Below are 54,313 nucleotides of genomic sequence, written 5' to 3'. Positions count from 1 at the left end.
CGCGACGGGGCTGAAAACATCTTCCCGTCGCGCAACGAATATATTCTGCGCCGCGAAAATGACGGCTTCCGGTTGGCATACAAGAAGGTTTCCTTGGTGAATGCCGAAGAAGGTCAGTTCGCAATGGCCTTTATCATCTGACGAAGCGCGCCACTCCGAAGGGAAATTCACGATGACGGCTGACAACGATCAGCGCCTCGCCCTCGTCGGCGAGGGGCCGGTGCTTCTCGACCTTTATCCAGACGGGGTGGCGCATCTTCGCCTCAACCGACCGGACGCGGCCAATGGCCTCAATCTGGACATGCTCGAAGGGCTTCAACAGGTCCTGCTGCGGGTCCATGGCGATCGCCGCGTTCGCGCCGTGCTGTTGACTGGCGAAGGTAAGAATTTCTGCGCCGGTGGAGACGTTCACGTTTTCCTGCAGCAGGGCGAGGCTTTGCCGGAATACATCCGCATAGCAACCGCCCGCCTCCAGGTGGTGGCAAGCCAGCTTATCCGTCTGAACGCTCCGGTGATCGCCGCCGTCCATGGGTTCGCGGCTGGTGGTGGCGGCCTGGGGCTGGTCTGCTCCGCCGATCACGTGGTCGCCGGGGAATCCGCCAAGTTCCTGGCTGGCGCCACCCGCGTCGGAATGGTGCCGGACGCTGGCGTTTCGGTCACCTTGCCCCATCTGGTGGGCTTCCGTCGGGCTATGGACATCCTGATGTTCAACCCGGTGATTCCGGCCAGTGATGCCCTGTCCATGGGGCTGATCAGCCGGGTCGTTCCCGACGATCGTCTGGCCGACGAGGCGATGGCGATGGCCCGCCAACTGGCGGCTGGCGCCACCGTGGCGCTCGCGGAGACCAAGCGCCTCTTGTGGAACGGCCTGAACCAGAGCGTCGATGGCTGTATGCCGGCGGAAAACCACGCCCAAGCACAGCTGGCGGCGACCGCGGACGCGCTGGAAGGGTTGGCCGCCGTCATCGAGAAGCGTGCGCCGCGCTTCACGGGGCGCTGAACCATGGCGATGCTGTCCAACCCGGTCTCGGGCCGGCGCGCCTTCCTGACCGGCGGAGCGCTGGGCATCGGCCAAGCCATTGCCCGGCGCTTTGCAGACGCCGGCGTGCAGGTCGTGATTGCCGATTGCAACATCACCGCCGCCCAAACCCTGGCGGAGGAAATCGGGGCGACGGCTGTAGCGCTTGACGTCAGCGATCTCGACCGCGTCTCCCGTGTGATCGCCGATCAGATCGCCGACAGCGGCCCGTTCGACATTCTGGTCAACAACGCCGGGGTCGACCAGCACGCCTTCTTCACCCACACAAGCCCGGACGATTGGCGGCGGCTTTTCGCCGTCAATCTGGAGGCGGTCCTGGCGACCACCCACGCCGTGTTGCCGGCAATGCAGGAAGCAGGCTGGGGGCGTATCATCAACATCGCGTCCGAGGCCGGCCGGCTGGGCTCGCGCGGCGGCTCGGTCTATGCGGCCGCCAAGGGTGGCGTCATCGCCTTCACCAAGTCCATTGCCCGGGAGAACGGGGCCAAGGGCATCACCGCCAATGTTGTGGCCCCAGGGCCGATCGATACGCCGCTCTTGCGGCAGGCCGTGGCGCAGGGCGGCGAGAAGCTGCTGCGGGCGATGACCGTGGCGACCTTGCTCGGCCGACTGGGCACCGCTGACGAGGTGGCAGCAGCCGTCGCTTTCCTTGCCTCCGATGCGGCCGGTTTCATCACCGGTGAAACGCTGGGAGTTTCCGGCGGTATGGGATGCGGTCAATGAACGATCATTCCCCTTCGGACACGGATAAGCCCATCGACGCCGTCATCGAGCGGGTGCGGTCCGTCTACGGGCGCTGGAACCGCTCGACCACGGTCGAACAGATGCGCCAGGACTGGGATGCGTTGTTTGGCGCGTCTCCTGTCGCGGCCGAGGTGACCGCGGTCGACGTCGGAGGAGTCCCAGCCGAATGGGTGCATTCCGAGGCGGTGGATGCCGACCGCATTGTCCTCTATTTCCACGGCGGCGGCTTCCAGGTCGGCTCCCCTCGCTCGCACCGCGAACTGATGGCCCATATTTCCGCCGCGGCCTCGTGCCGGGTGCTGGGGGTGGACTATCGGCTGGCGCCGGAGCACCGCTTCCCGGCCCCGCTGGAGGACGCCACCGCGGCCTATCGGTGGCTTCTGGAGGCCGGTCATCGGCCGGCGGACATCGCGTTTGCCGGGGATTCGGCCGGTGGCGGGCTGGCACTGTCGACGCTTCTGTCGCTGCGTGACGCGGGGCGGCCAATGCCGGCGGCGGCCGTGGCGATGTCGCCCTGGACCGACCTCACCGTTTCCGGTGCGTCGTATGAGACGCGGGCCGCGGCCGACCCCATTCATCAGCGTCACCTGGTCCAGGCCATGGCGCGCGGCTATCTCGGACCCGATGGCAATCCGCACAACCCCCTGATTTCGCCGCTTTTTGCCGATCTTCACGGGTTGCCGCCGCTGCTCATCCAGGTCGGCGATCGCGAGACGGTGCTGAGCGACGCCACCGATTTTGCCGACAAGGCCCGCAACGCCGGCGTCCTGGTCGACCTCCAGGTGTGGGACGGCATGATCCATGTGTTTCAGCAATTTCCGAACGACCTGCCGGAGGCGCGCCGCGCCCTTGCCGGCATCGGTGATTTTCTGAGGACCCATTTCGGGTCTCGCTCCATTCCCCAGCAAGGTGCCGGACAATGATTGGTATCGTGAAATACGGTGGCTATGTACCTCGTCTGCGGCTGAGCCGCCGCGCCGTGGCGGAGGCCAATGCCTGGTACGCTCCCCATCTGGTCGGCAGGGCCAAGGGCAGCCGGTCGATGGCCAATTGGGACGAGGACAGCCTGACCATGGCGGTCGCGGCGGCCCGCGACTGCCTGGGGCCGTCGGAGGAGCGAGGCAATATCCGGTCGCTCTTCCTCGCTTCCTGCACTTTGCCCTTCGCTGAGCGGCTGAACGCTGGTGTCGTTTGTGAGGCGCTGACCCTCGACCAGACGGTCGAGGCCCTGGAGTTTGGCGGTTCGCAGCGCGCCGGCCTGTCGGCACTGACCCAGGCGGTTGCCAGGGTACGCGCCGGTGGCGGCGACACGCTGGTGCTGGCCGCCGACAGCCGCGACAGCCGGGCTGCCAGCACTCAGGAGCTGGACTTCGGCGACGGCGCCGCTGCCCTGCTGCTGGGAGATGGGGATGTGGTCGCCGAATATCTCGGCTCGGGCACCCTGACCGTCGATTTCATCGACCATTTCCGCGCTGCCGGCGAGGACGTCGATTATGCCTGGGAAGAACGCTGGGTGCGTGACGAGGGGATTTCCAAGTTGGTGCCGAAGGCCGTTGCCGCCGCCCTGGCCGAGGCACAGGTGAAGGCCGAGGCGATCGATCACTTCATCTTCCCCTCGACCTTCCAGAAGATGGACCAGCAGGTGGCCGCTCGCTGCGGCGTTCGACCCGAGGCGGTGGTGGACAGTCTGCAAGACCGCATCGGCGAGACCGGCACAGGCCATGCCCTGCTGGTGCTGGCCCATGTGCTGGAGTCCGCCAAGCCCGGCGCCCTCATCCTGGTCGCCCAGTTCGCCAGCGGCGCCCAGGCCGTGATCTTTCGCGTCACCGAGGCGATCCGCTCGGCGCGGCCGGCCAAGGGCGTCAGCCACTGGCTGGCCCATGGGACGGAGGAGACCAACTACACCAAGTTCCTTTCCTTCAAGGGCCGCCTGGTGCTGGAGCGCGGCATGCGCGGCGAGCAGGACCGCAAGACGGCGCTCAGCACCGCCTACCGCCACCGTTCGGCCATCCTCGGGCTGGTGGCCGGGCGCTGCACCGAAACCGGCAAAGTCCATTTTCCACCCTCGCGCCTGTCCTACGAGCAGGGGAATCCGCGCAAGGATACCCAGGTGCCCCACCAACTGGCCGAGCGTAAGGCGACGGTCCTGAGCTGGTCGGCCGAGTATCTGTCTTTCCACCGTTCGCCCCCGCACTGCTACGGGCAGATCGATTTCGATGGCGGCGGCCGCATTCTGATGGAGTTCACCGACGTCGCCAAAGGCGATGTGGAATCCGGGACGGAAGTGGAAATGGCTTTCCGGATCAAGGACATCGACGAAGTCAGACACTTCACTCGCTATTTCTGGAAGGCGGTTCCGGTGCGTCCGGCCGCCGCGTCCGACCGGCCCGCAGCGGAGTAAGCAATGGCCAAGGGAATCAAAGACAAGGTCGCCATCCTGGGCATGGGGTGCAGCAAGTTCGGCGAACGCTGGGACGCCAGCCCGGAGGATCTGATGGTCGAGGCATACCTCGAAGCCATGACCGATGCCGGCATCGCGCCAGAACAGATCGACGCTGCGTGGTTTTCCACCCACATGGACGATGTCGGCACCGGCCGCGGCGGCACGCCGATGGCCATCGCCCTCAGGCTGCCCGACATCGGTGTGACGCGTGTGGAGAATTTCTGCGCCGGCGGTTCCGAAGCGATCCGGGCAGCCGTCTACGCAGTGGCCTCGGGGGCATGCGACATCGCCCTGGCCCTCGGCATCGAGAAACTGAAGGACACCGGCTATGGCGGTCTGCCGGTGGCCACAGTGGGAACCTACATCCCGCAATGGTATCCGAATGCCGTCGCGCCTGCCAATTTCGCTCAGCTCGCTTCGGCCTACCGGCGGCGGCACGGGGTACCCGCGGATCTGCTCAAGCGCGCGATCGCCCATGTGTCGGTCAAGAGCCACGCCAATGGCGCGCGCAACCCCAAGGCCCATCTGCGAAAGGAGATCACCGAGGAGCAGGTGCTGCGTGCCCCGATCGTCGCCGAACCGCTGGGACTGTTCGACTGCTGCGGCGTATCCGACGGTGCCGCGGCCGTCATCGTGACCCGACCGGACATCGCCCGGAACCTAGGCAAGCGCGATCTGGTCACCTTCAAGGCGCTCCAGGTGGTTGCCTCCAACGGCTGGGAAATGCAGTCGAACGAATGGGACGGCAGCTATGTTCACACGGCCCGCGTTGCTGCCCAGCGCGCCTATGCGGAGGCGGGCATCGCGAATCCACGCACCGAAATCAGCATGACCGAGGTCCATGACTGCTTTTCCATCACCGAACTGGTGACCATGGAGGATCTCGGCCTCTCCGCGCCGGGCCGGGCGGTCCATGACGTGCTCGATGGCGTGTTCGACGCCGGCGGCAAGGTCCCCTGCCAGATTGACGGTGGGCTGAAGTGCTTCGGCCACCCAATCGGCGCCAGCGGCATCCGCATGCTTTACGAGATGTATCTCCAGCTGCTGGGCCGTGCCGGCCCCCGCCAGCTCAGCGCCCCCAGGATCGGTCTCACCCACAATCTGGGCGGGCAGCCGTCGCAGAATGTGTGTTCGGTGTCGATCGTCGGTCTGGAAGGAGCCTGAGGCCATGGGAGACCCCGTCGTTCTCGTCGATCGGCCATCGCCACGAGTGGCGCGTCTGTTGATCAACCGACCCGACAAGCGCAACGCCATCGACCATGCTGTTCGGGCTGAGATGATCGAGGCGTTGACCGCGCTGGCTGGTGACCGAACGGTCCGAGCCCTGGTATTTGGGGGAAGGGACGGGGTCTTCTCGGCTGGAGGCGACATCCCGAGCATGGTCGGGCTGGATGAGGATGGCGCCCGCGCTCGCATGCGTCATATCCACAGCCTGTGCCGGCTGATCGCCGACAGTCCGGTCCCGGTGGTCAGCGCGATTGAGGGCATCGGTGCCGGCGGGGCCGTCGGTCTGGCATTGCTCGGCGACCGGATCGTCGTCGGCCCCGGCACGAAAATCCTCTTTCCCTTTCTGAGGCTGGGGCTGACGCCGGACTGGGGCCAGTTGCTGACCCTGCCGCGCCGGGTCGGTCTGCCGGCCGCACGGCGACTGTTGTCGTCGGGCGACATAGTTGGCGGCGACGAGGCCTTCCGCTTGGCTCTGGCCGACCGATTGGTGCCCGACGCCGAGGTGATGGAGGCCGCCATCGCCGAGGCCGAGCGGATGGCTCTGTTGCCGCTCGATGCCTTCCGTCGCATGAAGGGCCGGCTCAACGAGCCATCTTCCTCCCTGGAAGCTGAATTCCGGCGCGAGGAAGACGATCAGGCGGTCTGCCTGCTGAGCGATGACTTCGATGAAGGCTACCGGGCCTTCGTCGGCAAACGCACCCCCGACTTCACCACACAGTGATGCGCTTCCAATGACCAGCACCCAATCCAACAGCGGTGTTCCGCTCACCATCGGCGTCGTCGGTGCCGGCACCATGGGCCAGGGCATTGTTCAACTGTTCGCCCAGGCGGGGCACCGCGTGCGCGTCTTCGACGCGGCCGATGGAGCAGCCGCCAAGGCGGTTGCCGCCGTCACCGCGATGCTGACCCGCCTCGTCGAGAAGGGCCGTTTGACGACCGACGAATACGAGGCCGTCCGTGCCCGCATGCTGTCAGCCAGCCAGCTTTCCGATCTGGCCGATTGCGATCTGGTGATCGAAGCCATCGTCGAGAATCTGGAGATCAAGCGCCAGCTGTTCCGCGATGTGGAGGGCATCGTCCGGGAGGATGCGATCCTCGCCAGCAACACCTCCTCGCTGACGGTTTCGGAGATCGCCGCGGCTTGTGCCCGGCCACAACAGGTTGCCGGCTTGCATTTCTTCAATCCGGTGCCGCTGATGAAGGTCGCCGAGGTGATCGCCGCCGTGCGTACGGCCCCGACCGTCGTCGAGCGGCTGCGGGGGCTGATCGAGGGCGCCGGCCACCGGGCGGTGGTGGCGGCCGACCAGCCGGGCTTCCTGGTCAACCACGCCGGACGCGGACTCTATACCGAGGGTCTGCGCCTCGTGGAGGAGGGCGTCGCAACACCGGACGCAGTGGACCGGGTGCTGCGCGAGGCCGCGGGCTTCCGCATGGGCCCCTTCGAGCTGCTGGATCTGACGGGCCTCGACGTGTCGAGCAAGGTGATGGAGTCCATCTACGAGCAGTTCCAGCAGGAACCGCGCTACCGGCCTTCATCGCTGGTGCCGCCGCGGGTAGCCGCCGGCCTGTTCGGGCGCAAGAGCGGTGCCGGCTGGTATGTCTATGACGAGAAGGGCGGCCGGGTTGATCCTCCGCTGCCGACCGTGCCGCCGCTGCCGGCCGGGCTCGCCTTGTGGATTGATCCCGAGGCGGCCCGCCGGGTGGACATCGCGGCGCTCGCCGGCGCCAACGGCGTGCTCGTGGTGGACAGGGCTGAGGACGCCGCGCTGCAGGTCATCCAGCCCTGGGGCAGGGATGCCACCAGCCACGCCGTCGCGCGTGGGTTGGACGCGACCCGTTGCGTGGCGATCGACCCGCTGCCGGATTTCAGCGTCCACCGCACGCTGATGCTGACCGCCGTCACCGCCGGCGAGGCCCGCGACGCCGCGTGGGCGTTGTTGGCCGCCGATGGCGGCAGGGTCACCGTCATCAACGACAGTCCGGGCTTCATCACGCAGCGGGTGCTCGCCACCATTGTCAACATCGCCGCCACCATCGCCCAGCGCGGCATCGCAACGGTGGAGGATCTGGAAGACGCGGTGCGGCTCGGCCTTGGTTATCCCCTTGGGCCGCTCAGCTGGGGTGATCGCATCGGCGGAAGCCGCATTCTGGAGATCCTGCACGCGATTCAGGAGCAAACCGGCGATCCTCGCTACCGCCCGAACCCCTGGCTGACCCGCCGGGTCCAGCTTGGTCTGTCACTGCTGACGCCCGACGCGGCGCGTTGCAAATCATAGTGGAGGCAGGCGTGACAGAAGCAGCTTCACCGAACGCGGCGACCGTCGGGGCCGGGCCGTTGGCGGGTCTGCGCGTTGTCGAGGTGTCCGCCTTCGTGGCGGCACCGCTGGGTGGTATGACGCTGGCGCAGCTGGGGGCGGACGTCATCCGCATCGACCCCATTGGCGGCAACATCGACATCAATCGCTGGCCGCTGGCGCCGAGCGGTGACAGCCTTTATTGGGCTGGTCTCAACAAGGCCAAGAAATCGGTCACGCTGGCGCTCGACAGCAAAGAAGGACAGGAGATTGCCCAATCGCTGATCTGCGCCGACGGTGACGCCGCCGGCATCCTGCTGACCAACCTGCCCGCCAAGGGCTGGATGTCCTATGAGGCGCTGCAGGTCCGCCGGCCGGACCTGATCATGCTGCGGCTGACCGGCAATTACGACGGATCCAGCGCGGTCGATTACACCATCAACTGTGCCGGCGGCTTCCCAATGGCGACCGGCCGGGGCAATGAACCCGTCAACCATGTGCTGCCGGCCTGGGACGTTGCGGCAGGCCTGTACATTGCTGTCGGCTTGCTGGCGGCGGAACGGCGGCGGCGGCAGACCGGCGCTGGCCAAGAGATCAGCATTGCCCTTTCCGATGTCATGCTGGCGACCATCAGCGCCCTCGGCTACATCGCCGAGGTGCAGATCAACGGTACCGTCCGCCCGCCCATGGGCAATGACCTGTATGGTGCCTACGGCCGGGATTTCACCACCGCCGACGGTCGCCGGGTGATGATCGCGGCAATTTCCAACCGGCAGTGGCGGGCGATCGGCAAGGCGACCGGCCTTGCCGATCGGTTCGCGCTGATCGGCGAGGCGATGGGTGTCGACCTCGGCGACGAGAGCGGGCGATTTGAGGCGCGCGAAGCGATTTCGGCGCTGCTGGCGCGTTGGTGCGGCAGACAGACTCTGGCCGAGATTGCGACTGCCTTCGATGGCGCCGGCGTGCTGTGGGGCCCTTATCAGGACTTCGGCCAACTGGTGCGCGAGGATCCGCGCTGTTCGACGAAGAATCCGCTGTTCCGTGATTTGGAGCAGCCGGGCATTGGCCGCCACCTGGCCGCCGCGTCGCCGCTGACCTTCGCCGGTATGGACCGTGTTCCCGGTGCAGCGCCGCGCCTTGGCCAGCACACCGACAGCGTGCTGTCCGACATTCTGGGAAAGAGCGCTGCTGAAATCCGGCGGCTGCGTGGGGCTGGCGTGCTGGCCGCACGCGAGGGGGAGTGAGATGATAGCAGGACAAGAGCTTTTCTCCGGTTGGGAGCCTGCGCCCGAGGAGCAGACGGCGATTCTGGCGCCGGAACAGGCGCGGGCCCTCGCCGCCACGCTCGGCGTTGCGATGGAAGGCTGGGAGCGGGGGCGGGAACTGCCGCCCCTCTGGCAATGGATCTATTTCACACCGCTTGCGCCGGCCGATGCGGTGGGAGAGGACGGACACCCGAGACGCGGCGGCTTCTTTCCGCCGGTCACCCTGCCCCGTCGCATGTTCGCAGGCGGCCAGTCGAGCTATCTGGCACCGCTGCGGCTCGGGGTGGAAACCCGGCGTCGGGCCGAGATCATTGGCATTCAGACCAAAAGTGGCGGCAGCGGGCCGCTGATCTTCGTGCGCGTGCGCCACCGCTTCCACCAGGAGGGCACCCTTTGCATCGAGGAGCATCAGGACATCGTCTATCGCGACGATGGCGGACGCGTCGCGGCCCCGGTGCCGGTGGAGTTGCCACCCCCGGCGGATGGAACCTGGAGCCGTCAGGTGGTTCCCGATCCGGTGCTGCTGTTCCGCTTTTCCGCCCTGACCTTCAACGGCCACCGCATTCATTACGACCGTCCCTACGCCATGGAGCGGGAGGGTTATCCCGCCCTGGTCGTCCACGGTCCGCTGATTGCCACCCTGCTTGCCGATCTGGTGCGCCGCCATGATCACCGCCGGGTCACCGGCTTCACCTTCCGCGCCAAGGGACCGCTGTTCGACAGCCATCCCTTTCGTCTGATCGGCGCTCCAGGCGAGGACGGCTGTACGCTGGCCGCCCAGGGAGCGGACGGCACGACCGCCATGGAGGCATTCGCCGCCTTCGGCGATCCGGTTGGCGATGGTCCGACCCACTGAAGGCCCCCGTCTTCCCCTCCGATCCACCCCAGTCGGCCAAGCCCTGCCGCGTCTTGGGCTGCCTCGCAGACCCCGCATTCAAGGAAGCGATTTTATGACATCGAACGATTGCACCCAGGTTCTGGACGCTTGCCGCCAACTAGTGGCGGCCGTCGATCCGCTCGTGACGGCGGCGAAGGCCGGGGTGGCGACGATGGTGACGGAGAACGGCAAGCTCGACCCGGCCCTGTTGGAGCGCGAGCAACTGGCGGTCCATGGGCTTGCTTGGCAAGCCACCTATGCGGCGGCCCTGCGGCAGACGCTGGCCTGGGCTGAGCGGCTGTCGGTGCAGGCAGCCTTCGGCCCGCTGGAGGCGGCGATTCTGCGCCTGGGCTTCGTTGAATATGCCGGACAATTGGCCGGCGGTATCCCGATGAGCCAGGTGGAGATGGTTCGCCCTGGCGATCTCGGTGTTCCGGTCGAACTGGTAGCCCGGTTGGCCACGCATCCTGCCCTTACCCGGCTGGCCGAGCCGGCGGCCCTGGCGGCCGACCGGCTGCTGCTTGCTGAAAAGGCTTCGGAAAGGGTGTTCGCCGCCCTGGCGCTGGACGACGAGATCCTGGAGATGCTGAACGGTCAATTCCAGCGTTTTGCCGAGAGCAAGGTGGCGCCCTTTGCTCAGGACTGGCACCGCCGGGATGAGCTGATCCCCTTGGAGGTGCTGGAGGAAATGGGTGAGCTTGGCGTCTTTGGCATGACTGTGCCGGAGGAGTTCGGCGGCAGCGGGCTTGGCAAGATAGCCATGTGTCTGGTGTCGGAGGTGTTGAGCCGCGCCTACATCGGCGTCGGCTCGCTCGGCACCCGTGCCGAAATCGCTGCCGAGTTGATCCGCCTGGGTGGCACGGCGGAGCAGAAGGACCATTGGTTGCCGCGCATCGCCTCGGGCGAGATCCTGCCGACGGCGGTGTTTACCGAGCCCAACACCGGCTCCGACCTCGGCAGCCTGCGCACCCGCGCGGTGCGCGACGGCGATGTCTATCGCGTCTATGGGGCCAAGACCTGGATAACCCACGGTTCCCGTTCGGACCTGATGACGCTTCTGGTGCGCACCGATCCTGACGCCGAAGGCTATCGCGGCCTTTCCATGCTGTTGGCCGAGAAGCCGCGCGGGACGGAGGTTACGCCGTTTCCGGCAGAAGGCATGACCGGCACCGAGATTCCGGTGCTGGGGTACCGCGGCATGAAGGAATATGAGATCGGCTTCGACGGCTTCGAGGTTCCGGTTGCCTCGCTTTTGGGCGGGATTGAAGGGCAGGGGTTCAAACAGTTGATGGAGACCTTCGAGAGTGCCCGTATCCAGACCGCTGCCCGCGCTCTCGGTGTCGCCCAGGAGGCGTTGCAGTTGGGAGCCGCCTATGCCCGCGACCGTCTGCAATTTGGCAAGCCCATCATCGCCTTCCCTCGCGTGCATGCGAAGATCGCCTGGATGGCGGTCGAGACGATGATGGCTCGCCAACTCACCTATTCCTCCGCGCGTGAGAAGGATTCTGGCCGGCGCTGCGATGTCGAGGCCGGTATGGCGAAGCTGCTGGCGGCGCGGGTGGCTTGGTCCAACGCCGACGCCGCCCTGCAAATCCACGGTGGCAATGGTTACGCGTTGGAATACCCGATCAGCCGCGTGCTGTGCGACGCCCGCATTCTGTCGGTTTTCGAGGGCGCTGCCGAGATCCAGGCGCAGGTGATCGGCCGTGGTCTGCTGGGGCCGAATTAATTGAGGGAGGGGCGATGACCAGCATGCTGATCGAAACGCGGCCCAGCGACGGGGTGGTCCTCCTGCAGCTGAACCGGCCCGAGGCTCGCAACGCCCTCAACCTCGACCTGCGCCGGGCTCTGTCTGCACGCTTCCTGGAGCTTGCCGACGATGCCAGCGTGCGGGCCGTGGTGGTGACCGGCGATCAAGCGGCTTTCGCTGCCGGCGCCGACATCGGCATGCTGGCAGCCAGGTCGCCGCAGGAAGTCGTCCAGTTGGGCCTGCACAGGCTGTGGAAGGCGATTGCAGACTGCCCGAAGCCGCTCATCGCGGCGGTGAACGGCTTTGCCCTTGGAGCAGGCTGCGAGCTGGCGATGCACGCCGACTTGATCGTGGCGGGCGAGGGCGCTCGTTTCGGCCAGCCCGAAGTGAAGGTCGGCATCATGCCGGGAGCTGGCGGCACCCAGCGGCTGATCCGCCTGATCGGCCGCGCAAAGACCATGCGAATGGTGTTGACCGGCGAAATGATTTCCGGCCGGCAGGCTTATGACTGGGGACTTGCCAGTCATCTTGTGGCCGACGAGGAGGTGTTGCCGGCGGCGTTGGAGGTGGCCAAGACCATTGCGAGCTTCTCCAGCGCCGCCTGCGAGCAGATCAAAGAGACCGTTCTGACTGCCGAGGATCTGCCGCTGGACGCCGCACTGGCTCTGGAACGCCGGTCCTTCTGGCTGCTGTTCGACACCCAGGGTCAAAAAGAAGGCATGGCCGCCTTTCTGGAAAAGCGCAAGCCTCGCTTCAACCCGGATTGACGCGCAATTCGGCTTGACCGATCCACGGCTCTGGGCTGGTCAGGCGGCTTCCGCCATAAAGCCGTTCAGGAACAGGCGCACGATGCGCTCGCATAGCTCGTCAGGACTGATCGGGCCGTCGGGCCGGTACCACAGTTCGGTCCAGTTCAACGCGCCGAGAAGCAGCAGAGCGTACGGCTTGTAGAGGTGGTCGGGAAGTGCCGGCTTCATGTCCCGCAAAACCAGTGTTGCCAGATCGACCACTTTGGCTTGAAGAGTACGCACTGCCGGCTGCATGTCTTCGGGTAGAAATTTGGCGTCGTTCATGGCGCTCAGATGGCGCTGGCGCGATCGAGTGGATTTTTGGACATAGACCTGGACAAAGGCGGTGAAGCGATCTTCTGGTGATCCCAGCGCTTCTACGGAGCTTTCAACGTCTGAAATCAGAGCATCAAGATGTTCTGTTAGGAGTTCAAGAAGAAGATCGTCTTTCGTTGGAAAATAATGATACAGCATGGACTTTGTAACGCCGCAAGCTTGGGCGATATCCTGCATTTTTGCTTTCGGGTAGCCAACCTTCGAAAAAAGGGCTGCTGCATTGTCAAGGATTGATTGGGATTTCACATCGTAATCATTGGCGCGAACGCGGGGCATGCTGAATGGTCCTTCCGTCGAATGGCAATCCACTGCTCGCTGGTTGATAGGATTGGTCCAAACCACCGACAACGTTGCATGGCTTTTGCACGATCATGTGTGTTTGTAAAGGGTGGGGTTTCTCACGGCAGAATCGGCAAAATATCATAGTCCGTCACGACGGACTATGATATGAATTCGGCTGACTCTCAGGTTGCTCTAGATGGTGCCGAACATGACTGACTTCCCCGTTGCGCGATCCCACCGGATTTTACCAATGCCTTGGCGCGCCTGGGGTTCTTTAGATCGCTCCCAGTCTTTGTCCAGGACCCCGAACCGATTGCCCATGTCCCCCCGCGTCGATTCGCCGCATTGCGGGGGGTGGTAATGAGCGAGGCAAAGGCCGAGAAGGCTGCCCGCCCGAACCGGCGGCCGGTGCATAGGCGTGTGGTGGCCTGCGACGCTTATCAGCGCGACGATGGTCTGTTCGACGTTGAAGCCACGGTCACCGACACAAAGCCCTTTCCCCTAGGGTTGCCGATGCGCGTGGTGCCGGCCGACAGCCCGCTGCACCAGATGACCCTGCGGCTGGCGGTTGACCGCCAGTATGTCATCCATGAGGTTGAGGTCCGTACTGAGCACGCGCCGTACCACACCTGTTACCCGATCGGTGACCGCTACCAAAAATTGATCGGCCTCGCTATTGGCCCCGGCTTCATGCGATCAGTGCGCGGCCTGTTCGGCGGTGCACTTGGCTGTACTCATCTGACCGAGCTTCTTGGGCCGATCTCAACCGTGGTCTTTCAGGCCTTGTGGTCGGAAGTGGGGATCGACGGCTGGAAGCGGGGGCAATCGCCGGTCGGCCACTGCTTGGCCTTGGCGCCAGGGGCGGAAATCACTCAACGGCATTTCTCACACCTTGTGATTGATAAGGCAGGCGAGAGCGGCGCGTAACAGTAGGTTCTGTCTCCATCCAGCAGGCTCCGCAACGCAAAAACGACGAGAGAGCTGCATCCGGGAGGAACATTATGTGGACTCATTGGAAAGGGGTGCCGGCGAAGGTCGCGCTGGCGCCCATCGGAGCTTTGTTGTGCGTACTGTTCTTTGGCGTGGCCGGCTACGCCATGCAGCAGAAGTTTGAGAGCTTGCTGAACCGCCTCGATCACGAGGTGTTCGAGCAGTATGAGCGGGCGGCCCAGCTGCAAGCAGAGGTGGTCTCGCTCTATGCTGAAACCTACCGAGTGGCGCTGCTGGCCTCCGCTGGCGTCGGCGGCGTCAACCTGAAGAACGAAGGAGCGGCGCTGACCGCGAAGGCCGAGCGCTTGTCTCGTGTTGCGCCCGTTCTGACCACCCAGCTCGACGAATTTGTGCTCGCCGTCAAAGACGCGGTGTCGCTGTTCGAAAGCAACCCGGCTTTGGCGGGGAGCCTGATGGACACGACCGAGATTGCTTTTGGCCAGTTGGTGAACGTTCTGAGTGATGCGACCGCAGCAGCCCGTCGCCAGAGGGAGGATGTTTTCCAGACTGCCCACGCCACCAGCGCCTGGGCCATGAAGGCGTTGGTCCTGTTGATGCTGCTTTTTACAGTTGGCGGCGTGGTGATCGTCGTCCTCTCGGTGCGGTGGATCGTGCGGCCGATCGTCCGGCTGACCGGGGTGATGGAGCGGTTGGCCGCTGGCGATGTCGAAGTCACCATCGAGGGTCAGCGTCAGGGCGACGAGATTGGTGCCATGGCGCGGTCGGTCGAGGTGTTCCGTGCCAACCGCATAGCCGCCGACCAGATGATCCGGGAGCGCGAGGCCCGGCAGGAGGCCGAACTGCTGCGGGCGGGCCAGATCCGGGACCTGAGCAGCCGCTTCGAAAGCAACGTTGGGGCAACGGTGAAGGGTGTTTCGCTGTCGCTGGAAGATTTGCGGTCGACGGCTTCCAATCTCGGCGTGGTGGCCCAGCGTGCGGCCGGAGAGGCCGAGGCCGTAACCCAGGCGGTGGAAACCGCAACCGAAAGTACCCAGACCGTGGTCCGTTCCTCCGGCCAACTGGCGCAGTCGGTGGAGGAGATCCGACGCCGGATCAAGGAAGCCGGACGCGTCTCGCGGCGGGGTGCGGAGGCGGTGGAACGCAGCAACGTGCTCATCGACGGTCTGGCCAAGGCGACGGAGGAGATCGGCAAGATCATCGCTCTGATCCAGGCGATTGCCACTCAGACGACGCTACTCGCCCTCAACGCCACCATCGAAGCGGCGCGGGCAGGGGAGGCCGGCAAGGGATTTGCGGTGGTGGCCGGCGAGGTCAAAAGCCTTGCGACCCGTACGGCAAGCGCTACCGAGGAGATTTCCGGTCAGATCGATGACATTCAAAAGGCGACCGCCGAGACCGTGCAGGTGGTCAGCGACATTTCCCGGATCATCCTTGGCATGGCTGAAGCTGGCAATGCCGTCGCCGTTGCTCTGGAACAGCAGGCTGCCGCAACCGATGAGATCGCCCGAGCTGCGGTCGTTGCTTCCACCTGCACTGGTGAGGCTTTCGCTGCCATGGACGGTGTGCGCCGGGGCAGCCTGGAGACGAACCGCGTGGCCGAGCATGTTCTCGACACAACGAGTCAGATGGTTCAGCACGCTGAATTTCTGCAATCCACCATCGAGCAATTTCTGGAAAAGGTTCGTGCAGCCTGAGGTGATGCCCTGTTTTGGTGTCACTCTACGAGTAAATTACTGTTAAGGCATGCTTTCTGTTGGGTGTTTGTTTCTTATTTTTCCGTGTTGCATCTGACATTGATGGGTATATGGCGATGTTTTGATTACACCTCCATCAACATCACGGGAAGGGGAGCTCCCATGGCCGGACCTTTAGATGGTATCATCGTCATCGAGTTGGCTGGGATCGGCCCAGGTCCTTTCGCCGGAATGCTGCTGGCGGATCTCGGCGCCGAAGTAATTCGCATCGATCGCATTCCTGCTGGGCAAGACGACCAGCTGAGCACCGCCCTGCGTAACGACAGCCTCGTCGATCGTGGGCGTCGCTCTATTGCCTTGGATCTCAAGGATCCCAGGGCGTGGAGATTCTCTTGCAGCTGGTCGCCTCGGCGGATGCGCTGATCGAGGGCTATCGTCCCGGTGTCGCGGAAAAACTCGGATTTGGGCCGGAGGCTTGTCACGCGCGAAACCCGCGCCTCGTCTATGGCCGCATGACCGGCTGGGGTCAGAGCGGCCCCCTGGCTCTTACTGCCGGTCACGATCTGAATTACATCGCGCTGACCGGCGCACTTCACGCCATGGGTGAGGCCAATCGCCCGCCGACGCCACCGCTGAATCTTGTCGGTGATTATGGTGGCGGCGGCATGCTGCTGGCTCTCGGGATTCTGTCGGCGGTGATCGTGGCAGGGCGCACAGGGCAAGGGCAGGTCGTCGACGCCGCCATGGTCGATGGCTCGGCACTGCTGATGTCGGCAATTTATGGATTGCGCGCCAAGGGCTTCTGGAGCGATGTGCGCGAGAACAATATGCTTGACGGCGGTGCGCCCTTCTACGCCTGTTACGAATGCGCCGATGGCGCTTACATTTCGGTCGCTGCCATCGAACCACAATTCTATAAGCAACTTCTGCAACGCTGCGAGATCACCGATCTTATTTTCAGCCGCCAGTGGGATCGGGCGCTTTGGCCAGTTATGAAGGAAAAGTTGGCTGCCCTGTTCCGGGTCGCGAACGCGGGCCGAATGGTGCGAGCGGCTGGAAGGCAGTGACGCTTGTTTCGCGCCGGTCCTGTCCATGACCGAAGCTCCAGCGCACGACCATTGCCAACACCGGGGCGTATTCGTCGAGGTGGACGGGGTGGTGCAGCCGGCTCCAGCGCCACGCTTTGACCGTACGCCGATCAAAGTGCCCCCGCCTGCGCCCCAGATCGGGCAAGACACCGTTGTCCTCCTGCAATCAATCGGGCACGACAGTGCGCAGATCGATGGGCTGATCAAAGCAGGCGTCGTCCATCAATGCGCGGGCGCCTGACCCGGACATTTTTCCAGGGCTGAAGCTGGAGTGGTGAGGTGATGTGGGGCAGTGGTGCATGGAGGCAGGAAGGAGCGGATTTGTCGGTGGCGAGCCGTTCTATAGAAGAACGGCCCCGTTTTCTCCCCTGGATGGTCATTTGCCGACATGCCGAACAAACACAACGACGCGCGGCGCCATCACATCCCGAAGATGTGGTTTAAAGTGACGAACTGGGCGTCGTACGAAGCCGGGCTGCGCCGGCGCGGCAGCCTGACGCTGTGGGTCAGCGATGCGGCGCTCGCAGCTTGGCGAACGTCGCCGACGACGCAGGGTGGGCAGGCGCGCTACTTGCAGACCGCCATTGAAACCGCCCTCATGGTCCGCTTGGTGTTTCACCAACCGCTGCGCCAGACTGAAGGGCTGCTCGCCTCTCTGCTGGATCTTCTGGGCCTGGCCCTGGCGGTTCCCGACCACACCACCATCAGTCGGCGGGCGGTGCACCTGACGCCGGTGTTGGCCGCTGCTCTGCCGTCGGGCTTGGTCACGCTGGTGATCGACAGCACCGGGCTCAAGGTGTACGGGGCCGGCGAGTGGCACCGGGACAAGCATGGCATGCGGGGGCGCCGGACCTGGCGGAATCTCCATCTGGCGGCGGATGTCGCCAGCAACACCATCGTTGCCGCCACGCTGACGACCACCGGCGACGGTGATGCCTCCCAGGTTGGGCCGCTGATCGAGCAGACCCGCGGCCCTATCGCCGCCGTCCTGGCTGATGGCGTGTACGACGGCGATCCGAGCTACCAGACCATTGCCGCTCGAGTGGTCATCCCCCGCGGGCCACGGCGGTTCTGAGCGATGCCGCTGAGGCGGCTCCCACCCAACAGGACCGGTCATATCCTGGCCATCCATCCGACGAAGGCACACCATGTCCGACCTAATCCTGGAAGATTCACCGGGGCATGAGCAGACCATGACCGTGGACGAGGCCGTCACCGCGCGCCGCTCAATCCGCGCCTTCCTGCCGCGGCCGGTGCCGCTCGATACCGTGCGAGGCGTGCTGGAGCGCGCGGCCCGCGCGCCGTCGGGTGGCAACCTCCAGCCCTGGCGCATCCATGTCGTTACCGACGCGCCGCTCAGCAAGTTGAAGGCGCTGATGGCCGTACGGGCGCGGGAGGTGCCGCAGGAGGCCCCCGTCGATTACGAGATCTACCCCACGCCCCTGCCGGAGCCCTACAAGGCGCGCCGCACCGCCTGCGGCGAGGCCATGTACGCGCTGCTGGACATCGCGCGTACCGACCGGGAGCGCCGCTGGAACCGGCTGCGGGAAAACTTCCAGCTCTTCGGTGCACCGCTCGGGCTGTTCTGCTGCGTGGACCGCTGCATGGGGGCGCCACAATGGGCCGACCTGGGCATGTACCTCCAGACTGTCATGCTGCTGCTGAAGGCGCGCGGCCTGGACAGCTGCGCACAGGAGGCGTGGGCGCTCTACCCCCGGACGATGGCGGCGTTCCTCCGCCTGCCGGACGACCAGATGCTGTTCTGCGGGATGGCGGTGGGCTGGGCGGACCCGGACGCGCCCGTCAATCGGCTGGTCACGGAACGCGCGCCGCTGGAGGCGTTCGTGCGCTTCCACACCGGCGACGCCGACGATTCTTAACGGCTACGAACGCCATGTGTAAAGGTCGGATGAAGTTTGGTTCTCCCGCACTTCTGGTGCAACACCGCCGCTGGTGGATTTGTGTGAATAGGCATGGAATAAGGGCTCTGACGCAGGTTAGTGGTGATCGCTCTATGTGAAGCCGGTGACGCGCGCTTGGCCAAGTCTGAGCGTCCCGATGCTCCCCTGCCGTCGTGGCGTGTGCCATCCAGCCGCCGCGCGGCCCACCTGCTGACGAGTGACCCGACCACGCTAAGCAGTGCCGACCGCCGGCTCGTCGACACCGTACGGGAGGTCGCGCCGGGCATCCGTGAAGTGGCGGACCTCATCATCGACTTCGGGAACCTCCTCCGCCGGCAGAGCGCGAGGTCGGCTCTGTTGCAAAGTTGGCCGGCACGCGGCGGAATGGCTGGACGTTGGAGGGAGCCAAACCGTGTCGGACTTCAAGGGTCGCCATTTCGAGGGCGAGATCGTGCTGTGGGCCGTTCGCTGGTACTGCCGGTACGGGATCAGCTACCGTGACCTCGAGCAGATGATGGCCGAGCGCGGCGTCACGGTCGACCACACCACCATCTATCGTTGGGTCCAGAAGTATGCCCCCGAGATCGAGAAACGGCTGCGCTGGCAGTGGCGCTGCCCACGATCGACCAGTTGGCGGGTCGATGAAACCTATGTGAAGGTCGGTGGCAAGTGGGCCTACCTGTACCGGGCCGTCGACAAGCATGGCAACACCATCGACTTCTACCTATCGCCCACGCGGAATACCGCGGCCGCCAAGCGTTTCCTCGGCAAGGCGCTGAACGGCCTGAAGGTTTGGGAGAAGCCGATGGTCATCAACACCGACAAGGCGCCCACCTATGGGCCAGCCCTGGCGGAGCTGAAGGCCGAGGGCAAATGTCCCGAGGAGACGGAACATCGGCAGGTCAAGTACCTGAACAATGTCGTCGAGGCCGACCACGGCAAGTTGAAGCAGCTGATTCGGCCGGTGCGGGGCTTCAAGACCCTGAAGACGGCTTATGCGACGATCAAGGGGTTCGAGTGATGCGTGCGCTCCGCAAAGGGCAGGCGGCCGCCTTCAACCTGACCCGCGACATACACGGCGAGGCACGCCTTGTCGAGCGCGCCTTCAACGTCGGCCCCTGCGTGCTCGCCGAAGCCGTTCAGCTCGTCAACCAGCAGCTCGAAACTCCAGGCCGCGTAGCCTCCGAAAATGATGCCGGTCGTCATCATCACGCGCCTACTACAGGAAGAGTTTGCAACAGAGCCGGCTCGGCTACTCGCTGGCCCAAACCCCGACCGGCCGCCTGCTGAAACGCTCGGCGCATCCGGCCGACCGGCCTGCGCTGTTCGCAGCACAGTTCGCGCTGTCGCACGCCTGCTGGCTGCTCACCTATCCGCTGGCGGGCTGGCTTGGAGCAACCGCTGGATTGGATACGGCCTTCGGAGTCCTCGCCGTGATCGCCGCGGCGGCGGTCGGGTTGGCGGCCCTGCTGTGGCCGGTGGACGATCCGGCCGAACTGCCGCACACCCATGACAACCTGCCAGCCGGCCACCCGCACCTCGCCAGAGCCGAGCACACCGGGACCGGACACCGTCACAGCCACGCGCTGGTGATCGACCGTGAGCATCCGGTTTGGCCCGAACGCTGATCGCACGCCATGATCGAGGATCCCACCGTCACCATCCTGTGGAACGAGGGCACCGTCGGCGAGTGGGGACGGCATTACGCCGCGATCCCGCGCTCGACACTGCCGCAGAGCTTCGGCTATGCAAGCGCGATGGCCAAGACGCGCGGCTATGTCCCGCGGCTTGGCCTCATCCAGCAGGGGGAGCGTCCGATCGGGCTGGTGCAGGTGCTGCAGCGCCGGTCGCTGAAGCTGTTCCGCCAGACCCACATTCACCGCGGGCCGCTGTGGCTGGGAGGGACGCCGACGCCGGAGACCGCCGAGGCGGTATTCCGTCTGCTGCGTCGGGAGTACCCGAACCACCTGTTCAGCCGCGTCAACCTCCTGCCCGAATTGCCGGCCTCGCCGGAGATGGCGGCTGTGCTGGAGCGCTGCGGTTTCCGTCGCATCGCGCCCGGCTACCAGACGGTCTGGCTCGACCTGTCGCCGAAGCTGGAGGCAATCCGCGCCCGTTTCGGCGGCCCGTGGCGCAAGGGACTGCGTGCCGGGGAGGCGGCCGGTCTGGTCCTTGATGTCGACCCGGCAGCGCAGAACCTGCCGTGGCTGGTGCGACAGGACCAGAAGCAGGCGGAAACCAAGGGATACCGCAGTGTCTCGGGGACGCTTGTCGTCCGGCTGCGCAACGCGCTGCACAAGACCGGCGGGGTGCTGATGATCACGGCGCTTGCTGGAAAGGAACCGGTGGCCGCCGGGCTGTTGTTCATCCATGGGCAGGCGGCGACCTACCAGATCGGCTGGTCCAACGCGGCGGGGCGGAAGAGCAACGCCATGCGGCTGGTGCTGTGGCGGGCGATCGAAGAGCTGAAGAAGCGCGGTGTCACCGCGCTCGATCTCGGCGGAATCAACCCGGACGATGCCCCCGGCGTCACCGAGTTCAAGCTTGGCTTGGGTGGCAAGGCGGTGGAGACGCCTGGGCTGTATCGTTGAGACCACTGGCGGGCGGGCTGCTCCGGCCGGTTTCGCATCTGCTTTGCGCACCCGTCTGGTCGCCGGTATCCGCCTCCTTGCCCAGGATGGCGGACCGGCCTCCTCCGGAGGGCGAACATGCCGGAACAAGGCGGCGCTGGAGGCGGCAAACGGACTGAAGGACATGATCGCAGGCGGCATTACCAGCTCAGTATCCCGCGGTTCGAGGTAGTGTAGGACTGAGCATACCAGTGCCGTCCGCAATGGGAACGTCTATCGCGACCAAAGGCCGATCGGCCGTGAGAAGCCAGCAGTCGGCAGAGGATATTATACAACGCCATCGTCCCGGCAGGCGCCGCCGGAATGCCAAGTTGGCTGAAGATCTGTTTGTCCGGAGCATCGGTAAACCAGTGATCGCCGACACTCGCTTATAGGAAAGATCCTGATTGTCAAAGATTTTGCTGCTGTGCAACAATAAGGTATGCAGGCACGATACCGAATCGCATGGGACGTTACCGGTTGGGCGGTGATCGACATGACGTCCGACCAGATCGCGGAGTACAACGCGCGTCCGTTGATGGGGCTTTTGCCAGAGGATGCTGAGAACATTTGCAGCATGCTAAATGCCAACCTCACGCCCTCCATTAGGCAATTTGGGTAACTTGCCTTTAAATTCCCCGACTATTCGCATATGCCTTGCCGGTCGAGGGCTGCCGTGTGAGGCCACCAGAGGTGGTCGAACCCGCCTGCCGGCAATGTCTCATGCACTGCGATCCAATTTCGGTAATCTCGGGTCCGTCTCAAACATTGTAGTTCCCGTCTCACTAAATGCGGGCCAGAGCCTGCTTTGCGTCTCAGCCAATCCGGTCCCAGAATCGCTCTAAATCTCGGGTCCGGCCGCCGATGATCTCGGGCCGCTACACCTACGCTTCGGCACCATTGCACTCGCCGCCGGACGGCTGCAGGAACTGGCGAACACGGTCGACCACGCCCAGCGTCTTACTGACGCAGGCCTCGGCCCAGGCACGCCGGCCGCGGAGTTGCTCGCCCGCTCGATTTCCGATGGTGAGCACAATCGGCTGAAGGCTGCCACCATGATCCCTGCGAAGGTGGTGCCGGCGCCACGGCGGCAAGCCAACATGCCGATCGGGCAAGGCGACCTCTTCGCCTGCCTGGCCGCCTGAGGTACAACTATCGAAGGTCGAACGGCACAGCCACACCAGCGAAAGGCGGCGGAAATCGCCGTCTTTCGAGGTCGCGGGCAATGCCGAAAATCGGCTAACCAGATGCCATTGCACGTTGGAGTATCCGACCGTGACCAGACTGCCCACCACCGCCCTGCACTCCATTGCCGTCGCCACGGTTGCTATATCCCTGACTGCCTGCACAACGACTTCTCGGCCCCGTCCAGTGGACGGATGGCAGCAGGCGCGCGACGCCCAACGACAGCTGTTATCCGGCGCTGGCCTCGAGAACCACTTCAAGCAGCCCCTGGTCAATGGGAAGCCGACCGTGACGACGGGCCGCGACGCTAAGTTTGACACACTCAACATCAGCTACGATCCGCGCTACGTCACCTCGGAGGAAGTCACCGAAGCCGGCAGCACCTTCTGCGAGAAGCAGAAGCTGGGTCGGCAGCCTATTCTCCTGGAGATGAGTGCCGGGCAGTTGGATGAAAGTAACCGGGCTGCCCGTGAGCGGGTCCAGATGACGAGCTCGGCAACAATTTTCTGCACCAATGGCTCTGCGGCCGATGAGGCCCTGCTGGCCGCATATAAGGGCTCCCGGACAACGGCGCTCCAGCAGGAGGCGCAGCGCTCGGCGATGCAACGTTCGGCACAGCTCCGGGCCAGGATCGAGGAATCGCAGGAGAACCGTGCCCGATGGGACGCCATTAAGCGCCGCGACGAACAGCGGGTGAATGGATCGACCGGCTACACCTACGTCCCGACGCACTGACCATCGTCCACCCACGACATCAGAACCGCCATCCCTTCGGAGAAGCAACCGCCATGAGCACCCCCGTCACGAACGACCGCGTTTCTCTGGATATCCCCGATTTCGTCGGCCACACGAAGGGCTGGGATGGCGGCGTGTCGTTCGGGAACCTGGAGATCTTCCAGTTCTGCTCGGTCATGAAGCAGATCGATCCAAACGGGCAGCTGCGCCAGCAGATCACAGACGCGCTGAACGCTGCGCCCGTGGGGCGGCTGGATCCCAAGAGGAGCAGCGCAACCTCGTATTCATGGTTGATCTGGTTCCGGGACGGAGCTGGCGACGCGCGGACACGCTGGATTGCACCGTGCCGCGACATCTACGAACGGGCATCGGATTATCACGGGTGGCGCTGGTGCATGCATGCCGGCCGTCCGTTGCCGCACCTGTCAATCACAGGCGTAGCGCATCTCGAAGACGACATTGCCCAAGCGCTGCCGATCCTGCGCGATCCAGTCCGCACCGTGATCCATCCTGGTCGCCTCCGCGTGGTGTCCAGCCTGATCGAGGCCACACCGGACTGTCGCGAACGGGTGCTGGCCCGGATCAGCGTTTGGCACGCAGATGCCGTTCCGACCGAGGCAAGGGCGAAGCTGGAGCAAGCCCTCGTCCATCATGGACTTCGGATTGACCCTGCCAATCTCGGCACCAAGCTTGCGGCGTGACGTGAGAAGGTTCAACGACGTGCTGACGTCTCGATGCGGTACCGAGCGATGACCAAGCTGACTCCGGCCCAGATCGCCCAGCTGATGCGGATCGACGCCGGCGGAATAGACGGGATGCCCGCCGCTGGCTTCACAGCGTCTGCACCGGAGAAACGACTGCTGACGCGCGGGCTGATTCAGACCTGGACAACCAGCATTCCGGCCGGGATCGGCGCCTTGACCATTAAGCTGAGCCTGGCGGCTTTAACCAACGACGGTCACCGGCAGTTCGCTGAACTCGGTCTGCCCCCATCTGCCGACATGGCTAGGTTCATCGGGCGGCGGCAGGGATGGTGCAGCACCAATTACGAGTTGCTGCGGATCGCCCACCTGAGGGGCTATGTGGAAGTCGTCGAACGGAGCGGTGTCGGCGGCTGCACAACGCGCTGGCGCCGCACAGAATCCGGGAAGGCCGCGCTGATCCTGTTCCATGAGCATGAGCGACTGGTGGCTGAGGAGATGGCCAAGCTAGAGGCCGCACACCTGACCCGGAGCAAGACGCAAGACATCGCGAGGCCGCGGACCCGGGGCTAGGGTTCGTCAGCCCATTGCCCCATGGCCGCCAATATCTGAGCTGGACGGCAGAACGTACCTGCGGGTGTCGTCTATCTTGCCAAGGAAGCGACCTGGACCATGTGCAGGCCTTGGCGACTGGCGGTCACTTAACAATCGGCAGAACGCGTTCAGTTCACGCCCAGCGCCTCATCAAGCAGAGGCTGCGGGCCATCGGCAAACGGGTTTATGATGGTGACTCCACCCAGCGTTCGACCGGCCTGACCATCTTCCGACAGGAGGAGCCGGCACCCGTGACGCTTTGCTGTCGCCCAGATCATCGCATCCCAAAACGACCAGCCATGGTGGGTGACTGCGTCTATCGCGTCCGTGAGGCACGCGTCGTCAGCCGCGACCACCGGCAATGTGTCGCGCCACTGCTGGACAATGTCTGTCGCTCGCTCCGGCGGGATGCCCTGCTTAGCGCTCGTGAGGGTGCGGAAGAGTTCCGCAAGAGACTGGAGCGTCAGCACGCAGTCCCGGCCGGGGAGACGGTGGATCAGGGCAACTGCCTGGTGGTGCCGCTTCCCGGCGGCCCGGTCGACCGCATAAACCAGGATGTTCGTGTCGAGCGTGAAGCGCATTGCTGTTACCGGTCATAAAGGGCGTCACGGTCAAACCGCTCGCCCCCGAGGTCCACTCCATCTTCCAGCGTCTGGAACAGACGGTTCCAAGCCGAGCCGCCATCTGTTTTGGCGGCAGACCGATCATAGGGCGCCAACTGCGCCACTGGCTGCCCGCGCTTGGTGATGATCACGGTGTGCCCACTGGTGGCCTGTCCGAGGATCTCGGAGAATTGCCGATTGGCGTCGGCTGCAGATACGGTGCGATGCATCTCGGCTTCCTTGTAGTGATCTCACTACTATACGAGCGGGGCTGGCTTGGGTCAATGTGCGGGTAGTGTGGCCACTAACTTCGGGCAATGTGTCCTGGCTGCTCAGGCGTGCGAGACAGCGTTGGTGATCGTCGCAATCTCAGCGAGCTGCACGATGTCCAACTTGCCCGATAGCTTTAGCTGCTCCAGCCGACCGGCGCTGTTGCGCAGCACCCCGGTACCGGCGGCGGTGCGCGTGTACCAGTCGCTGATCCGAGCCCCCTCCCGCTTTACCAGCGATGGTTGGATGGTCAGACGCACTCGACGGCGAGGGAGGCCAGAACGCCGATCTGGCCCTCGATGTCGGCGAGCGCACCACCGACGGCGTCATCGACCTCATCGTCTCCGCAAGGGGAAGCGGTCAGGGCCTCCAGCTTGCGCCGGGCTTCGTCCAGGGCAGCGGTCGCGGTGGCGATGTGATCGGCAGTGGTCATGGAGCGGCCCTCCTATGGCCGGGCGTTAGTTGGCGAAATCAGCGGGCCTTGCGCGCCCGCGCAGCGAGATAGACGAAGGTGCGCCAATCCGGGGCTTCGCTGTCGGTGCCGAACTCCCAGAGCGGTCCGACAAAGACGCGCCACCACGCGTACATGTCACGTGCCAGTTCCACGTCTTCGGCGGTGTAGCCGGCGGCAACGGCACGCTGGGTCGCAATGACGGCAGGGTCGCCCTGGATGGTGCCCGCAGGCTGGTCGGGGATCATCGTCATTGCTGTAAAGCTCCAGGCTGGCGGCGTCTCGTGGACGGGTCAGGCTTCGCGGGCAGCCCAGTTCCTGAACGCCGAGAGGTACATTGAATACTCGCCGGGCTCCTTGTAGACGGTCTTTCCGTTCCTGACCTGGCGATAAAGCACCGCCGGTTCGCCCTTGGGCTCCGTCTCCGGACTTCCGAGCCATTGAACCGGGACGTGGTGGCCGACCTCAACAACCAGACGCTCCGTGCGCCCCGACTTGTTGACATAGCTGCGACCAGCGATGATCTCGATCTTACTCATGATGTTCTCAATTCCAGCGGTTTGTGGAAGGTCAGGCGGCAAGGGTATGGGACAACCGACCGGTGATCTCGGCCTCAGGGTGCTTCCTGGCCCACGCCGCAGCCTCAGGTGTGAGCTGAGCCGAACGCAGCAGGCCGAACCAGCGTGACTTGATGGTGATGATCCCGTCTTGCTCCAGGAGGAGCGCGTCTGCATGGGACAGCGTTCGGAGCGACTCCCTGCGCGAGAGGGTGATCGTTCCGCCGGTACGGACAATGCGATGGACCCGCGACATTTGAAAGATAGTGGTCGGCGCTGAGGCGATCATTGGGAGGTTCTTCTCGGCGGGTGCTGTCTGGAATTCAGTCAGTGATACCGGCTGCGCGCTCGCGCTCGCAATCGTCCAGGGCATCAGACAGGAACGTCGGGCTGCCGGTCCAGCGCGGCTTGGGCCAGTTGGCGACGATCACCTGCCCAGTCGCCGGATCGCGCTCGACGGTGGTTCCAGCCTCCCGGAACATCTCGTCCATAGTTTCATTGCCGGTCTTGATCGGGGCGGCCATGTCGGGCTCCTTCGGGATGATCAGGCGAAACTCAGAAGGTAGATCGTATCGCTCAAAATTGATTGCCAGACTATCAGAAACCCGCTACCGTGCAAGCAGAAATGCTAGCGGAGCGCGTAAAAATGCAAGCGCTGCAATCAGGATTGCCAGCTACATGCTCAATAGGGCAGCATGCGCGCATGCTAACAGGAACACAGATCAGAATGGCGCTGGTCGCACTCGGGTGGACGTACGAGCGGCTGGCACAAGAGACAGGGCTGAGCGAGGCGACAATCAATCGCGCCTGCAAGCCTGAAGGAGTGCCCGATGTCCGGGCCTCCACCCTCGCCAAAATTCAGGAGACGATGGAGAAAACCGGAACGATCTTTATCGCAAAGGACGCACATGGAGGGCCGGGGGTTCGTCTTCGCTGACGACTCCAACAAGTCCTCCAGCAACCAGCCGGTCAGATGTTCGTTCCGGACACGCAATTTGGCACTTTGAGATGAGAAAAGCACGATGGGAGCCCGCTCCGACTGTCCGGAAAGTCCTCCAGAAACCGGTGTCGCTGGCACCGGCAGAAAGGGTGTGTCACAGATCGTGGCACAAATTCGACTTCGTGGGGCGCGGTTATGCTCATCGGCTATGCTCGGATCTCAACCGGAGATCAAAGCCTCGACCTCCAGCGCAATGCGCTGCAGGGGGCCGGGTGCGAACGCATCTTTGACGACGTGATGAGCGGAGCCAAGCCCAAACGCCCTGGCCTGAACAGGTGCCTCCGCGCGTTGGAGGCGGGCGACACGCTTGTTGTGTGGAAGCTCGACCGGCTGGCGCGCTCCCTCAAGAGCCTGATCGAGGTTATGCAACACTTGGACGGGCGCAAGATCGGCTTCCGGTCGCTCACGCAAGCGGTCGACACCACAACGCCGTCGGGCCGGATGATGCTGGGGATCCTCGGCGTCGTTGCCGAGTTCGAACGCGACCTGATCATCGAGCGGACCAATGCCGGCCTGCAAGCCGCCAGGGAGCGCGGTCAGACCTTCGGGCGACCCGTGGTGGTGACGCCAGAGAAGCTGGCGGAAGCCAAGCGGCTGATCCTCGTAGAAGGTCTGTCAGTGCCCAAGGCGGCAAAGCGGATCGGTGTCAGCCCGGCGTCGCTGTACGCGGCCATCCCAGGAGGAAAGAGTGCTCTCCTTGGTGAGAGGCTGCAGGTCGATGAAATCGCATTTCCAGGATAGGAACCCCGCCATGGATCGAGCCGAAGAAATTGCCCGGCGGGCTATTGAGCCTTTCCGCTCGCTATTCCGCGAGGGGGCCGAGCATCTGGTGGACGGGCTGATCAACAGCGTCGCCGGCGAGCTGCGGGGTGAGACGGGCCGGATCAAGGATGAGGCCTGCGCCGCGGTCAATGAAGCCCTCACCGCCATCAATTCCATTCGCTGAAGGAGCCGCACATGGATCGGCGCCGTCCGACTGTCACCGAAGAAGAGGTGCTGCACCGCTTGGAGGCGGAAAGCCGCCAGCAGACCGAGCGCGTGCGAGCGATGCTGCACGAGGAAGGGCGGCCTGATCTGGTGGAGGACCTCGATCGGCAGCTGCGGGAGAGCAGGCTGGGGATCACCGGTGCGCGGGCGACTTGGGATGCACTGAGCGAGCCCCAGCGCAAGGTACTGCTGACGCTGCTGGAAGGGAACCGGCGCCTCGTCCGCCAGAATCACTCCCAGCACTGGTATGACGTGATCGGCGAACCCGAGGCAGTCGCACGCGTGGCTGGTCGGCCGACGATCCGAAATCTGATTGCCCGGGAACTGCTGGCACCCGACGGCGGCGCCTTCGACCCGGAGGCCGCCGCCGTGCTGACGGAGCGCGCTCGCTTCGTCGTCCAGCACGGACACCAAAACAACAATCCAGGATAGGAGGCATCAATGAGGGGCTTAGATATAGGCTTAGCATTCGCCTGCACGATAATGATTTCAGCTATTGGAATTGCATATAGCGCGGCCAGCGGCACCACTGCTACGGTGGACCTCGGTCGTGACGTGTACCGCCTTGCGTCTCTGCAACGAGTGACGCCGGTCCCTTGTCCGGATGCACCTCATGAAGCCTGTCAGCGCGTCGCAGGCCCTTTTCTGGTGGCCGCTGATGGCCGCCTGTACAGCACCGTCTCCCAGGAGGGCGAGCGACAGCCCCGGCTTATTCTGGACCCACGGACGGATGGCGGCCGGTGGGTGGAGACCGGCTGGGAAGGCGACGCGATCTCCTATCTTGACACCGTTAAGAGGTTTTACGAGAAGCGCCAGACGGCCGACACGGCGCAATAGGCTGTCTTAAAAATGAGAGATAAAAACATGACCCGCATTTGGAGTCGCAGATACCGTTCGCGGGAAATTCATCTTATAGTTTGGTGGCTGGTTATTCTAGCTTTCGGCTTTATGATGAGCTGCCTGAAGGTCGGCGATGATGAAAACTGGCTTGCTCGCGCGGGCGGCCTGATGACTATTCTTAGTGTCTATCTTAGCGTCCCGGCTGAACTCGAACGCCAACGCCTCAGGGGCGCCGGGGAAGCCGCGCGTCGGCTCATGGACGTCACGCTGCCGCAGATCGAGCGTCAATACGGCGCCGAAACGGCCGCCAAGGTGCGGCAGGAAACCGACAAAGAGATCGAAGATATCCTCGGGAGAGCACACGCCGGCGTGCGTCGAATGGAGGTGTTTCTTCTCGTTACCGGCACCCTGATCTGGGCCTTCGGCGACCTGATCAAGTATTTTCGCCCATGGCTTGTGAGGCATGGCTTCCCTCAATGAAGCATAGAAAAGGAGGCGCATGAAATGCGTGGCTGGTACAGCATTATAAGTGACAAGCAAGTTGATTTGTTAAGGGACTTGGCGACAGGGGCGCGGTTGCACCGTGCCGAGCCATTCGAGGGAAGGCTTGATCTTGAGCAGAATGGAGAGCGTCGGCCTTCGCCCTATACGAGCGGCGATTACTCCTTCCTTTTGGAGCTAGGCTTCGTCGAGGGGTTGGCCGAGAATCGGGAACCATTCTATCCGGTGGCCATCACCGCAAAGGGACGCGATTACGTTGCTGGGGGCTACTGGTTGAGGGGCTATCGCCCCGGCAAGCTGGACGACGGCCGCTGGGCCGTATCTACGCCCACTGGCCAAAAGGACCTCAGCAGTGCTGTTCGGGGGCGTGAAAGGATCCCGTCCGAAATCGCTCGGATCGTGATGCTTAATATTGGGCGGCTTGCTCAGCAAGGGTAGGCGCCCTCAGCATCTAAGAAAGGAGGGTCATGAACATGTCTAAACGCACAATGTCTGATGCGGAATTAGCTGAAGCTATCGCCTTTCTCACCAAACCTCGCACCTATGCGGACAGGCTGTGTGAGGAGATTGTGGAAAGCACCTCCCGGTTCGAGGAGGCGGAGTCGATTACCCGCACCACCGTGGAATACTTCCTTTTGCCGGCTCGCATGGCCGTCACTCCCGTCACTGCGTTCTTCCGACGCTGATTAGCGTGGTGTCGCATAAAGGAGAGAAATGCCATGCCGCTGCGCATCAATGCCGCATTGGAGCCCTGGCCCACAAGTGAGGTGGTCCGGTTGGTGAAGCCGGACTATGCACGGCTGCCGGCTGCGGCTTACCAGTATGAACCAGCACGACTCACGGCACGACAGGCGGTGTTCCGCGCGACCAACCTCGACGAGGACAGCATCGCAAAGTTACTCGTGGAGGCGACCGCAGCCCGCCCGATCGTCACCGCAAGACCACGCTCCGCACATGAGGCGTTGCGCATCCACGCCCTGGCAATCGCGCATTGCAAAAAGTACGGCGGCACTTGGATCCTAGACGAGGCGCTGCGGGTCAGTACCCCCTTCCTGAGCGAGGCCGCAGACTAATAGATCGGCACTGCCAGTCAGCCGGCCGCCTTCCGCACGGGCCATCCGATCAGTGGCATGCAACGGGCTGCAACGTCTATTTAAGGAGATATTGGACATGCGCAGAATAATTTTAGGCGCTGCATTGAATATCCTAACAGGGGTGGCTCCTAATTTAACTGCTCACGCTAGCTCAGAGGATTTGACCGATCTAATCCAAAATGCGGAGTGCCGTGATGGATATGAAACGCAAACAAACAAGTTAAAACAGCTTCTTCGTTTTGATGGCGCTTCCTTGCGAGAATGACACCCGAACCCGATCAAACATAATTGTAACCGTGCCGCGGTGCGATGGCGAGCCGAAGATACAAGAGCGCAATGTTAAAGCGGGGCATGAGTATTTTCGTGTTCTCGCAGATCATGCACGGCAATCGTTCCGCCTCAATAAAGCTGGGTATGCGGCATACGCGCGCTATGCGATAGATGAACCATTTTACAGCGAATGTGCCACCCCATAACATAGGCGCCCGGTCCTGCACCTGGGCGAAGCTCGCGGCGCCGATCAGCAGCACCAGCAACGCAGCCCGGCACATCGGATTAAGGGTCTAATAATGGAGAGGCTTATGTCGATAGCAGATGGAACGTACGAGCTGAGCGGTACGATTCAAGATATTAATGGCAACCCACTAGCTCTAAATGGCGAATATGATATCCGTAGAATACGTAATACTGACAAGCTCCATCTGACTAGAAAGGTAGTCCATAGTGTCACGGTCGACGACATGGACACGGCAAAGCGCGAGTCTGATCGACTTCGCAAGACTTATCCTCCAAAGCTAATGCAATTCAAACCGGATGCCACCGTCACTGAATCCGCTCTAGGACCGGTTATTGTCCGGCATCTACCATAGGAGCCGACCATGAGCGTCTGTGAGCTGCAACCGTTGAGCCTTTTCCGCGGCTCATTGACCGCCGCCCGCAGGTCTTTGCTTCAGCGCTTGGCCGAAGCCGGCGGCTCTCTGGTCGGGGCAGCTTTGTCCACCCGTGAACGGTCCACCGCGTTCCGCATGACCGACGCGGCGTCGATGCTGATCCAATGGAATCCACCGGCAAACGGGGGGTGCGACAGAAATCTGGTCGAATGGACCCTGTCCATTACTGCCGCTGGCCGGACCGCCATACGGGACATACACCAGGATCTCGACAGCAGGCACGTCGCTGCCTTGCGGCATCTTGATCTGCGGGTTTGGCGTAACTGGCAGGACGCTCCTGCGCCAGCTGATGCGCCGGCGTACGAGGACTTGGTGGTCCTCAAGCTGGTCAAGGCTGATGCGGCAGGAGTGCTCTGCCGCCTGACCACGCATGGTGCCGCGGCGGTAGAGGGATTTAAGCTTCTCGGCGGCCAGTCGATTGAGGAATGGCGAGGTAGCTTGGATTAAGGAGGGGACAGCGAAAGTGCTGAGTGAGACAGAGCCTGTTACCATCGAGGTCATTGCTGTGCGCAAGGCACCAGTCGGCGGAAAGCTGCTGGCCCTTGTTGATGTTTCGATTACAATCCATGGTATTGAATTCAAGGTTCGTGGCCTCCGTGTGTCGCGGGCAATCTTGAACGGGGAGCATGCCACTTCTGTTACCGCTCCTCTTCACCGGGATAATGGGGGACAGTGGATGTCAACTGTCACATTCCCAGAAGAACTTCACGAACCTCTATCGGACATCGTGTTGAACGCCTGCATTGAACACGGTATTTGCCGGATGGCGTGAGGCGATGTCGACGACGCCGATCAGCAGCAGCAGGATCGCCGACAGCCCGGCCGCCGCGGTGGTGGTGCTGGGCGAGCGCCCGGCGCCGCCCGCCGCCAGCAGGTCCTGCGCGTCGACGACGCCGATCAGCAGCAAAATTTTCGCGCATGGCGAGCATGCGCGCGGTAGACTCCTCCGGCAGACAAAGCGAGGCCTCATGAACCGCCGGCTATCACCCGTCCGAGATCCCGAAATGAACGACAGGCGCCGCCCGGCAGATGCCGAACCCCCGGAGGCTCTTGATCCGGCCGCGGCATTTGCGCTGGGGCAGTGGGGGATGGCGAAGCGACTGGCCCAGCCTGGTCGACCACCGCGCCGGCGCTGAGCTGACGCCTGCATCCCGGCCTTGCGGCGAATAGTCGGCGGCAAGAGGGCATTACCGCCTGGAAAATACCGACAGCACCCCCACGAGCTTGGAGTGGGTCGTCCGGTGGGCGATAATGGGCCGGTGGTTCCGTCGCTGAGACGGTCTGCGCCCGACACCAGTAAAGGAAATCAGAAGGTGATGTTGAACACGGACTTCGGGGAACCCCTCGACAAGCTCTGCCCGAAGTGCGGGAGTGCAAACCTCGTCCACAGCGTGGAAACGCAGCCGGTCCGTTTCCCCTATGGACCTGGGGACGTCCTGATGGCGACCGTCGATGTGCAGGTCCCTGTCACCACGTGCGGCGCCTGCGGGGACGCCTGGACTGATGCCCGCGCAGAGAGCGTCCGGGAAGAAGCCGTCTTGCAGCGCCTTGCTGAGTTGAAGGCCTGAGAGGTCTGCCGCGGCTGAGGAGGCGCAGGAGTTGCGCCTCTCCGAGGCTGGATCAATCAGTGGAGCGTGAGGCTAATCTGACGCTCCCGAAATGGGAGATTTGCCTTGCTCCCAAATGGGAGGGTGATAGCCTCCAAGTATGAGGATCATTGCCTACAGGACGCTCCGGGAGCATTGGGAGAAGCCAGGTCGCGGCGACAGCCGGGACCCGCTGGTCCAGTGGTTCGCGGTGGTCGAGGCCGCCGACTGGGTGGGGCCAGCCCAGCTGAAGGACCAGTTCCGGAGCGCCAGCTTCGTCGGGGACCGGGTGATCTTCAACATCGCCGGCAACAAGTACCGGCTGGTCACCGCCGTGAAGTATCGCTGGCACATGGTCTACATCCGGTTCGTCGGCACGCACGCCGAGTATGACGAGTTGACCCGCAGCGGCAGGCTGGAGGACATCTGATGGACGTAACCCCAATCAAGACCGATGCTGATTTCCGTGCGGCGCTCGCCGAGATCGAGCGGCTATGGGACGTCGAGCCCGACACGCCGGACGGCGACCGTCTCGACATCCTCATGACGCTGGTGGAAGCCTACGAGCGTCGCCACCACCCCATGCCGCCGGCAGACCCGATAGCGGCGATCGAATTCATGATGGAGCAGCGCGGGATGACGCGCGCCGACCTGGAGCCAATCATTGGATCGAGCGGCAGAGTGTCGGAGGTCCTGAACCGGCGCCGGGCGCTTTCGGTTTCGATGATCCGGCGGCTGTCCGAATCGCTCCAGATTCCTCCGGAGATCCTGATACGGCCCTACGACCTTCAACGGGCTGCCTGAACCGTCCAGACAAGGAGCCCCGCCGTGCGAACCTTGCACCAGGAGGTCATGCGCGAAGCCGCCTCGACCGGGCAGCCGAAGTTCCGACCGACGCAGTCACAGATCGCTGCCATGCGGATGGCGGCGAAGCGAGACTGGCCTGCCGGCGAGCCTCGCATCGACTGGATTAACAAGGCGACCGCACGGGTCCTGCTTCGCGAGGGTGTCATCGTCGAGCGGCCGCATAGCGCGGCCGGAGGCCGCGGGAACATCATCGATCTGACGCCGGTAGGTGAAGCGCTGCTGGTTTCTATCTGAGGAGCGCCATAATGCAAACGCTGGTGAAAGGCATGCGCGTCCGTGCCGAATGGTTCGAGGCACGTCCTTTTGATGCCGTGTCGCTGGCTGGCGTCCAGTTGAAGGTTGCTGCCAACCCAAAGGTTGTTGAGGGTACTGTCGCGCATATCCGCGGGGACCATCCCACCTCGCCGAGATCCGTTGGGGTCTGGATCTCCACCGACGCCGGCGATGAGGTTGTCGTCGATGCCCGCCACATAATCAGCGCCAGCGCGCCTGCCGATCCAGCATAGGAGGGCCGACGGCGCCGGCCAGCAGCAGGATCGCCGCCGTCCCGGCCGGTCAGCCGCCGCGGTGGAACTGGCCGCGCGCCCAGCGCGCCGCCCCCGTCAGCAAGTAACGCGAGCCGAGGGCGCCGACCTGCAGGACCGCCAGCTGCCTTAAGTTGTCGATTAACGAGTTTGCGGCTAGGGTGCCGCACTAGAACCGGCACCGTACAAACCCGCCGTCCACCTGCGACGGCGGCGTTATCTGAGGAATACCATGACGCGAAATGAACGACTTGCGACTGCTTTTACTTCCATGAATGAGGCATTCGAAGTGTTGCGCCCTCTCGCGATCGGGGGCAGCGAAAAAGGTCCTGCGAGTGAGATCGTCGCGCAAATATTGGAAAGACTGTACCACGACATGGACACGCTTGTTGAGGTCATGGCCAACTCGGCAAACGAAGAGCAAGCGATCAATAGGCCGAGCTGACCCGCAGCCGCCCGACCCAAGCCTCGGCCGTCGTCTTCGGTCTGGTGATGAGGGCTGGCAGTCTCCTCCGTAGTTTCCCCGCCGCCTGATAAAACGCCCGATGTGGTCTGGCTGTTGACCAATCGCACCTGAGGCCCTGATGCACCAGTCCCCGGTTTGGTCCGTTCGTCACATTGTCACCCGCATTCACGGGTGCGATCTCGCTGTAACCTGGCGCCCTGAATGCTGGGTATGGAACGTAACCGTTGCCGGCGAGCAAGTTGCCAGCGGGAGATCGCGCAGCCAGGAGGGCGCCCAGAATGCCGCTGTGCAGGCAGCACGGCGCCACGCGGACGATGGCGGCAAGGTGCAACTCCCATTGTTCTGAGATCAACGGCGACCTGAAGCCGGCCCGATCTCACGGTCAACGGGGAGGTGAAACTGACGAAGCGCCCGTACCCTCTTGGAGCCGGAAGGCGTTCCCATAACGGTCAGGCTGCTTTTGCGAGAAGCCATTCCTTCAGCTTCGACCACCGACGCCCCTCCTGCCGTGCCCGCACCGCCATCCCGAGCGCCTTCCGCTGGCCCACGACGACGACCAGTCGCTTCCCGCGGGTGACGCCGGTGTAGACGAGATTGCGCCTGAGCATGCTCCAGTGCTGCATAGCCAGCGGGATAACGACGGCCGGGTATTCCGAGCCCTGGCTCTTGTGGATCGTCGTCGCGTAGGCCAACGATACCCTGTCCAGTTCGCCGAACTCGTAAGCGACCTCACGGCCGTCGAAGTCGATCAGCAGTTCACTGTTCTCCGGGTCCATTGCGGTGATGACGCCCAGGTCGCCGTTGTAGACCTCCTTCTCGTAGTCGTTCTCGGTCTGCATCACCTTGTCGCCGACACAGTAGGTCCAGCCGAAGCGCTCGACCCGGACATCGCCCGGCGGGTTCAGGACGGCTTGGAGTTCCACATTCAGCGACCGGGCGCCGAGGCCCCCGCGGTTCATCGGGCAGAGCACCTGGATATCGCGTACGGGATCGAGGCCGAAGCGTTTCGGGATCCTGTTCCTGACGACCTCGATGAGCTTGCGAACACCGATCTCCGGTTCCGCCGCTTCGACGAAGTAGAAGTCCGAACCTTCGACCGGCGCCAAGTCCGGCATCTGGCCCTGGTTGATGCGGTGGGCATTGACGATGATGCGGCTCGCGGCCGCCTGCCGGAACACCTCGGTCAGGCGCACCACGGGCACGGCGCCGGATGCAATCACGTCGGCCAGTACCTGCCCCGGCCCTACCGACGGCAACTGGTCGACATCGCCGACCAGGATCAGGGCCGACCTGTCGGGGGTCGCCTTCAGCAACGCGTTCATCAGGGGCACGTCGACCATGGATGTCTCATCGACGACGAGCAGATCGCACTCCAGCCGGTTCTCCTCATTGTGCTTGAAGCCCCCGGCAGCCGGGTCGAAGGCGAGCATCCGGTGGACGGTCCTGGCCTCCAGCCCGGTGCTCTCGGAGAGCCGCTTGGCTGCCCGGCCGGTCGGGGCGCACAGCAGGATGCGGATGTGCTTGGCGGCCAGTATCTTCAGGATGGAATTGACCAGGGTTGTCTTGCCGACGCCTGGGCCGCCGGTGATGACCATGACCTTGGATGCCAGCGCAAGTCGGACAGCCTCCCGCTGGCTCGGCGCCAGCGTCAGCCCCGTCCTTCCTTCCACCCACTCCAGCGCCTTCTCCATGTCGATGGCGGGCCAGGGCAGCGTCCCGGCCGCAAGCCCCCGCAGCCGGGCTGCGATGGCCTGCTCGGCCCGGTACAGCCCGGCCAGGAAGACGCAGCTCCTGCCCTCCAACTGGTCGGCTATGACGGCGCCGTCGCGAAGCTCGTCCGCCAGCGCCTCGGCCACCAGATCGGTGCCGACCTCCAGGAGTTCGCTGGCCAGCTTCTCCAGGTCCTCCACCGGCAGGCCGCAGTGCCCCTCGTCCATAGCCTCGGCCAGCGCGTAGCCGATGCCCGCCCGGACGCGGACCATGGCCGTCTTCTCGATGCCCAGCTTGGCCGCGATCTGGTCGGCCGTCTTGAAGCCGATGCCGCGAATGTCTCGGGCGAGCCGGTATGGGTTCTCGGTGATGAGTTGGATGGCCTCCTGCCCGTAGGTCTTGTAGATGCGGACGGCCCTGGATGTCCCGACGCCGTTGGCGTGCAGGAACAGCATGATCTCCCTGATCGCCCGCTGGTCGGCCCATCCCTTGATGATGCGATCGGCCCGCCTGGGCCCGATGCCCGTGACCTCGCGCAGGCGACCGGGTTCGGCCTCGATGACGTCGAACACGGCCTCGCCGAACGCCTTCACCAGCTTCTTGGCGTAGACCGGGCCGATGCCCTTGATCATCCCGGAACCCAGGTACTTCTCGATGCCCTCCAGCGTGGTGGGCTGGGTCGCCTTCAGGAAGGTGGCCTTGAATTGGAGACCGTGGGTGCGATCGTTGACCCAGCTGCCGCTCGCCTGAATCCATTCCCCGGCCGAGATCATCGCCGCATGTCCGACGACGACAACCAAGTCCCGATGTCCGCGGACCTTCACCCGGAGCACACAAAAGCCGGTCTCGGCGCTGTGGAAGGTCACGCGCTCCACCAGCCCGGCCAGGGACTCCGTCGATGACGCGATGGCTTGCCCGCTCATGCAGCGAGTGTGCTGGATTCCCGACCGTGAGACCAGAATTGTCAGCTCCGCTGTGGTTGTCCCGTCATCGAGGTCTTCCAAGACGCTGCTTTGTTCGAAAGGGCTGGGATTGCCAGCGCCCTCCAGGCGACGGCGGCGGCCATCTGGTCGCTCCCCAGTATCACCTCGACCTCAGGGGGTCGCCTTGCCACGACCACGGCCACGCGCTGTCTGCTTATCCGGCGCCACTGGCGCGGGTGTCTGAACGCGACGCCCAAGCCCCATGCTCTTTGCCAGTTCGGATCGAGCCGCCGCGTAGGCAGGTGCCGCCATCGGGTACTCCGGCGGCAGCCCCCATTTCGCCCGGTATTCGTCGGGCGCCAGGTCGTGCTCGACGCGCAGGTGACGCTTGAGAAGCTTGTTCTTCTGCCCGCACTCCAGGCAGGTGATCGTGTCTTGCGACACGGAACGTTTGATGGGGACGGCCGGCTGCTGGACCTCAGCTTGCACCGATGAGGAGCTGCTCGCGGTGGAGAGCGCCCCGTAGATCCCGCGTAGCACGGCAGGGATCTCAGCCACTGCCAGGGTATGGTTGCTCAGGTACGCGGACGCAATCTTGGTGGTGATCTGCACCAGGCCCGCTTGGTCAAAACGATCTTCATGGTTCTGCTCGGACATTCAAAGTGTCTCCACTGTCGGTGCAAGACGGTGATGAGATCCGTCAAAAATCACGAAGAACGATATCCATCACAGTACCAGTGCCGCAAAGAAAAAATCTAAATTTACCACTTTTCTTCTTGAGATGTGCGCTCTGTACGATATTATGCGTTTCATCAGCGCCACTCCCCCACAATTCCGGAGCCCACCCATGTTCCAGTACACGCTGGACATCTTCTCCGACACCGCCTCAGCTACGGCCTCGGCGTTTGGCCCCGTCTCGGTTCCATTCTTCGAACCGGACTTGGCAAGCTATGACCATTTCCTTATAGCATTCAGCGGGGGCAAAGACAGCGTTGCACTGGTCCTTGACCTACTGGAGCGTGGTGTTGATCCTGAAAAAATTGAACTTTGGCACCATGATGTTGACGGTCGTGAGGACGACGGCAATTTCATGGACTGGCCGGTGACGGCAGATTACTGCCGGAAGTTCGCTGCAGCTTTTGGTTTGCGCATCTACTTCTCATGGCGGATCGGCGGCTTCAAGCGTGAACTCTTGAAGAGTAATGCCATGATCGCGCCCGTGGCCCTCGAAACACCCGATGGCGTGAAGGTGGCCGGCGGGGAGCGCGGCGAAATCGCGACCCGGCGGCGCTGGCCAGCGCTCTCGCCCAATCTGCGCATTCGCTGGTGCAGTGGTGCTTTGAAGGTGGATGTAATGTCCATAGCGATCAACAACCAAGAGAGGTTCCGAGGCACGCGCGTGCTGGTGATGACAGGGGAGCGGGCAGCGGAGAGCGCTAATAGGGCCAAGTACCTGCCATTTGAGAACCATCGCTGCAACGCACCTGGAAGACGGGTCAACCGCACAGTCCACGTCTGGCGATCCGTGCACGCCTGGAGTGACGAGGATGTCTGGGCAATCGTCAGGCGACATGGGGTTGTAGCTCATCCCTGCTACCACCTGGGTTGGGGCGGGCATCTTGCGCCGGCTGCATCTATGGCTCGCCATCGCAATGGGCCAGTCTGCGCGTTGCGGCGCCTGAGATGTTCGGCGTGATCTCTGGGATGGAGGGGCGACTGGGGCACACCATCCAGCGGGACGAGACGGTCACCCAGCGTGCCGACCGCGGCCGCGCCTATGACATGGATCCGGAGATCGTCCGCATCGCCATGTCCCGCACCTACGAAGGGCCGATCCGCGTGGCTACCGCGGACTGGCACCTGCCGAAGGGCGCATACGGCGAAAACGCCGGCCCCTGCTGACCGCCCAGGGGCCACTTTCTGGTGAGCCCCACTTCGCCCTGTCGGATGGCCTCCTCTCCGGGTATGCTCCCGGCGAGAGGTGCAGCCCGATGTCCTACCGTAACAACCACCGCAACCGTTTGGCACTGAGTGTCATCGCCATCGGCATGTGCGCTCTGGTCGTGTCGAGCCAGCTACTCCCCTGGCTGCACACAGCGACCCTGATCGCGAGCGCGGTCATCGCGGCCGTCCTGCTGGCATGGCTGGGTTTCCGCTATACGGCGTTCTGGCGCGACATCTGGATGATGCGTCGTGCATTCAACCAGGCGGTCGACGAGGCGAACGAGCGCCGGAGCATGGAGCCCTTGTCGCGCTCGGACACCAAGGGAATCGACTAAGGCCGCACTCCGCCAGTTCCAACCCGACGCGTTGGGGTTCGCCTCCTAAGCCACAGCCAGCTGAGCCCTATGAGTTTGGGCTATTGAATGGCTGTGAACCGACACCCATCCCACAGGTAGCCGGCGTTCCTTTTTCCGTCCCCTAGCAGGCTCTCGAATTGGAAGCCCGCCCCACGAATGACCCCGTTCAGCGCGTCCGTGACGCGGCACGTCGTCATGAGCAAGCGCCGCTCCTGACCGAATTTCGGCGCCGTGTAGGGTCTAGCCGCAATGCCGGGATCATCGGCATCAAGGTTGTGGGCGATGTAACGGTCCCGAAAGTCACGGATGGACAGCAAACGCTTGGACTCCATCACCGCCCGGCCAACCCCCATTCCAATCCGGAGTTGCTTACGGTATGACCGCCGGGCAGCTTCTATAGCGCCAACTCGGATTACATGGCAGTGCTGTTGTAGTTCTTCGAAGGCGAACTCCTCGCGGTGATTGCGCCGGAACACTCTCTCCAGCTCCAACCGCTCGAAAAGCCGGCGGCGGTAAAGAATGCGCAGCACTTTCGGCTCATCAATCAGTGCGATCACAGTCGGTATACTGAACTTTCCTAGGTCAGGGCGATCCCATAGGGCTGTCAACTTCGCCAGCTCCATATAGAGGATGGCCTGTTGGAAATCGAAGAAGGCGTGTGCGGCATACGAGCGCCCAATTTGGCTGGATAGCCGGTCCGTTGCGTTGACGATTTGATTGTTGCCGTGGGTCTGGGCTAGACTCCCGATGAAGCGCCAGAGTTCGGACGCCTTCTTCTCGGCGAGCGACACACGCTCCGCCGAGCTCATCCCTGAAATCTTCTTCCTAGTGACGTCGCCTCTAGCCACTGTTTTCTCCTACCGGATGGGATGCTGGACCGGGGCCTGATCCTGGCCGGCGGAGGCAGGCACTTGACGCTTCACTTCTGCCGGCGGCCGGCCTGACGACCGCAGGCCGGGCGGCGGTGAGGGCGTCATTAGGACCACGAGCGGCGTGCATCCCGCAAGCGTCAGTAGGGCGAAGGCGGGCAAGGCGAGGTTCTTGAGCTTCATTGTCCGGGTAGGAAATCGGAAGGGCAGGGAGCGCTATTCTACCGTTTTACTCGGACGGAGAGCAATATTTATCGCAGTCGTTGCTTTCGCGCCTTGCGGAAAAGCCCGTAACGGGCTTAAATTCATTGAGTCGTTACGGAGCCCCTACCATGCTCTCCTTGGTCAAACGAATGGCCGCCGCGATGATCCCGCAAAACACTTACGATGAGACCTCGCCCAGCGACGAACAGTTCGCTGCGATCCGTGCGATTGAAGGCTGGTACAGCGACAAGCGTGCTCCCCAGGTTTACTTTCTCGGCGGTGGCGCTGGTACCGGCAAGTCGTACACGGCCAACAAGGTGATCGAACGCCTCAAAGAGCGGAACAAGGTCAAGAAGGTGGCCTCCGGTGCCTACACCGGGAAGGCTGCGCACATCTTGCGCAAGAAGGGGGTCAAGGACGCGACAACCATCCACCAGATGATCTACGAGCCCCGCGAGGACGAGGAGACGGGGGAAATCTACTTCGTTTCCCGTATCGACGGGCCGGCCGCAGAGGCGGACCTGATCGTGCTGGACGAATGCTCGATGATCGACGAGCGGCTGGCCAATGACATTCTGATGTTCGGGAAGAAGGTTTTGGTCCTCGGCGATCCGTACCAGCTTCCGCCCGTAAGCGGCGCCGGCGCATTTACGAAGACTGCCCCCGATTTCCTCCTGCGCGAGATCCACCGGCAGGCCAAGGAAAGCCCGATCATCCGGCTGGCGACCATGATCCGCAATGGCGAGCTGCCGCGCCGTTTCGGGTCCGCCGGTTCGGCCCACGTTCTCCCGCTCACCCCCCAGACCCAGCGCCTCGTCGCCCGCCGCACGACGCAGACACTGTGCGGGGTTCACAAAGTCCGCTTTGCCTACACGAGCCGCCTGCGTGCGCTGCACGGGTTCTCCGGCCCGATGCCAATGCGGGGGGAGCCCGTCATGTGCTGCAAGAACAACCGCGACGCAGCGCTATTCAACGGCATGATGGGCATCATGACGGCCGACGCCGAGCAGGGCTTTGAGAAAGGGGAGGGCGTCTTCAACCTTTCGGTCCTGATTGAGGATGAGGCGAAAAGGCGCAAAGATCTACCCACGTCACCATGGATGTTCCAACAGCACTTTAATCACAGCATCACCCGCCCTAAGGTTAGAAAAGGTATTGAGGAATTCGACTTTGGCTATGTCCTAACTGTCCACAAAGCACAGGGCAGTGAATGGGACAGCGTGACGGTCATTGACGACTCGCGCGTCTTTCGCGATGACCGCTGGCGTTGGCTTTATACCGCGGTCACTCGCGCCAGCGACGAACTGGTGCTCCTCCTGAGAGAAGACCTTGGCGGCCGGTGGAATATGCCGGTGTTCGATGACTGCGAATTGCAGCTCGCTGCCTGATCTACACGATCCCGCGCCGCTCCTCGTCCTACCAGCACAGCGAAAACGCCAAGGCTTGTACCAGCTTCGGCCCGCGAAATCTATCGTACAGAGTGCATTATTTCGTTGCAGTCATGCGCTGTGTACGATATTTTTGCTGTGTTCCCCAAACACGTCCGAGGCTCCAATGCCTACTATTCATCCGCCGCCCGGCTCTCAATCCGACCTTTTCGGCCCGCAGAAGCTCCCGCTTTGGCAAACCACGAACATTCGCTGGATCATTGAGGAAGGCCAACACAAAGGGCGGCGCTGCATTCTGAAAAGCAGCTTCGACACCAAAGACGGTATGAGGTTTGGCCGCGTGGTTTTGGAAGACACGCGCGAGGAGATCGTCCTGCCGGTGGCGGACTTCCGCCTTGTGATGGATACCGTTGTGCCGCCCGGCCTTGAACCTTTCAGCGTTCGTCGCCGACCCCACTCGGGCCTCGCCTTGACCGGCGCTCCCGCCTCGGTCCGGCTTAAGTCGTTCGAAAATTCCTCTCTTCGCGCGGTGTAAGAGCCGGTTGGCGGCTGTCCCTTTTCCCATCCCGAACGCCAGCCGCCGACCGCATCCTACCGCTCTCCACACCGCCACATAGCCCCTCAGCCCTGGAAAGAACCGCACCATGCCGCACAGCAAGGGCGACCGCGTTTGCCTGACCCACCCGAAGACCAAGAAGACGGTAAACGCCGTTGTGTTCAAGGTCGCGGCCAAGGTTTCCGTCGTCACCGACGATCTGGAAGTTTTCACCGGCGGTCCCGCCGTCTTCACCCCGTCCAAGGTGCCCATCCCGTCCAAGCTGCACGATTTCATGGCGAACCTGACGCTCGAGAAGGGAGCCCGTGTCGAATACGAACATGAGGGGGCGATGGTGTACGGCGTCGTCAGCAAGGGCGGAGAGAACGTCGTCGTCGTCCTGGATGGGGGGCGTCAGGAAAGCCGTGGTCCGGCCTACCTCTACCACCGGTCCAACCACCCCCTGCCGGTTGATCCGCCCTCGGACATGGACAGATGGGCCGTCACGAACTACCGCGAGGTCAAGGCTCTGAGCGAGGAGACGCCGTGCTTTACGGCGACGATCGCCTATGACGGCAAGCCGGTTCTACTCGCCGACAATCGCGGTCAGGGCGGTCCTAATGACTACGCCACCCACCCGAAGGCTCCCAAGGGCACCAAGTGGGAAACGAAGCTGCTCGACGATGCAAAAGCCTGGGCCGAGCAGTTCGGCTGCGCGCACCCGGTTCCCGGCGAGACGGATGACTGGCTGGACTGGCATGTGACGGAGCGGCCCTTCGGTGTCACCGCGGCTGCGCACTTCGCGAGCTGGAACGCCATGACGGCCAGACTGCGCAAAGCGGAGGACTGATGTCGATGCAGAGCCCCTCATCCCCTGTCTGGTACCTTCCAGGCGACGACATGCCGATGGTCGAGCCGACGGCTACGCGGGCCGCACTGGCGTCATGGATAGCGGCACCCGACGCCCTTGTTGAAGGCCGCTGGCTCGTAGCCGTGGTCGTCACCCGACGCCGGGTGTACGACGGGGCGCTTGGCCGGCGCGTGACGCGGGACTGGCGGATCGGCCACTTCCTTATCTGGCGCGATGGCCAAGCCGCTCCGACGCTGGATCGGCAGATCTACCGAGAGGTTCTGCAGGAGGCTCGTGCTTACGGTGTCGACCAGAGCGTGGTGCATGGGCGGCTCTGCACCATCGGCGGAACGCGCATGAGCTTCGAGCAATTCGGTGTGCGGTCACGGAGCCAGCGCGAGGGGCTGGCCGAATGACCGGCTCCCGTTTTGCCCGTCACCAGCCGCCTGATGCAGTGGATTATTGCTTCGACGGCCGCTGCAAGACTGGCGCTTGCCTCGGGTTCTGCACGAAGGATCGTAAAGCCCGTTACGCGGAAGCGGCCAACTGGTTTCGGGAGGGTAGCTGCGTCGTCTGCACCTACGATAGCCGAGTCATGGGAGACAATATGACTGGCCGCGCTGGGACGATCCGGCGTCTCTGCGGATCACCCTTCGATGACCACTGCTATGTCGAGTTCCCTCCCATCGGGCGTGAGCGCAAACCGCGCGAGCGCATGATGGAATTGCGCCAGCTGGAGCCGTTCGATCCCGATGCTCCGTGGCGACCGGTGCTGGACGCTGAGCAGCTCCGCACACTGGCCGCGATCCAGGCTGATCCCTCGGCACCGCTTGTCTGGGGCCGGGAGCGGAACAGCCGTTGGCGTCTGGCCCGGACCCTCGCTGCATTGGGCATCGTCCGGCACTCGCCGGGCAAGAGAGCGTGGCTTGAACCGTGGGCACTCACAGAAAGAGGGCAGGAGCACTTGCGCTGCTCGCCCAACCGTCGACGGGCTAGAACCCGGTAATCGCGGGCGAAAGGCGAAATTACATCGGCCACGTCTTCCAAGGCGTGGCTGCTGGTGTTTGTTGTTTATTGTCCCACATAGACAATTGGAACCACAGATTTCACTCTGCGTCAGAGCCTGACTTCGTAGAGATCCAGAGTAACGGTAAATAATTTCGGCGCGCGCTGCTTTTTTTGGGTTGCGTTATGCGCTGTGTACGATACATTTACCTCGTTCCCCAACATACAAGGCGACCGCAGCTATGCCTGCACCCGAAGTTTTGGCCACCGCCATGACCGCTCCGATTGCGGCCACCTCTATCGACAAGCGCCTGTTCGCGACGTTCCGACCGCAGGCCTGATCGATGGCTGGAAGGTGGATGCCAGCAGCGCCGACGGTTACCGCGTCGTGTCCATGTCCGACGGCCAGGAGAGGGACGTTGATCCCGATGGCTTCTCGTTGGAGGACAACGGCATGCGCTTCCTCACCGAGGCCGAGCGCGCGGTTTTCGACAGCGCGGACGGCCGCGCCATGCTGGTTCACCTGCCGCATATGCTCGCTCTGCTGACCGACGCGCTACCCACTATCGCCGCGATGGCCGGCTACAAGACGCCGACCCCACAGGTCGACGACTTTATTGGGCTGGAGCGGGACATCACGAGGCTGCTCGCAAAGGTGAGCGGCAACAAGGAAGCCGCATGATGCCGCGCGTCAGCTTCGTGACCCACATCGATGCGCCGGACACCGCGACGGCCGCGGCGCTGCACAAGGCGCTCAGGGCATGGTCCAACACAGACGGCCCGAACATTGTCGGCACTGCGATCACCGGCACCGACCTCAGCGCACCGCAGCCAGAGCAGACGAACTGCACCACCGCCGGCGGGCCGCCCCCCACAGGGACGACGATGAGGATGAAGACGTCTGCAGCACCTGCCATGGCCGCGGCGCGTCCAGCGATGACGCCTACGATGGCGAGTGCCCATTCTGCGCGGACAAGTCCGACGAGGCCCTCCAGGCCGAGCTGAGCATGGGAGACCCGGTATGAGCGCCGCCATCGCGCCGGATGATCTGCCCGAGGCCGGGGACCGCATCCGCCTGGTTAAGATGGGGGCCGATCCCTGTCCGATTGAGCCGGGGGGCCACCGGCACGGTCAAAGCCGTGAACATGTTCAGTTTCGGGACACCGGGGCATGGCCAAATCCATGTCGACTGGGACAATGGCAGGTCCCTGATGCTCGCCCTGCCGGAAGACGAGTTCGAAATCATCGCCTAGCCGCTGCGGGCGCGTTCCCTGGATCGCGCCCCCGTCCTTGGCTCCTTGACACTGGGAGCCAGCGCCTGAGCTGACCAGCGGCACCTGCGTCCCCCCGCTTGCAGCCATTCCCGCGCCGGGAATCCGACCGCGACACCGGAGCACTCCATGGTCGTCATATCCTCTCTCCCGATCCTGTGCACTGCCGAGTTGGACACGCTCGCGGCGATCCATGCTGATCCCGCCTGCTCCATCATCGGCACAGGCACGGTACCGCCGGACCGCCTGCTGGACCTCCACAGCACGGGCGTCTTGGTGAAGCCCGCCTACTACGAGCGCGACGGCAAGCCCTGGCCGGTGTCGGCGCGCGGCTTGGCGGTCCTCCGCCGCGCGGGACTGATCGCGGATGTGCCTCCGATTGAGTGCGTCGCCGCCGTCCGGCAGGAGAGCGGTTATGCCGCTATGGAAGGTGCGCCCGTTCAACCCTGGCCCCACATGCTCACCCGCTGCCCCTACGCCATTCCGGTCAAGGGAGAGGTGCCGCTAACCCCTGGTTGGACCCATGTGTTCTCCGGCCATGATGGGCCGGGAACCAGCGACTGGTTCGTGCTGCTCCGGCTTCCGCCTAAGACGCCGGGCACACGGATACGCGTGGTCCATCGGGAGCCTGGGTTCTCGCTGTCCAGCACGGAGGGAATGACCGGAACCCTGTCGCCCCCGCCGTTCGCAGGCGAGTGCAAGAGCTGCAGCTACCCGAACAGCTCATACTCTTGGTTCATCCCGGACGGGGTGTGGAAGTCGTACTGGGACACCTGCGTGACCCGGCTCGACAAGGTGGAGCTGCTGGCGTGAAGGTGGGCATCTACCGCAGCAACCTCGTCACCGAAACAGTCAACCCGCCGGCCGGAGCGTTCGGTTCCACAAACAAGCCCAACCGTCACCCGTCTTTGTGACGCCCCGCCGATCCAGGCCGTGGCCGCCTGCCCGTTGATCGACCTCCCCGCCATTGTGCGGGCCTAACCGTCACCGTCCGTCCCCGACCCCAGAGCGCCGCCGCACGGTCGCGCTACACCCGGACTCTGCCATGAACATGCTGTGCAAGGGTGATCGGCAGCTCGCCATCGACTTCGACCGCGACTACACCATCCCGACGTGCATCCATTGCGGCGAGCCGCAGGTCGTGGAACTGGCCGAAATCTGGTCGGATCACTCCTTCATGATCTCCACCTGCTGCCACCTGCTCTATGAGGAACTGGTTTATGAGATGGCCGATCCGGACTTCCGCACGGCCCTGCTGCAGAACCTGCAAGCGGCGGAGCACTTGGGCGCTGAGCGGCTGCGTCGGGTGGCCGATCAGGACGGGCAGCTGCTCTTGGATTGCGAGTTGGAAGTCGCGCCATCGCCTTTTCCAGGATGAAAGCCTTCGTCCAGCGCCACCACGATCACTGCCCGCCTCCGGTCTGTTGGCGTTATGGGGCTGGCGTCTGGAATGGACACACGCTGGTGGGCGTCGTTTCCGTTGGGCGCCCGGTAGCTCGGATGCTGCCGCAGACGACCTGGGTGGAGGTTAACCGGCTGTGCGTTGATAGGAGCCTGCCGGACACGCTTCGGTACAAGGCCTGCTCGACCCTTTATGCCTGGGCGGCCTCTGAAGCTGCTCGGAGGGGGTTCGACCGCATAATCACATACACGCTCTCGACGGAATCCGGCATGAGCCTTCGCTACGCCCGCTGGAAACCCGAGCATGTAACCCGACCGAAGAGCTGGAACAGCCGGAGCCGCCAGAGGACCGACAAGACCCCTCTGGTGCCGAAGATCCGCTGGGCACGCGACCTCAAGGCGGCACGTCCGGCACTCCAAGACTGAGGGAGCGGCGCATGCATACTCTGCACGCCGGGCTCGCCGCGGCTCCTCTGCGTCGAAGCACGACACGGAGAGACCGACCGTGCAGAGCGCATATCGTCCGTCACGAACGGGCAGCCGGGGCGAGCTTCGCCAAGTCCAACTCGCCCTCGGCGCCCCAGCCGGCGGTGCCAGCCTTCACGTCGGGCCGGAACGCCTCATACATCCGGAACGCCTGCCGTGCGAGGTCCGCCGGTGGCAATGAGTGGGCCAGCACCGTCATGGCCTGACGCACATCCTCCAGGTCGTCCCCAAACTTCCCGGCCAAGTACCGGTTCACGCTCGCCGGCGTGATCGGCTTGCCTTGACGGACCGCACGCAAGCCGTCCTTGGTGTGCACGGTTGGGATCGACCGTCCCATGAGGTGGAGGTGGATCTCGTCGCCATCCTGGAGCGCCTTGCGCTGATCGCTCACCGTCTCTGGGGTCGGCTCGAAAATTCCCAGCCGGACGCCCTTGGCATGCGCTGTGAGGCCCGATAGCGCCTTGCCCATGGTGAGAGCTTCATCATGGTCCAGACCAAGCCGTTCCGCGACCACTGTAGCCCACAGCGTCAACACCGGTGCCCTGTTGATCATGATCTTGCGATGCGAAGACGACATAGTTCCATCCTGGGGTTAACGCCCTCATCTGAACGGAGGCTCAGACAAGCGGTTCCATGAGAGGCGATTTCCAGAGCACGCGATGGAGAGTTGCGGAGATTGCCGCAGTCGCCGCGGCGGTTCTCTGGGCTGCAGACGACTAGCTGCCGCTGCCGCTGGGTGATGCTCTTCCGCCTTCGCCCGTGCGCGACCTGCGCCATATCTGACGCAGCTTGCACTTTGGCGCTACCAGCAGCTTCCCAACCAGGAATAACCGGGCAAGCCAACGTCTAACTGGGACATCAAGTGTTTCGAGAGACATACTTCCTGCTTCCTTTCAACCTGAGAGGCTTTACACTGGCTCATCGTCCAACCGCCGACATTGGATGAACCTTAAGTTCACAGATCTCATCTATTAAAGTGCAGCGTTACGCTTCATTTATTGTTGCGCCCCTGCGCTGTGTACGATATAACGGCGCTGTGTTCCCCACACTCCGCCCGCAGAGGCTCCCGCATGCAATCCGCTCCCGACTTTTCGCTTGTCATGAACCGCTACCGTTCCAGCGTTGGCGCCGCCGTCCAGGCTGGCACGCTGCCTCGCGGCTTCGGCATCGAGGTTCGCTGCACGCCCGCCGGCATGTTCACGGCTCTCAACGTCGAGGTCATTCGGTGTGAGGTTCTTGTTGTTGACCCCGCCCATGCTGCCTCGCCAATGCCCGTTCTGAACACCGCCGGCGAATACCTGCGTAAGGTGCTGCTCAAGCTCGCAAATGAGAATGCCGGCATCGTGGGCGTGGTGAAGTACCGTCGCGATCTTCTGGCGCAACAGGCGTCCACCGTGCGCACGCTGGATGCCTCGGCGCTGGCCGCAATGGCGTGGAACCCCCCGGCCAACGACAGCGCTCCGGACGAGCCTCCGCCGCCCGCATCGGCGGCTTCCGACGAAGCGATGGTGAGCGGCTACGCGCTGCTTGCTGATCGCCTCCTGGAACGGATCACCGCCGGGGCGGCCATGTCGTCGGCGGAGCTTTTCAAGCTGGCCGACGAAGCGTTCGGCGGAACCATGGGCGCTGGCGCTTACGTCGCCAAGGACGCCTATGAGGCGTCGGAGCTGGCGATGAACCGCCACATTCGCGCCAACTCTGCCGTCTGGACCCTGGACGTTGACGCGGACAGCGCTGTTCGCATCGCATCGGAAATCGAGACGGCGGCGGCTCTGCTCCCCACCCAGACCCGCCGCGATGGCGAAATGCTGGCGCTGCAACAGTTCTCGACGCCTCCCGCCTACGCATACGCTTTGGCTTGGGCTGCGGGCATGACCGCGGGCGACGTTGTGTTTGAGCCCAGCGCCGGGAACGGGGGGCTTGCGGTGCACGCCTCCAATGCCGGAGCCAAGGTCCACGTCAACGAGATCGCCAACCGTCGCAAGCTGGTTCTGCGGGCGCTCGGCTACGAGCCCACCGGGGAGAATGCCGAACAGGTCCACAACATCTTTGCGGGCAAGCTGACGCCTACCGTGGTTCTCATGAACCCGCCCTTTAGCCGGTCGATCCGCACGGGCGACAAAAAGGACCTCTCGGTGGCCGGCGAACACGTCGAGGCCGCGCTAAAGCTGCTCCCGGACGGTGGCCGCCTCGTCTGCATCACCGGCAAGAACACCGGAGCCGCCAGCAATCGGGGCTCCTGGATCACGCGCATCCGCTCCAAATACGCCGTGCGGGCCAACCTGCTTGTGGGGGGTGCGCTCTACAAGGCTCACGGAACAAGCATCGAAACCCGCGTCGTGGTGATCGACAAGGTTCCGGCGAACAACACCGCGCCGGTCATCGGGCAGGCGGACACCCTGGAACAGCTTATCCGCCTCCTGGCCCCGGTGCGCCGCACGTCCAAGGTGGACGACGACGGTGACGGCGCGGATAGCCGCTTTGCCGCTTATCGTCCGGCCCGCCTGGACACTGCCAAGCTGGGCCTGCCCACGCCGGCCCCGCATCCGGGAAAGCTCGTGGAAAGCTGGGCCATGTCGGCGGTCACGCCGCCGGAAATCTGGTATGTGCCCAGCTTCCCGGAAGACGTGATCGCGGAAGGAAAAATCTCGGCTGCACAGCTGGAAGTCGTTTGCTACGCAGGTCAAGCGCACGCCCAATGGCTGGAAGCACATACGGATGGCGTCCCGTGGCGCCGTGCTTATTACATCGGCGATGGAACAGGGGTGGGCAAAGGGCGCGAAATAGCCGCAGTTATTTTGGATAACTGGCACAAGGGCATTCAACGCCATGTCTGGCTGACGAAGGACAGCACCAAACTCTTGAAGGCTGCCAAGCGCGACTTCAAGGCTCTGGGCGGCGATCCGGCCCTGGTGTTCCCCTTGCGCGCCACCCCGGCGGGGGAGCCGGTGAAGGCGCCGCATGGCGTGATGCTCGTTTCGTTCGGAGAACTGCGGTCGAACCGCCCCGGTAAATCCCGGGTTCAGCAGATCGTCGACTGGCTGGGCTCCGATTTTGAGGGCGTTCTTGCAATGGACGAGTCCCACAAAATGGGCAACGCCATGGACGAAAAGGGTGAGAGGGGCCGTACGAAAGCGTCTCAAACGGCTTTGGCGGGAATCGACATTCAACGTCTGCTCCCAAAGGCGCGTGTTGTTTATATCTCCGCCACCGCGGCATCCGAGGTGCGCAATTTCTGCTTCGCTGATCGCCTCGGAATCTATGGGCCGGGCACCCCGTTTCCAACCAAAGAGGCTTTCGTATCCCGCATCGAGGCTGGCGGCGTAGCCTCAATGGAGATTGTCGCGCGCGATTTGAAGGCCATGGGCTTGTTCTCGGCTCGCTCGCTGTCGTACGCCGACGTGAAGTTCGAGCGCCTCGTTCACGAACTGGCTCCGGCTCAATTGGAAACCTACGATACCTTGGCTGATGCCTGGCAAGTCGTGCTTTCCAACCTCGATGCCGCCATGGATTCAGCGGGTTCCAAGTCAGACGCCGGCGCCCGCAGCGCCGCCCTGTCGGCATTCTGGGGGTCCAACCAGCGCTTCTGGAACCAAGTCCTGACGTCTATGCAGTTGCCGACGGCCGTCCGCAAAATGGAGCGCGACATTGCCGCCGGTCATGCCGTGGTCGTCCAGTTGGTGAATACCCTGGAAGCCCAGCAAGAACGCGCCCTGTCCAAGGAGGGCGCCATGGAAGCTCTCGATGATCTGGACCTGACGCCTCGTGACATTCTGATGCAGTATTTGGAGGCGTCGTTCCCCGTCCACGCCTACGAGGAATACACCGACGAAGAGGGCAACACGCGGACCCGCCCTGTGATCGACGAAGCCGGGAACCGCGTCGTGTGTGCCGAAGCGGTCAAGATGCGTGACGACATGCTGGCCCGCGTCGGCTGCCTCAAGGTGCCGCACGGGCCGCTGGAAGCCATCATCGACCATTTCGGCGTGGAGACAGTGGCCGAGATTACGGGCCGGTCCCGCCGGGTCGTAACGCTGGCCGATCCGGAAACGGGTCTGCCGACGCGCCAGATCCAATCCCGGAGCGAGGGCGCCCGCCTCGCCGACATGGAAGCGTTCGCCAACGACAATAAGCGCATTCTGATTTTCAGCAATGCCGCCAACACGGGCGTGGATTTTGACGCGTCCAATCAAATCCCGAACCGTCGTCTGCGCCGTCATTACGTGCTGCAGGCGGGGTGGAATGCGAAAGAATGCACCCAGGCCCTGGGTCGCACCCACCGCTCCGATCAAGCGCAGGCCCCGGAATACATCTTGGTCACGACCAATCTTCGCGGCCAACTGCGCTTTATTACGTCCATCGCCCGCCGGCTGGGAGCGCTTGGCGCTCTCACGAAGGGGCAGCGCGACACCGGCAGCCAAGGGCTGATGTCGGAGCGGGACAATCTGGAAGGCGAATACGGCACGGCGGCAATCAATCAGATCATCCTCGAACTGCACATTGGCGGCACGATTGCCGGACTCACCATGGCCGAGTTTGAGCGCAAACTGGGGCTGCGGCTGACCGATAGGGAAGGGAACCTCACTCGCAACAGCTTCCCTCCGGTGCGCCAATTCCTTAACCGCCTGCTGGCGTTGAAGGTGGCCGACCAGAACGCGCTTTTCGATGAATTCCAAGATCGCCTTGATGAGCACGTTCAGGCGGCGATTGATGCCGGGATCTATAACCAGGGTGTCGAGGAATACCGGGCGGATCGCATCGAAGTGGTGAGCCCGCCGCGGACTGTGTACGTCGAGCCGTCGTCCAAGGCGGAAACCTACTACGTTCACCTCCGGGCATGGCACCGCCGCACGCCCCGGTCCTTCCATGCCGTTGCCGACGGACGGATGGGTGGCAAGCGGCGGGAGGTTACCGGCTTCGTCCGCGAGATCGCCACGGGGGCGGTGTTCGCGGTCGCCACGGCCCGCGCTCGGACCGATGAATCGGGCAACGTGATAGCGCAAGTCCGGCTTATCGGCCCCTACTCGGAACGCTTCGAGGAAGCTCGTAACCTGTCATCAGCTAAGGCCTTCGCCATCCTGTCCAGCAGCGAAGCCCAAAGCCTGTGGCTGGAACAGGCAAGGGCGACGAAGGAGCTGCAAGGCTACGATCTGAACCTCATTTGCGGCGTTCTGCTCCCTGTCTGGGACCGCCTGGATGCCGGGGGCCGGGTCTTCCGCGTGATCGACGAAACGGGCGCTCAGTACCTTGGTCGCCTGATCCATCCCGGACGCGTGCGTTCCACCCCTGGCGAAGCTGGGCGCCGATCTGAACACGGCCTGGACCCCGGAAGAGGCCATTGACGCGGTTCTTACCGATGTGCGGCTGGATCTGGTGAACGGGTGGAAGCTCAAGCGCGCCCGCGTCAACGGCGAGTATCGGATCGAGGTCGTTGGGTTCCAGCCGTCGGATATCAAGCGTCTGGCCGACCTTGGCTGCCGGCGCGAAATTGTCCAGTACGCGACGCGCCTTTTCGTCCCGACCGCCGATGCGTCGGTGATGACCGCGCTTCTCCGGGTAGCGCCGGTGGCTGAGGACGACGCCGACGCAGCGGAAGCGGCCTAAGTCAGGAAAGGAACCTGTCCGGCACTTCGGGCAGGTTCCGCCGGCTCCCCGAAGGAGCAGGGGAGGGAATCAACTCGCCCCCTCTCCGCCACCTCCGTCCCTCGAATGTCGCGGTCGAACGCCAGTGCGGCGGGAAGGCGAGGAGGGCAGGGGAGCCGGCCAGGATCGCACCCCGACCCTGGATAGGAATGGATACGAAACATGGCGACGAACTACGGCCTGGGGCAGGCCAGCGGGCCTGAGCTACGAGCCCTGCGCAAGGCACTTGGGATCGAATCCCAGCTTGGCATGGCGGCGCTGTTGCACTTCCTGGGCGGCACACCGGTAGCGCGGTCCACGATCAGCCGTCAGGAGAGGCTTGCCGCCGCGTCATCGACAGAGCTGGTCGCGTTCCTACGCTTCCTCGCCCTGGTCAGGCCCAAGCCTCCGGCAGAGGGGGGGAGGTCAACCGAGCCGCCGCTTCCAACTCTCGACGGCTTCCTCGAATGCCGGCTGGGGGCCTCCCGGTCGGACACCGACGCCGGAACCATCGAACAGGCCGCAGCGGACTGGCGCGAACTCCTGCTTTC

At 63.6% G+C, this 54,313-nt stretch carries 66 protein-coding genes and 2 pseudogenes (1 of these 68 cut by a window edge); 53 read left to right on the top strand and 15 right to left on the bottom strand.

Features of this window, described 5'->3' with window-relative positions; all coding sequences use genetic code 11:
- From F1643_RS21040 to F1643_RS20985, 12 genes are all read left to right on the top strand, one after another.
- Positions 1–141, top strand: partial view of an aromatic-ring-hydroxylating dioxygenase subunit beta gene (locus tag F1643_RS21040; protein ID WP_194915247.1) — the end only. It extends 348 nt beyond the left edge of the window; the window shows 141 of its 489 coding nt (coding positions 349–489); its start codon lies beyond the left edge, outside the window; it ends in the stop codon at positions 139–141.
- Positions 101–1,000, top strand: coding sequence for an enoyl-CoA hydratase/isomerase family protein (locus F1643_RS21035; protein ID WP_370540741.1), 900 nt, complete (start codon positions 101–103; stop codon positions 998–1,000). Before F1643_RS21040 ends, F1643_RS21035 begins: the two co-directional genes overlap by 41 nt.
- A 3-nt stretch (positions 1,001–1,003) precedes the next feature.
- On the top strand, positions 1,004–1,762 hold the full coding sequence (locus F1643_RS21030) for an SDR family NAD(P)-dependent oxidoreductase (RefSeq protein ID WP_194915244.1): 759 nt from the start codon (positions 1,004–1,006) through the stop codon (positions 1,760–1,762).
- Positions 1,759–2,706, top strand: a complete 948-nt coding sequence (locus tag F1643_RS21025) for an alpha/beta hydrolase (RefSeq protein ID WP_194915243.1) — start codon at positions 1,759–1,761, stop codon at positions 2,704–2,706. The genes F1643_RS21030 and F1643_RS21025 overlap by 4 nt, the downstream gene beginning before the upstream one ends.
- Positions 2,703–4,184 carry a hydroxymethylglutaryl-CoA synthase family protein gene (locus tag F1643_RS21020; RefSeq protein WP_194915242.1) on the top strand — a complete coding sequence of 494 codons (1,482 nt, stop codon included), beginning with the start codon at positions 2,703–2,705 and terminating at the stop codon, positions 4,182–4,184. The genes F1643_RS21025 and F1643_RS21020 overlap by 4 nt, the downstream gene beginning before the upstream one ends.
- Before the next feature lie 3 nt (positions 4,185–4,187).
- Complete coding sequence (locus F1643_RS21015; RefSeq protein ID WP_194915241.1) at positions 4,188–5,390, top strand: acetyl-CoA acetyltransferase; 1,203 nt, start codon at positions 4,188–4,190, stop codon at positions 5,388–5,390.
- Positions 5,391–5,394: 4 nt separating this feature from the next.
- Positions 5,395–6,174 carry an enoyl-CoA hydratase/isomerase family protein gene (locus tag F1643_RS21010; protein ID WP_194915240.1) on the top strand — a complete coding sequence of 260 codons (780 nt, stop codon included), beginning with the start codon at positions 5,395–5,397 and terminating at the stop codon, positions 6,172–6,174.
- Positions 6,175–6,184: 10 nt separating this feature from the next.
- Positions 6,185–7,729: a 3-hydroxyacyl-CoA dehydrogenase gene (locus F1643_RS21005; RefSeq protein WP_194915239.1), complete on the top strand. Its 1,545-nt coding sequence runs from the start codon at positions 6,185–6,187 to the stop codon at positions 7,727–7,729.
- Positions 7,729–8,991: a CoA transferase gene (locus F1643_RS21000; protein WP_370540745.1), complete on the top strand. Its 1,263-nt coding sequence runs from the start codon at positions 7,729–7,731 to the stop codon at positions 8,989–8,991. The genes F1643_RS21005 and F1643_RS21000 overlap by 1 nt, the downstream gene beginning before the upstream one ends.
- A 1-nt stretch (position 8,992) precedes the next feature.
- Positions 8,993–9,868, top strand: coding sequence for an acyl-CoA dehydrogenase (locus tag F1643_RS20995; protein WP_194915238.1), 876 nt, complete (start codon positions 8,993–8,995; stop codon positions 9,866–9,868).
- A 94-nt stretch (positions 9,869–9,962) separates the two neighbouring features.
- On the top strand, positions 9,963–11,618 hold the full coding sequence (locus F1643_RS20990) for an acyl-CoA dehydrogenase family protein (RefSeq protein ID WP_194915237.1): 1,656 nt from the start codon (positions 9,963–9,965) through the stop codon (positions 11,616–11,618).
- A gap of 14 nt (positions 11,619–11,632) precedes the next feature.
- A complete protein-coding gene (locus tag F1643_RS20985; RefSeq protein WP_206692603.1) occupies positions 11,633–12,406 on the top strand; it encodes an enoyl-CoA hydratase-related protein in 774 nt (257 codons plus the stop codon).
- Between the two features lie 39 nt (positions 12,407–12,445).
- On the opposite strand, the gene F1643_RS20980 is transcribed toward F1643_RS20985, so the two are convergent.
- The gene (locus tag F1643_RS20980; protein ID WP_194915236.1) at positions 12,446–13,039 is read right to left on the bottom strand and encodes a TetR/AcrR family transcriptional regulator; all 594 of its coding nucleotides are present in this window, start codon (positions 13,037–13,039) and stop codon (positions 12,446–12,448) included.
- Between the two features lie 366 nt (positions 13,040–13,405).
- On the opposite strand from F1643_RS20980, the gene F1643_RS20975 reads away from it, so the two are divergent.
- The 9 genes and pseudogenes from F1643_RS20975 to F1643_RS20940 all read left to right on the top strand — a co-directional run bounded on the left by F1643_RS20975 (position 13,406) and on the right by F1643_RS20940 (position 21,270).
- A complete protein-coding gene (locus F1643_RS20975) occupies positions 13,406–13,972 on the top strand; it encodes a DUF2889 domain-containing protein (RefSeq protein ID WP_194915235.1) in 567 nt (188 codons plus the stop codon).
- Between the two features lie 95 nt (positions 13,973–14,067).
- Complete coding sequence (locus tag F1643_RS20970; RefSeq protein ID WP_206692602.1) at positions 14,068–15,690, top strand: HAMP domain-containing methyl-accepting chemotaxis protein; 1,623 nt, start codon at positions 14,068–14,070, stop codon at positions 15,688–15,690.
- A gap of 102 nt (positions 15,691–15,792) precedes the next feature.
- Positions 15,793–16,757 (top strand): annotated as a pseudogene (locus tag F1643_RS24165) (CaiB/BaiF CoA transferase family protein).
- Positions 16,699–17,019 carry a CoA transferase gene (locus F1643_RS24160; RefSeq protein WP_370540744.1) on the top strand — a complete coding sequence of 107 codons (321 nt, stop codon included), beginning with the start codon at positions 16,699–16,701 and terminating at the stop codon, positions 17,017–17,019. Before F1643_RS24165 ends, F1643_RS24160 begins: the two are co-directional and overlap by 59 nt.
- Before the next feature lie 147 nt (positions 17,020–17,166).
- On the top strand, positions 17,167–17,853 hold the full coding sequence (locus tag F1643_RS20960) for an IS5 family transposase (RefSeq protein WP_194915232.1): 687 nt from the start codon (positions 17,167–17,169) through the stop codon (positions 17,851–17,853).
- 73 nt (positions 17,854–17,926) lie between these two features.
- The gene (locus F1643_RS20955; protein ID WP_206692601.1) at positions 17,927–18,658 is read left to right on the top strand and encodes a nitroreductase; all 732 of its coding nucleotides are present in this window, start codon (positions 17,927–17,929) and stop codon (positions 18,656–18,658) included.
- Between the two features lie 433 nt (positions 18,659–19,091).
- Positions 19,092–19,843, top strand: a pseudogene (locus F1643_RS20950) (IS6 family transposase); the annotation flags it as partial.
- 68 nt (positions 19,844–19,911) lie between these two features.
- Positions 19,912–20,307, top strand: a complete 396-nt coding sequence (locus tag F1643_RS20945) for a hypothetical protein (RefSeq protein ID WP_194915231.1) — start codon at positions 19,912–19,914, stop codon at positions 20,305–20,307.
- Between the two features lie 9 nt (positions 20,308–20,316).
- Positions 20,317–21,270: a GNAT family N-acetyltransferase gene (locus tag F1643_RS20940; protein WP_194915230.1), complete on the top strand. Its 954-nt coding sequence runs from the start codon at positions 20,317–20,319 to the stop codon at positions 21,268–21,270.
- Between the two features lie 902 nt (positions 21,271–22,172).
- Here the strand turns inward: F1643_RS20940 and F1643_RS20935 are convergent.
- On the bottom strand, positions 22,173–22,610 hold the full coding sequence (locus F1643_RS20935; protein WP_194915229.1) for a hypothetical protein: 438 nt from the start codon (positions 22,608–22,610) through the stop codon (positions 22,173–22,175).
- Positions 22,611–22,659: 49 nt separating this feature from the next.
- Between F1643_RS20935 and F1643_RS20930 the strand changes: the two genes are divergently transcribed.
- The 3 genes from F1643_RS20930 to F1643_RS20920 are packed head-to-tail and all read left to right on the top strand — an operon-like array spanning position 22,660 to position 24,482.
- Positions 22,660–23,208 (top strand): hypothetical protein, encoded by a 549-nt coding sequence (locus tag F1643_RS20930; RefSeq protein WP_194915228.1) that lies wholly within the window; start codon positions 22,660–22,662, stop codon positions 23,206–23,208.
- A gap of 53 nt (positions 23,209–23,261) precedes the next feature.
- A complete protein-coding gene (locus tag F1643_RS20925) occupies positions 23,262–23,909 on the top strand; it encodes a hypothetical protein (RefSeq protein WP_194915227.1) in 648 nt (215 codons plus the stop codon).
- Positions 23,910–23,957: 48 nt separating this feature from the next.
- Positions 23,958–24,482, top strand: coding sequence for a hypothetical protein (locus F1643_RS20920; protein WP_194915226.1), 525 nt, complete (start codon positions 23,958–23,960; stop codon positions 24,480–24,482).
- Between the two features lie 149 nt (positions 24,483–24,631).
- Here the strand turns inward: F1643_RS20920 and F1643_RS20915 are convergent, their stop codons facing one another.
- The 8 genes from F1643_RS20915 to F1643_RS20880 form a co-directional block, all read right to left on the bottom strand.
- Entirely contained in the window at positions 24,632–25,084 is a 453-nt protein-coding gene (locus F1643_RS20915) for a PIN domain-containing protein (RefSeq protein WP_194915225.1), read from the bottom strand.
- A gap of 5 nt (positions 25,085–25,089) precedes the next feature.
- Positions 25,090–25,335 (bottom strand): type II toxin-antitoxin system Phd/YefM family antitoxin, encoded by a 246-nt coding sequence (locus F1643_RS20910; RefSeq protein ID WP_109155053.1) that lies wholly within the window; start codon positions 25,333–25,335, stop codon positions 25,090–25,092.
- A gap of 102 nt (positions 25,336–25,437) precedes the next feature.
- Positions 25,438–25,635 carry a hypothetical protein gene (locus tag F1643_RS20905; protein WP_194915224.1) on the bottom strand — a complete coding sequence of 66 codons (198 nt, stop codon included), beginning with the start codon at positions 25,633–25,635 and terminating at the stop codon, positions 25,438–25,440.
- A complete protein-coding gene (locus F1643_RS20900; RefSeq protein ID WP_194915223.1) occupies positions 25,626–25,808 on the bottom strand; it encodes a hypothetical protein in 183 nt (60 codons plus the stop codon). Before F1643_RS20900 ends, F1643_RS20905 begins: the two co-directional genes overlap by 10 nt.
- A gap of 38 nt (positions 25,809–25,846) precedes the next feature.
- Positions 25,847–26,080: a hypothetical protein gene (locus F1643_RS20895; protein ID WP_194915221.1), complete on the bottom strand. Its 234-nt coding sequence runs from the start codon at positions 26,078–26,080 to the stop codon at positions 25,847–25,849.
- 39 nt (positions 26,081–26,119) lie between these two features.
- Positions 26,120–26,365, bottom strand: coding sequence for a hypothetical protein (locus F1643_RS20890; protein WP_194915220.1), 246 nt, complete (start codon positions 26,363–26,365; stop codon positions 26,120–26,122).
- Between the two features lie 31 nt (positions 26,366–26,396).
- Positions 26,397–26,672: a hypothetical protein gene (locus F1643_RS20885; protein ID WP_194915219.1), complete on the bottom strand. Its 276-nt coding sequence runs from the start codon at positions 26,670–26,672 to the stop codon at positions 26,397–26,399.
- Between the two features lie 34 nt (positions 26,673–26,706).
- Positions 26,707–26,907 carry a hypothetical protein gene (locus F1643_RS20880; protein WP_194915218.1) on the bottom strand — a complete coding sequence of 67 codons (201 nt, stop codon included), beginning with the start codon at positions 26,905–26,907 and terminating at the stop codon, positions 26,707–26,709.
- A gap of 203 nt (positions 26,908–27,110) precedes the next feature.
- Here F1643_RS20880 and F1643_RS20875 point away from each other — a divergent pair, with 203 nt between their 5' ends.
- The 10 genes from F1643_RS20875 (at position 27,111) to F1643_RS20830 (ending at position 32,202) form a co-directional block, all read left to right on the top strand.
- The gene (locus tag F1643_RS20875; protein ID WP_194915217.1) at positions 27,111–27,320 is read left to right on the top strand and encodes a helix-turn-helix domain-containing protein; all 210 of its coding nucleotides are present in this window, start codon (positions 27,111–27,113) and stop codon (positions 27,318–27,320) included.
- 198 nt (positions 27,321–27,518) lie between these two features.
- Positions 27,519–28,124 (top strand): recombinase family protein, encoded by a 606-nt coding sequence (locus F1643_RS20870; RefSeq protein WP_194915216.1) that lies wholly within the window; start codon positions 27,519–27,521, stop codon positions 28,122–28,124.
- 10 nt (positions 28,125–28,134) lie between these two features.
- Complete coding sequence (locus tag F1643_RS20865; RefSeq protein ID WP_194915215.1) at positions 28,135–28,329, top strand: hypothetical protein; 195 nt, start codon at positions 28,135–28,137, stop codon at positions 28,327–28,329.
- An 11-nt stretch (positions 28,330–28,340) separates the two neighbouring features.
- Positions 28,341–28,802, top strand: a complete 462-nt coding sequence (locus F1643_RS20860; RefSeq protein WP_194915214.1) for a hypothetical protein — start codon at positions 28,341–28,343, stop codon at positions 28,800–28,802.
- A gap of 432 nt (positions 28,803–29,234) precedes the next feature.
- A complete protein-coding gene (locus F1643_RS20855; protein ID WP_194915213.1) occupies positions 29,235–29,690 on the top strand; it encodes a hypothetical protein in 456 nt (151 codons plus the stop codon).
- A gap of 24 nt (positions 29,691–29,714) precedes the next feature.
- Positions 29,715–30,149, top strand: coding sequence for a hypothetical protein (locus F1643_RS20850; RefSeq protein WP_194915212.1), 435 nt, complete (start codon positions 29,715–29,717; stop codon positions 30,147–30,149).
- A gap of 29 nt (positions 30,150–30,178) precedes the next feature.
- Positions 30,179–30,397, top strand: a complete 219-nt coding sequence (locus tag F1643_RS20845) for a hypothetical protein (RefSeq protein ID WP_194915210.1) — start codon at positions 30,179–30,181, stop codon at positions 30,395–30,397.
- A gap of 33 nt (positions 30,398–30,430) precedes the next feature.
- A complete protein-coding gene (locus tag F1643_RS20840; RefSeq protein ID WP_194915209.1) occupies positions 30,431–30,784 on the top strand; it encodes a hypothetical protein in 354 nt (117 codons plus the stop codon).
- Positions 30,785–30,881: 97 nt separating this feature from the next.
- Entirely contained in the window at positions 30,882–31,070 is a 189-nt protein-coding gene (locus tag F1643_RS20835) for a hypothetical protein (RefSeq protein WP_194915208.1), read from the top strand.
- 613 nt (positions 31,071–31,683) lie between these two features.
- Entirely contained in the window at positions 31,684–32,202 is a 519-nt protein-coding gene (locus F1643_RS20830; RefSeq protein ID WP_194915207.1) for a hypothetical protein, read from the top strand.
- A 268-nt stretch (positions 32,203–32,470) separates the two neighbouring features.
- On the opposite strand, the gene F1643_RS20825 is transcribed toward F1643_RS20830, so the two are convergent.
- Positions 32,471–32,662 carry a hypothetical protein gene (locus tag F1643_RS20825; protein WP_194915205.1) on the bottom strand — a complete coding sequence of 64 codons (192 nt, stop codon included), beginning with the start codon at positions 32,660–32,662 and terminating at the stop codon, positions 32,471–32,473.
- Positions 32,663–33,462: 800 nt separating this feature from the next.
- Here F1643_RS20825 and F1643_RS20820 point away from each other — a divergent pair.
- Genes F1643_RS20820 through F1643_RS20805 form a run of 4 tightly spaced genes read left to right on the top strand, consistent with a single transcriptional unit; the run spans position 33,463 to position 34,714 of the window.
- Complete coding sequence (locus tag F1643_RS20820) at positions 33,463–33,771, top strand: type II toxin-antitoxin system HigB family toxin (RefSeq protein WP_194915203.1); 309 nt, start codon at positions 33,463–33,465, stop codon at positions 33,769–33,771.
- The gene (locus tag F1643_RS20815) at positions 33,771–34,145 is read left to right on the top strand and encodes a type II toxin-antitoxin system HigA family antitoxin (RefSeq protein WP_194915201.1); all 375 of its coding nucleotides are present in this window, start codon (positions 33,771–33,773) and stop codon (positions 34,143–34,145) included. Before F1643_RS20820 ends, F1643_RS20815 begins: the two co-directional genes overlap by 1 nt.
- Before the next feature lie 48 nt (positions 34,146–34,193).
- Positions 34,194–34,442, top strand: coding sequence for a hypothetical protein (locus F1643_RS20810; protein ID WP_194915199.1), 249 nt, complete (start codon positions 34,194–34,196; stop codon positions 34,440–34,442).
- An 11-nt stretch (positions 34,443–34,453) separates the two neighbouring features.
- Positions 34,454–34,714: a hypothetical protein gene (locus F1643_RS20805; protein WP_149228704.1), complete on the top strand. Its 261-nt coding sequence runs from the start codon at positions 34,454–34,456 to the stop codon at positions 34,712–34,714.
- A 933-nt stretch (positions 34,715–35,647) separates the two neighbouring features.
- Here the strand turns inward: F1643_RS20805 and F1643_RS20800 are convergent.
- Positions 35,648–37,831: an ATP-dependent RecD-like DNA helicase gene (locus F1643_RS20800; protein ID WP_194915197.1), complete on the bottom strand. Its 2,184-nt coding sequence runs from the start codon at positions 37,829–37,831 to the stop codon at positions 35,648–35,650.
- Between the two features lie 171 nt (positions 37,832–38,002).
- A complete protein-coding gene (locus F1643_RS20795; protein WP_194915195.1) occupies positions 38,003–38,488 on the bottom strand; it encodes a MucR family transcriptional regulator in 486 nt (161 codons plus the stop codon).
- A 190-nt stretch (positions 38,489–38,678) separates the two neighbouring features.
- On the opposite strand from F1643_RS20795, the gene F1643_RS20790 reads away from it, so the two are divergent.
- The 3 genes from F1643_RS20790 to F1643_RS20780 all read left to right on the top strand — a co-directional run bounded on the left by F1643_RS20790 (position 38,679) and on the right by F1643_RS20780 (position 40,110).
- On the top strand, positions 38,679–39,527 hold the full coding sequence (locus tag F1643_RS20790) for a phosphoadenosine phosphosulfate reductase family protein (RefSeq protein ID WP_194915194.1): 849 nt from the start codon (positions 38,679–38,681) through the stop codon (positions 39,525–39,527).
- Positions 39,528–39,535: 8 nt separating this feature from the next.
- A complete protein-coding gene (locus tag F1643_RS20785; protein WP_194915193.1) occupies positions 39,536–39,733 on the top strand; it encodes a hypothetical protein in 198 nt (65 codons plus the stop codon).
- Between the two features lie 89 nt (positions 39,734–39,822).
- Complete coding sequence (locus tag F1643_RS20780) at positions 39,823–40,110, top strand: hypothetical protein (RefSeq protein WP_194915192.1); 288 nt, start codon at positions 39,823–39,825, stop codon at positions 40,108–40,110.
- A gap of 80 nt (positions 40,111–40,190) precedes the next feature.
- Here the strand turns inward: F1643_RS20780 and F1643_RS20775 are convergent, their stop codons facing one another.
- Positions 40,191–40,940 carry a hypothetical protein gene (locus F1643_RS20775; RefSeq protein WP_194915190.1) on the bottom strand — a complete coding sequence of 250 codons (750 nt, stop codon included), beginning with the start codon at positions 40,938–40,940 and terminating at the stop codon, positions 40,191–40,193.
- A gap of 392 nt (positions 40,941–41,332) precedes the next feature.
- Between F1643_RS20775 and F1643_RS20770 the strand changes: the two genes are divergently transcribed.
- The 9 genes from F1643_RS20770 (at position 41,333) to F1643_RS25170 (ending at position 48,080) form a co-directional block, all read left to right on the top strand.
- Positions 41,333–42,592, top strand: coding sequence for an ATP-dependent RecD-like DNA helicase (locus F1643_RS20770; protein WP_255543128.1), 1,260 nt, complete (start codon positions 41,333–41,335; stop codon positions 42,590–42,592).
- Positions 42,593–42,758: 166 nt separating this feature from the next.
- Complete coding sequence (locus F1643_RS20765) at positions 42,759–43,127, top strand: hypothetical protein (protein WP_194915188.1); 369 nt, start codon at positions 42,759–42,761, stop codon at positions 43,125–43,127.
- A gap of 109 nt (positions 43,128–43,236) precedes the next feature.
- Entirely contained in the window at positions 43,237–43,977 is a 741-nt protein-coding gene (locus F1643_RS20760; protein WP_194915187.1) for a hypothetical protein, read from the top strand.
- A 50-nt stretch (positions 43,978–44,027) separates the two neighbouring features.
- Positions 44,028–44,393, top strand: a complete 366-nt coding sequence (locus F1643_RS20755) for a hypothetical protein (RefSeq protein WP_194915186.1) — start codon at positions 44,028–44,030, stop codon at positions 44,391–44,393.
- 782 nt (positions 44,394–45,175) lie between these two features.
- Positions 45,176–45,664 (top strand): hypothetical protein, encoded by a 489-nt coding sequence (locus F1643_RS20750; RefSeq protein WP_194915185.1) that lies wholly within the window; start codon positions 45,176–45,178, stop codon positions 45,662–45,664.
- Positions 45,665–46,025: 361 nt separating this feature from the next.
- Complete coding sequence (locus F1643_RS25175; RefSeq protein ID WP_370540740.1) at positions 46,026–46,235, top strand: DUF4314 domain-containing protein; 210 nt, start codon at positions 46,026–46,028, stop codon at positions 46,233–46,235.
- Between the two features lie 147 nt (positions 46,236–46,382).
- Positions 46,383–47,066 carry a hypothetical protein gene (locus F1643_RS20740; RefSeq protein ID WP_194915183.1) on the top strand — a complete coding sequence of 228 codons (684 nt, stop codon included), beginning with the start codon at positions 46,383–46,385 and terminating at the stop codon, positions 47,064–47,066.
- A gap of 232 nt (positions 47,067–47,298) precedes the next feature.
- Positions 47,299–47,631, top strand: a complete 333-nt coding sequence (locus tag F1643_RS20735) for a hypothetical protein (protein ID WP_194915182.1) — start codon at positions 47,299–47,301, stop codon at positions 47,629–47,631.
- Positions 47,628–48,080 (top strand): XF1762 family protein, encoded by a 453-nt coding sequence (locus F1643_RS25170; RefSeq protein WP_370540739.1) that lies wholly within the window; start codon positions 47,628–47,630, stop codon positions 48,078–48,080. The genes F1643_RS20735 and F1643_RS25170 overlap by 4 nt, the downstream gene beginning before the upstream one ends.
- Positions 48,081–48,180: 100 nt before the next feature.
- Here F1643_RS25170 and F1643_RS20730 read toward each other — a convergent pair whose 3' ends face one another.
- On the bottom strand, positions 48,181–48,717 hold the full coding sequence (locus F1643_RS20730) for a hypothetical protein (protein ID WP_194915180.1): 537 nt from the start codon (positions 48,715–48,717) through the stop codon (positions 48,181–48,183).
- Positions 48,718–49,210: 493 nt separating this feature from the next.
- On the opposite strand from F1643_RS20730, the gene F1643_RS20725 reads away from it, so the two are divergent.
- The 3 genes from F1643_RS20725 to F1643_RS20715 form a co-directional block, all read left to right on the top strand.
- Positions 49,211–53,482, top strand: a complete 4,272-nt coding sequence (locus F1643_RS20725; RefSeq protein ID WP_194915179.1) for a strawberry notch-like NTP hydrolase domain-containing protein — start codon at positions 49,211–49,213, stop codon at positions 53,480–53,482.
- A gap of 16 nt (positions 53,483–53,498) precedes the next feature.
- A complete protein-coding gene (locus tag F1643_RS20720; RefSeq protein WP_194915178.1) occupies positions 53,499–53,744 on the top strand; it encodes a hypothetical protein in 246 nt (81 codons plus the stop codon).
- 201 nt (positions 53,745–53,945) lie between these two features.
- Positions 53,946–54,313, top strand: a 368-nt coding sequence (locus F1643_RS20715) for a hypothetical protein (RefSeq protein WP_194915177.1), incomplete at its 3' end; no start/stop codon positions are given.

It is taken from the genome of Azospirillum sp. INR13 (genome assembly GCF_015390205.1).
GTDB lineage: Bacteria > Pseudomonadota > Alphaproteobacteria > Azospirillales > Azospirillaceae > Azospirillum.
Note: the sequence above shows the minus strand (reverse complement) of the source record. Positions and strands in the feature narration are given on the sequence as shown.

Coding starts and splice junctions, on each gene's coding strand:
- F1643_RS21035 (WP_370540741.1), top strand. CDS start 101: ATGCCGAAGAAGGTCAGTTCGCAATGGCCTTTATCATCTGACGAAGCG.
- F1643_RS21030 (WP_194915244.1), top strand. CDS start 1,004: ATGGCGATGCTGTCCAACCCGGTCTCGGGCCGGCGCGCCTTCCTGACC.
- F1643_RS21025 (WP_194915243.1), top strand. CDS start 1,759: ATGAACGATCATTCCCCTTCGGACACGGATAAGCCCATCGACGCCGTC.
- F1643_RS21020 (WP_194915242.1), top strand. CDS start 2,703: ATGATTGGTATCGTGAAATACGGTGGCTATGTACCTCGTCTGCGGCTG.
- F1643_RS21015 (WP_194915241.1), top strand. CDS start 4,188: ATGGCCAAGGGAATCAAAGACAAGGTCGCCATCCTGGGCATGGGGTGC.
- F1643_RS21010 (WP_194915240.1), top strand. CDS start 5,395: ATGGGAGACCCCGTCGTTCTCGTCGATCGGCCATCGCCACGAGTGGCG.
- F1643_RS21005 (WP_194915239.1), top strand. CDS start 6,185: ATGACCAGCACCCAATCCAACAGCGGTGTTCCGCTCACCATCGGCGTC.
- F1643_RS20995 (WP_194915238.1), top strand. CDS start 8,993: ATGATAGCAGGACAAGAGCTTTTCTCCGGTTGGGAGCCTGCGCCCGAG.
- F1643_RS20990 (WP_194915237.1), top strand. CDS start 9,963: ATGACATCGAACGATTGCACCCAGGTTCTGGACGCTTGCCGCCAACTA.
- F1643_RS20985 (WP_206692603.1), top strand. CDS start 11,633: ATGACCAGCATGCTGATCGAAACGCGGCCCAGCGACGGGGTGGTCCTC.
- F1643_RS20980 (WP_194915236.1), bottom strand. CDS start 13,039: ATGCCCCGCGTTCGCGCCAATGATTACGATGTGAAATCCCAATCAATC.
- F1643_RS20975 (WP_194915235.1), top strand. CDS start 13,406: ATGAGCGAGGCAAAGGCCGAGAAGGCTGCCCGCCCGAACCGGCGGCCG.
- F1643_RS20960 (WP_194915232.1), top strand. CDS start 17,167: ATGCCGAACAAACACAACGACGCGCGGCGCCATCACATCCCGAAGATG.
- F1643_RS20955 (WP_206692601.1), top strand. CDS start 17,927: ATGTCCGACCTAATCCTGGAAGATTCACCGGGGCATGAGCAGACCATG.
- F1643_RS20940 (WP_194915230.1), top strand. CDS start 20,317: ATGATCGAGGATCCCACCGTCACCATCCTGTGGAACGAGGGCACCGTC.
- F1643_RS20925 (WP_194915227.1), top strand. CDS start 23,262: ATGAGCACCCCCGTCACGAACGACCGCGTTTCTCTGGATATCCCCGAT.
- F1643_RS20920 (WP_194915226.1), top strand. CDS start 23,958: ATGACCAAGCTGACTCCGGCCCAGATCGCCCAGCTGATGCGGATCGAC.
- F1643_RS20915 (WP_194915225.1), bottom strand. CDS start 25,084: ATGCGCTTCACGCTCGACACGAACATCCTGGTTTATGCGGTCGACCGG.
- F1643_RS20910 (WP_109155053.1), bottom strand. CDS start 25,335: ATGCATCGCACCGTATCTGCAGCCGACGCCAATCGGCAATTCTCCGAG.
- F1643_RS20900 (WP_194915223.1), bottom strand. CDS start 25,808: ATGACCACTGCCGATCACATCGCCACCGCGACCGCTGCCCTGGACGAA.
- F1643_RS20895 (WP_194915221.1), bottom strand. CDS start 26,080: ATGACGATGATCCCCGACCAGCCTGCGGGCACCATCCAGGGCGACCCT.
- F1643_RS20890 (WP_194915220.1), bottom strand. CDS start 26,365: ATGAGTAAGATCGAGATCATCGCTGGTCGCAGCTATGTCAACAAGTCG.
- F1643_RS20885 (WP_194915219.1), bottom strand. CDS start 26,672: ATGATCGCCTCAGCGCCGACCACTATCTTTCAAATGTCGCGGGTCCAT.
- F1643_RS20880 (WP_194915218.1), bottom strand. CDS start 26,907: ATGGCCGCCCCGATCAAGACCGGCAATGAAACTATGGACGAGATGTTC.
- F1643_RS20875 (WP_194915217.1), top strand. CDS start 27,111: ATGGCGCTGGTCGCACTCGGGTGGACGTACGAGCGGCTGGCACAAGAG.
- F1643_RS20870 (WP_194915216.1), top strand. CDS start 27,519: ATGCTCATCGGCTATGCTCGGATCTCAACCGGAGATCAAAGCCTCGAC.
- F1643_RS20865 (WP_194915215.1), top strand. CDS start 28,135: ATGGATCGAGCCGAAGAAATTGCCCGGCGGGCTATTGAGCCTTTCCGC.
- F1643_RS20860 (WP_194915214.1), top strand. CDS start 28,341: ATGGATCGGCGCCGTCCGACTGTCACCGAAGAAGAGGTGCTGCACCGC.
- F1643_RS20855 (WP_194915213.1), top strand. CDS start 29,235: ATGACCCGCATTTGGAGTCGCAGATACCGTTCGCGGGAAATTCATCTT.
- F1643_RS20850 (WP_194915212.1), top strand. CDS start 29,715: ATGCGTGGCTGGTACAGCATTATAAGTGACAAGCAAGTTGATTTGTTA.
- F1643_RS20845 (WP_194915210.1), top strand. CDS start 30,179: ATGAACATGTCTAAACGCACAATGTCTGATGCGGAATTAGCTGAAGCT.
- F1643_RS20840 (WP_194915209.1), top strand. CDS start 30,431: ATGCCGCTGCGCATCAATGCCGCATTGGAGCCCTGGCCCACAAGTGAG.
- F1643_RS20835 (WP_194915208.1), top strand. CDS start 30,882: ATGCGCAGAATAATTTTAGGCGCTGCATTGAATATCCTAACAGGGGTG.
- F1643_RS20830 (WP_194915207.1), top strand. CDS start 31,684: ATGAGCGTCTGTGAGCTGCAACCGTTGAGCCTTTTCCGCGGCTCATTG.
- F1643_RS20820 (WP_194915203.1), top strand. CDS start 33,463: ATGAGGATCATTGCCTACAGGACGCTCCGGGAGCATTGGGAGAAGCCA.
- F1643_RS20815 (WP_194915201.1), top strand. CDS start 33,771: ATGGACGTAACCCCAATCAAGACCGATGCTGATTTCCGTGCGGCGCTC.
- F1643_RS20810 (WP_194915199.1), top strand. CDS start 34,194: ATGCGCGAAGCCGCCTCGACCGGGCAGCCGAAGTTCCGACCGACGCAG.
- F1643_RS20805 (WP_149228704.1), top strand. CDS start 34,454: ATGCAAACGCTGGTGAAAGGCATGCGCGTCCGTGCCGAATGGTTCGAG.
- F1643_RS20800 (WP_194915197.1), bottom strand. CDS start 37,831: ATGAGCGGGCAAGCCATCGCGTCATCGACGGAGTCCCTGGCCGGGCTG.
- F1643_RS20795 (WP_194915195.1), bottom strand. CDS start 38,488: ATGTCCGAGCAGAACCATGAAGATCGTTTTGACCAAGCGGGCCTGGTG.
- F1643_RS20790 (WP_194915194.1), top strand. CDS start 38,679: ATGTTCCAGTACACGCTGGACATCTTCTCCGACACCGCCTCAGCTACG.
- F1643_RS20785 (WP_194915193.1), top strand. CDS start 39,536: ATGGAGGGGCGACTGGGGCACACCATCCAGCGGGACGAGACGGTCACC.
- F1643_RS20780 (WP_194915192.1), top strand. CDS start 39,823: ATGTCCTACCGTAACAACCACCGCAACCGTTTGGCACTGAGTGTCATC.
- F1643_RS20775 (WP_194915190.1), bottom strand. CDS start 40,940: ATGAGCTCGGCGGAGCGTGTGTCGCTCGCCGAGAAGAAGGCGTCCGAA.
- F1643_RS20770 (WP_255543128.1), top strand. CDS start 41,333: ATGCTCTCCTTGGTCAAACGAATGGCCGCCGCGATGATCCCGCAAAAC.
- F1643_RS20765 (WP_194915188.1), top strand. CDS start 42,759: ATGCCTACTATTCATCCGCCGCCCGGCTCTCAATCCGACCTTTTCGGC.
- F1643_RS20760 (WP_194915187.1), top strand. CDS start 43,237: ATGCCGCACAGCAAGGGCGACCGCGTTTGCCTGACCCACCCGAAGACC.
- F1643_RS20755 (WP_194915186.1), top strand. CDS start 44,028: ATGCCGATGGTCGAGCCGACGGCTACGCGGGCCGCACTGGCGTCATGG.
- F1643_RS25175 (WP_370540740.1), top strand. CDS start 46,026: ATGATCTGCCCGAGGCCGGGGACCGCATCCGCCTGGTTAAGATGGGGG.
- F1643_RS20740 (WP_194915183.1), top strand. CDS start 46,383: ATGGTCGTCATATCCTCTCTCCCGATCCTGTGCACTGCCGAGTTGGAC.
- F1643_RS20735 (WP_194915182.1), top strand. CDS start 47,299: ATGAACATGCTGTGCAAGGGTGATCGGCAGCTCGCCATCGACTTCGAC.
- F1643_RS25170 (WP_370540739.1), top strand. CDS start 47,628: ATGAAAGCCTTCGTCCAGCGCCACCACGATCACTGCCCGCCTCCGGTC.
- F1643_RS20730 (WP_194915180.1), bottom strand. CDS start 48,717: ATGTCGTCTTCGCATCGCAAGATCATGATCAACAGGGCACCGGTGTTG.
- F1643_RS20725 (WP_194915179.1), top strand. CDS start 49,211: ATGCAATCCGCTCCCGACTTTTCGCTTGTCATGAACCGCTACCGTTCC.